Genomic DNA, 57,671 nt, shown 5'->3' with positions numbered 1-57,671 from the left:
GGGTCAAGCATCAGGGGCTCGCCGTCGTGATATTGCCGGACCCCGGTGAGCATGCATGGATGAAATGCACGAACTGATCACGGTGGAGGCCTTTGGACACGGCCTGATGATGGTGTCCGCCGCCTGGGTCGTGATTGGCCTCGTGGTCACGCTCATCGCGCGCGGCTCGCCAAACGCCTTGCGCCGAGGCCTCGCTTGGACTATGCTTGGCGTTCTTCTGCCCGCCCTGTGGACTTTCTATAGCTGGATGGTCCGGGTCGATCCGAAGACTGGCTACGTAGGTCTGCACCGAGTGTCGGTTTTCGTTGTGAGCGCAATGGTGTTCATCGCGGTCGGGATCGCGGTGGGTTTGCTTTTCGCCCGTCTGTACCGGAACAACACACAGGACGACGCTTAGTGCGTCGCCCTGGAGCTGTCACCCCCAAACACGCCAGGGAGGAAACGTCAATGGCTGCAAAGATGTTCTACGACGACGACGCCGATCTTTCGCTTCTCGATGGGAAGAAAGTTGGGATTATCGGCTACGGTATCCAGGGCAGCGCCCAGTCCTTGTGCCTGCGCGACAGCGGCGTCGAGGTTATCATCGCCGAACTGCCCGGCACCCCTAATTTCGATCGCGCGGTGGCCGACGGCTGGGAAGTCCACGACACGGAGACGGTTGCGAAGGAAGCCGACCTGATCCAGATCCTCACCCAGGACCACGTCCAGCCCGTGGTCTACAAGAAGTTCATCGAGCCCAATCTCGTGGAGGGCAATGCCCTGATCTTCTCCCACGGGTTCAACATCCGCTTCGGCACCATCGTGCCACCGCCTTTCGTGGACGTGTTCATGGTCGCCCCCAAGGGTCCCGGCGCCCTGGTCCGAGAGTGCTACCTGGCCGACACCGGCGTTCCGTCACTGGTCGCCATCGAGCAGGATGCCACCGGCAAGGCGCTTGACATCGCGCTGGCTTATGCCAAGGCCCTCAAGGCCACCAAGGCCGGGGTCATCCGCACCACTTTCACTGAAGAGACCGAGACCGACCTGTTCGGCGAGCAGGCCGTTCTCTGCGGTGGCGTGTCCGAGCTGATCACCGCCGGATTCGACACCCTCGTCGAGGCCGGTTACCAGCCGGAGATCGCGTACTTCGAGGTCTGCCACGAGCTCAAACTCATCATGGACCTCATCTACAACTACGGCATCCAGGGCATGCGCGAGCGCGTGTCGGACACCGCTACGTACGGTGACCTTTCCCGCGGCAAGCGGATCATCACCGACGAGACCCGCGCGGAAATGAAGAAGATGCTGGAGGAAATCCAGACCGGTCAGTTCGCCCGGGAATGGACCCTCGAGAACATGTCCGGCCGCATGGTCTACAACAGCCAGCTCAACGCCGGCAAGCAGACGCTGATCGAGAAGGTCGGCTCAGAACTGCGCGCGATGATGCCCTTCCTCAAGAAGGAGTAGTGGCCCGAGACCAGGGGCACGGCAGAATTGGGGTTCGCCCGTGTCAGATGCGGGATTTCATCGCCGTCACGTGCAAAGAGCCCCGCAAGAAGACGCAGGAAGAAAAGAGCCCTCCCGGCTGCGGGAGGGCTCTTTGTGACTGCGCTCGACAAGCCCGGCTGACTACAGCATGGACTTGATGATGTCCGTGCGGCTCACCACACCCCACAGGGTGCCGTCTTCCTTCACAACCAGCGCGCGCTTGATCTTCTTGTCGATCAGCAGGTCAGCGGCCTCTTTGATGGTCGCATCGGCTCCGACTGTGATGGGCTCCGCGGTCATTGTCGACTTTACGGTGGAGGTCTTCCGCGCGGTCATCACATCCGCCTCGGTGATCACGCCGACGACCTTCCCGGCTTCGTCCACGACCGGTAGCCCACTGACCTTGTTGGTCACCATCAACTTCATGGCGTCCGCGACCTTATGCTTCGGGCCGCAGGTGACCAACGGCTTCGCCTTGGTCCCCTTCGTCATGATCTCCTTCACGAACTTCTTCTTCTTCGCCACTGCCATGTCGTCTCACTTCCTCCCTGAGGTTTGTCGCACTCCGCAAACAGCGCGACGGCCGGAGCGGAGTCCAAGCCTGTTACGCAGAACGCAACCACTGCGCCTGTGAAACAACCCACCGCTGCAGTAGCCGGTGTAGCGTCCGGTATTGGCCTGCTCGGGAAGTCCTGCGACCACAATGAGCGGCGAGCAAGTTCCGCCGCGTGAATTCTGGAAGTGAGACCCTAAGCCTCTGCCCCGCAAGGCCCGCGGGCGAAGAGAAACGCTAATCAACCAGCAATGTTATTCGCGGGAATCGCGCAGGTTCCTTCTGGTTCGCCGAAAAAAGTGAATGCAAGCCTTTTCGAGACTGCAAGGAAGCAGCGCCGCCCGCGACGAAATGACACGCGCTCGGAATACCTTTCACGTGATATCGACTGCCTCGGCGGAGTGGCACATGATCCAGCGCAACCAACTCGTATCCGAGTTCTGCGAGCTCGTGCGTATCAACAGCCTGTCGTTGCGGGAGAAGGCGCTGGCAGAACTGCTTGCGGCGAAACTCATCGACATGGGATTGTCGGTGGAGTTCGATGACGCCGACAAGGCGCTGGGCGGCCAGGTCGGTAACCTCATCGCCAAGCTCCCGGCGACTCGTCTTGGCCCGACGCTCATGCTCCAGTCCCATATGGACACGGTGGAGCCCGGCGAGGGTATTGAGCCGGTCATCAACGGCAACCTCGTATGCAGCGCCGGGGAGACGATTCTCGGCGCCGACGCCAAGGCCGGCATCACAGTGATCCTCAACGCGGTGCGGGAAGTCATCGCGAAAGGAATTGATCACGGCGAGCTGCAGATCGTCTTCTGCATCGCTGAAGAGACCGGTCTGCATGGAGCCTACCACCTGGACTACAGCAGGATCAGCCCCGATTTCGCCTTTGTCTTCGACGGCGGCAAGCCCGCCGGGCGCATGACCACCGCCGCGCCTTCGGCGTACAAGATGACTTTCCGCATGAAGGGTCTCGCAGCTCATGCCGGAGTGCATCCGGAGCGAGGTGTCAGCGCGATCCAGGCAGCTGCCAGCGGGATCTCGCGGATGAGGCTGGGCAGGATCGACTTCGAGACCACCGCCAATATCGGCGTCATCGAGGGCGGGCAGGCACGGAATATCGTGCCCGACTCGTGCACCCTCCTTGCCGAGGCCCGCAGCCATGATGATGTCAAACTCGATGCCCAACTGGCGCACATGGTGATGTGCCTGGAGCACGCGGCGAAGGAATCGGGCGCGACCTTCCTGGAACCGGAGGTCGCCACCTCATACCGCAGCTTCAAGCTCGCCGATGATTCGCCCATCGTACAGATCGGCTGGCAGGCGGCGGAGGCCATCGGCCTGGAACCCGGCACCGAACCGGGCGGCGGCGGAAGCGACGCCAACGTGTTCAACGAGAAAGGCATCCCGTCTGTCATCTGCGCCACCGGCGCACAAGGCGCCCACACCACTGCGGAGACCGCGGATATCGACGAGATGCTCAACTGCGCGCACTGGCTCGTGGAGATCATTCGCCGCGCATGAGGGGCAGATCTCAGCCGTCCCCGGCGCGTGACACTGGTTCGGGCAAGCCGAAGCCGCGCTGATCGACGACAGTAAGTGCAACACCACGCGGGGCATGGTCCGGCGCCCCGCCGAGACCGCCATCTGCCGCACCAACGCGGCCGTACCAAGGGGTCATCAGCTATGGGACATCTGCAGGCCGGCGTCGCCACTGTTGACATCACCCCGCCGGTGGGAACATGGCTCGCCGGTTTCGCCGGGCGCTACAAAGGCAGTGAGGGAATCCACGATCCCCTGCGCGCCCGGGCATTGGTTCTGGACGACGGAGAAACCCGCCTGCTCATCATCACCTGCGACATCCTCAGCCTTGCTTATCCCTTCATCGATGATTTGAAGGCGCGGATTGAGTCGGAATGCGGCCTGCCGCCCGAGCGAGTGATGGTGAATTGCAGCCACACTCACTCCGGCCCCGTGACCCGCACTCCTGCCGCCGAACCGACCGCGGACGACTGCTATATCCTGAGCCTTCCGCTCAAGCTGCTGGGAGCCGTGAAGATGGCCCTCGCCGACCTAAAACCCTCGCGCATAGGCTCGGCGCGGACAGACGTGCAGATCGGCATCAATCGCCGCGAGCGCATCCCCGGAGGGACGAAACTTGGCCGCAACCCGGACTTGCCGGTGGCGCCATACGTGGACGTGATCCGCATTGATGACATGTCCGGCAATCCCCGTGCCATTCTCTTCTCCCACGCCTGCCACCCCGTGACCCGCGCTTCCGACAACTATCAGATCAGCGCCGACTTCCCCGGCCGTGCGCAGGAGGTCGTGGAGTCTGTTTTCCCCGGCGTGCAGGCCATGTTCGCACAGGGTTGCTCGGGCAACATCAACAGCGAGCCCTGCGGCGGAAGCTTCGACGATGTCCACCGCCTCGGCACGGTTCTCGGGGGTGCGGTCATCAAGGCTGCGGCAGGCATTGAGAGCCAGTGCGAGACCCGCCTTGCTGCGGCGATGACCCCCACCGTCTTGCCGCTTCAGGAAGCCCCGCCGACGGATGTGGCACTCGAGCGCCTGGAAGCCGCGAACCGCGCCCTGGAGGAAGCACAGGCATGCGGCGACCCTGGACGCATCAAGAGCGCACGCAGTTTTGCAGAATGGAACCAGCGAGTGTATGACCTGGCGAAAAGTGGTGCAACGAATCGTGTGATGCGGTATGATATGCAGGCTTTCGCGCTGGGTGAGGTCGGCATCGTCGGCCTTCCAGGCGAAGTCTTTGTCGAGTACCAACTCAACATTGCAGCGCGCTCGCCATTCGCCCAGACCCTGGTTTTCGGGGTCACGAACGGGTGTCCCAGTTACATTCCAACCGCCGACGAGTATCCCCACGGCGGGTACGAGGTGCTGGACGCCATCCGATTCTACGGCGATACGATGATCGACCCGGGGCTTGAGCCGATCATCCTGGATGCAGCCCACGAGCTGCTGATCACCGTCTCGGCCTGCAATGGGAAATGATGCAAGGACGGCGCTTTCCAGTGAAGAATAACCCGTTCAGCGCGCCCGGCCAGTTTCTCAAGGGCAACGTCCACCTGCATACCACCAACTCCGACGGCCGAATGTCTCCCCAACAGGCGCTGGACCTGTACGCCGGGGCGGGCTATGATTTCGTGGCGATCACCGACCACGGAAAGGTGACGCCCACCGAGGGCCTCCAAGCGAACGGCCTGCTGATCATCCCGGGCGCCGAACTCCACCAGGGACGGGGCGAACTAGGGCAGGTGCACCACGTCGTGGCGCTCGGGATCGGAGACGGCTTCGCGCTTCCGGAGACTGAAGACCTGGGCGAGGTGCTCGCATATCTACGCCCGCGAGCCCGGTTCGTTTTCGTCGCCCACCCGCACTGGACAACGCTGACGCTGGCCGATCTGCTGACGGCCCAGGATTTCGTGGGCGTCGAGGTCTATAACGGCACATGTGACCATGGCATCGGTCGCGGCTACAGCGAGTACATCTGGGACGAACTGCTGGTACGCGGCAGGCGCTTGTTCGGACTTGCGGTGGATGACGCCCATTGCCACTACCCGGACACTCTGTTGGGCTGGGTGATGGTCAAGTCACCGACACGGACGGCTGCCGACGTGCTGGCTTCACTTGAGCAGGGCCTGTTCTATTCCAGCAACGGGCCGACCATAGAGGATGTGGCCTTCAGCGATGGCGCAGTGACCGTGAGATGCTCGCCGTGCCGGGCCATTCATGTCATATCCCCCGGACCGGGGCGGGGAACCACGACCCACCATCTCCAAAGCGAACCCGGAATGTTTTGCGAGGCTCGTCTGCCGGTATCTGCGGATTGGAACCCGGTGCGGATTGAGTGTGTGGATGAGGCCGGGCGTAAGGCCTGGACAAATCCATTCTGGTTCGACTGATCCTTCAGTCCCGCAAATTGTGTTTCGAGGATGTTGAATCTTGCAGGCCGCCAGCCCGGCTAGATGCATTGAGCCGATAAGTCCGCGGGCGCGGTTCATACTGGGAGGAATCTTGCTCCTGGGCATGGGCCTGCGACTGTATGGTCTCAACTGGGGATTCCCGCTCTCATACCACCACGATGAGAGTCGCTGGGTCCTGGCTGCCAGCGAGCTGGCTGGATCGATGGGATCGGGCGGGAGCATGCTGCCTGAGCAGTCCTCCTTCCGCACCCTGCCGATGTACCTTGCCCTTTTCCTCGCGTGGATCCTGCGCGGTGTGGCCACGGTGGCGGGACATTCGTACGAACTGGCGCCCAGCGTGCTCCTGGCCGGTCGGGCGCTTTCTGCGGGCGCCGAACTCGCTTCGATCTTGCTCGTCTTCGCGCTGGGCCGTCTGTGGTCCGTGCGCTCGGGTCTGTGGGGGGCAGGCCTGTATGCAGTGGCGCTCATCGCCGTGCGCGAGAGCCACTTTTTCACGCTGGAGCCGCTGGCGACCTGCCTCGCGCTGCTGTACGTCTATTGTGTGGCACTCGCCGCACTCTCACCAACCCGGTACAGATACGCCGTTGCCGGTTGCGCACTGGGGCTGGCTCTCTCCGTGCGCATCTTCCCGTTGCCGCTGGGCGCGCTGATTCTGGTGGTGCTCTGTCGCGATGTGCTGGATGGCATGGTCAGCGGCGGAGATCACAAGCCCTTTGTGATGAAGCGCAGCGCCCGGGTGCTGCGGGGCTGGCTCGGGGGGATGGCGCTCCTGTGGATTCTCCCGGTTCTCGTCTGGGGAATGAGCGGCTCGGCGATCAAGGCTTACACCCGCAATGCCCTCACAAGCACCGTCGCCGAGGCGAAGTTGGAGGCCCACACCGTGGATTTCTGGCGGGCCCAGGTGGATTCGGTCTATCGTGGGGGGCTGCTGGCACTTGGGCTCATGGCTGTTGCCGGTAGTGGTGGGAGCCTGCTGGCGCTTCACCTGCTCACGGTGCACCGCGGCCCGCGCGCGTCCTTCGAGACATACGCCCGGCTCCCTCGCATTGGCGCCTTCGTTGGCGGGGCGCTTGCCAGCTTCCTGGTCTTGAACCCCGGGGCAGTGGTCAGCCCCTTCGGATTCTGGGCGCCCTCGGGGCCCGACTCGCTCACGTGGGATCTCTTCATGTCATCGGGAGTGCTTCGGCCGCCACCCTCGTGGGCGATCCACTTCCTGGGCACGCTCCCCTTCGTCTACCACGCGATGCACATCCTGCCCTTCGCCTGGGGGCCGCTGTTGGGCGTGCTTCTGCTGTCGGCGCTCATCTGGTCGGTGGCCCTGCTTGTACGAGGCCGGACGGGTCGCATGTGGCCCGTGGCGGCTACCGCCTGCGTGCTCTTCCTGCTCCTCGGGACACAGGGCGTCAAGCTGACGCGGTACGTGCTTCCCCTGACACCCTTCCTCTGCATTCTCGCAGGTGGGTTCTCCGCTGCGCTGACCTCTCGAGGGCGCGGGGTGGATGGAGTCGCCTGGCGGTTTGTGCTCGGGGCCGTATGGGCGATCTCCGCCCTCTGGTGCGTCGCTTGCATCGGCATCTACGGCCGGGAGGATACCCGCCTGCGCGCCACAAACTGGGTCAGGGGCCACGTGGCGTCGCTGCCCGGTCTGTATGAGCTGGATCGCGCGTGGAGTCATGACTCCGAACGCAAGTTGCTGGAGATCACTCGTCCCCACCTGCAGCGTTACAACCCGGCGCTCAAGGCCCACGACTTCCTGGAGGGACCGCCGCCCACGGACATCATCGAGGAAAAGCGCAAGTACCTGGTGGACATGCTGGACGATGCCGAGTATATCCTGGTCACCGACAACAACCGCAACCGGCTCAGGCCCCTGCGGGAGAGATTCCCGGTCATCAACGACTACTACCAGGACCTGTGGGCCGGGCGTCTCGGATTCGAGCTTGCCGCACGCTTCGAGGACGGGCCGACGCTGTTCGGCATCCGGATCGACGATTCCTGGGCCGAGCCGAGCTTTCGGTACGAAGATCACCCGTCCGTCTTCGTCTTCCGCCGCACCCGGGAGCCTGCCCTGCCGGCTCATGACGCGGGCGAATCAGCCCTCCAATGAAAACCGGGCCGGCGCTTTCGCCGGCCCGGTCATGGTGTGCCGATCAGCACTGATCCCCGGTTGTGGTTATTACTCCCCGATTTCGAACTTGTAGCCCACGCCCCACACAGTCGCAAGGCTCCATGGCACGTCGCGGCCCTCTTCCAGCTTCTTGCGCAGCCGCTTCACGTGGGTGTCGACCGTGCGCAAGTCGCCGCCCGGCGGGCTGTATCCCCAGACATCCTCAACGATCTCCTCGCGGGTGAATACCCTGCGCGGCCGGGATGCCAGGTGGAACAGGAGGTCGAACTCCTTGGGAGTGAGATGCACTGTCTCGCCCTCGACGAAAACCGAACGGGTCGGCATGTCAATTTCGATGCCGGGAAAGCTAATGCGCTTCTTCTGGGCGGTGGCGCGTTCGGTGATTACGGAGCGCCGCAATAGGGCGCGCACCCGGGCAACAAGCTCACGCGGGCCAAAGGGCTTAGCCACGTAGTCGTCAGCGCCCAGTTCGAGGCCGACGACCTTGTCCACCTCATCCTCACGTGCGGTGAGCATGAGCACCGGGATCTCATGGCGCTGGCGAAGCCTGCGGCAGACTTCCAGGCCGTCGATGCCCGGGAGCATAATGTCCAGGAGGATGATGTTGGGTTGATCGAGCTCAACCAGTTCAAGCCCGCGTTCGCCGCTCTCGGCCTCGGTGACCTCATACCCTTCACGGCGCAGCAGTGTGCTCGCCAGGTCGCGATCAGATGGCGAATCATCGATGACGAGAACCTTGTCCTTGTCTGGCATGTGACGTTTCCTTTCACTACACCGGCATAGTGGCCCGCCGGATCTGCCCCGCCGACCCAGAAATATAGCACAGTGTACCCATCTATGCAACGAAAAGGTCACGTAACCCTAGGTTAGCTAAGAAGTCTTCGCTTTCCGAGGACTAACCACCTACCAGTCTAAGGATCGGGACAATTCTACCGCATTGTTCCCTCTCCTCCCGCGACTGATCGTGCCAATCATCAGGCGCTTCAGAAATTGCAGGTAGCATATTTGCAGGCCCACCAAGTCTTTGGCACACCGGCGGACATCACCTTTGGTGATCGGGCCGCAACCGCACCGTCACGCCGGGACCACCAGTCCTGTGGCATGTGTGCCGGCTGAGGGCCGAATTCGCGGTCAGCGTACCCTTTCCCCGGAGCCGCCGCCCCGGGATGCACCTTGAGCCCCCAACGGCGGCGACAGGCCGTTCTCCGGGCACCGGGTCCGGCCGCCCCTCCGGGGGGCAGGGGCAGGGCACGACGAGGGCGACGACATCCGCCAACCGTCCACCCAGGGGGCGCCGCCAACCTCCCTGCCCGCTGTAACCCGTGTATGTTACTTGCTCACACCACGCGCCGCTTCGCCTTGACTTTCCCCGGCGCTTACAGCAAAATGGACCGGTTCCCTGGAGGGCGCCCAAAAGATCATGAGTTCAGGTTTTGACACACCCGTCGCGCGGGCTGTGAGCGAGGCTTACCGCCGCGGTGAAGAGGACGAGACCATGCCCGGCCTGCACCTCGTGGATGCGGCCGGAATCCCCGTGGGCTGCATGGACGATGGTGACTATGTCATCTTCTATAACATCCGCGGGGAGCGCGAGGTCCAGCTTGCCCAGTCTCTGACCCAGCCCGGATTCAGCCGGTTCCCCACCAAAGACGGCATGACCGTCCACATGGCCACCATGATCCGGTATGCGCCGGAGATAACCGAGCATGTGGCCTTCCCCCCCATCGGAGCCATCACTGGGACACTGTCTGAAGCCGTGAGCGCCGCCGGACTGCGCCAGGTGAAGATCGCAGAGTCAGAGAAGGCCATCCACCTCACCTACTTCCTGAATGGCAAGCACGCAAACCCGTGGCCCGGCGAGGAACAGGTCATCATCGAGTCCAATCGCGAGGTCGATGACTTCGACGAATTACCCGAGATGAATGTCGCGGACGTCGCAGACGCAGTCATCGAGAAGCTCGCTGACCCGAGCTATGACCTAATCGTCGCCAACTTCGCGAACATGGACGTAGTGGGCCACATTGAGGACCGCGAGGCGGTTCTCAGCGCAATCCGCGCCGTGGACCCACAGGTGAAGCGGGTTGTGGATGCTGCGCTGCAGGCCGGTGTGACGGCGCTGGTCACCGCCGACCATGGAAGCGTGGAGAAGTGGTACTACCCCGAGGGCGCCATCGACACCGGGCACACCGACAGTCCGGTGCCCTTCGTGGTGTGCGGCCGGGGACAGGTCCAGCTTCGTGAAGGTGGCGACCTGACCGACGTGGCCCCAACGGTTCTCACCCTGCTCGGCGCGCCGGTGCCGACGGAGATGACCGGCAAGCCTCTGTTCCGGGCTCCATCAGGCAGCACTGGCCGAGTGCTGCTGCTCATTGTTGACGGGTGGGGGTTGAACGACGACGCAGCCGCCAACCTGATAACCCAGGCCGAGACCCCGGGGCTGGATGGGCTTCTGGAACAGTTCCCCTGGACATCCCTGAAGGCCAGCGGGTCCGCCGCTGGGATGCCCGAAGGTACGGTGGGCAATTCCGAAGCCGGGCACCTTCACATCGGCGCCGGGCGTTGTATACCCTCGGACCGCCTGCGCATCGCCAGGGCCATGGACAGCGGCGAGTACCATGATAATCCGGCATTCAACTGGGCAATTGACGGGGCCTTGCGCGAAGGCAAGAAGCTCCACCTGCTTGGCATCATCTCCTTCTTTTCCTCCCACGGTTCGGTGAAGTACCTGGAGGAGTTGCTGCGCCTGTGTGCCCGGCGCAAGGTGCCCGAAGTCTACGTCCACGGTCTGCTGGGAAGGCGCGGCGAGCGCCCGGAAAGCGGAGCGGCCTACGTCAACGACGTGGAGCGTCTGTGCCGCGAGCTCGGCACCGGCAAGTTTGTTTCAGTCATCGGCCGCCACTGGGCCCTGGACCGAGAGCAGCACTGGGATCGTGTCGAGATGGCCTATCGGCTCCTCGCCTTCGGTGAAGGCCACCCGGTGCCTGACGTGGCATGAGTTCTTGACACTAAGTCGTCCATCCGCGGGTTCCATCGATCCGCATCATCCGGCTTGTTCGAAACCGACGAGACCCAACCAAGGAGAGCTGCGATGTCAAAGCTGACCGTGTACGTGTCTGATTACACTCTCGCGGAGGACATGGATCTCGAACAGAAGATCCTTGACCAGATCGACGCGAAGATCGACCGCGCGCAGTGCAAGACCGTCGACGAAGTGCTTGCTACCATCGGGGATCCCGACGCAATCATCACCCAGTGGGCCCCATTGCCACGAGAGGTGCTCAGCAAGCTGACGAAGTGCAAGGCCATCTGCCGCAATGGGGTGGGCGTGGACAATATTGACCTCGATGCGTGCAAGGACCTGGGCATCGCGGTCCTCAATGTCCCCGCTTACTGCGTCCAGGATGTGGCCGACCACGCCCTGACCCTGTCGTTGGCCTTGTGCCGCAGGTTGCAGCAGACCATCGATTTCGTCCGTGGTGGAGGCTGGGGCGAGGACCCGATCTTGCCGGCTCACCGCCTGGATCAGCTGGTCTACGGCGTGGTGGGTCTTGGGCGCATCGGCCGGGCATCTGCTGTGCGTGCAAAGCCCTTCTATCGGAAGGTCATTGGCTACGACGCCTTCATGCCCAACGCCAATGTGCCGGAAGTGGACGAGGTCAAATCAAGCCTTGAGGAACTTCTGGGCGAAGCCGACATCATTACGCTCCACGTGCCCGGCACCGCGGAAACCAGGCAGATGATGAATGCCGAGCGCTTCGCGCAGATGAAAAAGGGTGCGTTCCTGGTGAACACCTGTCGTGGCAGCGTAGTCCACACCGACGACCTTGTGGCGGCGCTGCAGTCCGGGCATCTCGGCGGCGCCGGACTCGACGTACACGATCCGGAACCCCTCCCGCAGGACCACCCCCTGCGCTCCATGCCCAATGTCATCATCACCCCCCACGTGGCCTATTACTCAATAGAGGCCGTCATCCAGGCCCGCGAGGAGACCGCCCAGAACCTGGTGCTCTTCTTCCAGGGCAAACAGCCCATTTCGCGCCTGGTCTAGACAACCGCGCACCCGTTCGCGATCCGCAGGGCCCCTCCCAAAACGAGGGGCCCTTGTTTTCCCCCCGGCCCCAAGGCGAACACGCACGGTCCTCCCGCAGTCAAATCCACCGACCACCACTTCAGGAGGCGTGGACAATGGGGACTCATGCACACGTCGGTAGGGGTTGCCTCGTCGCAGTTCTACTCCTTTGCGCAGCCGCAGGCCTCGCAGAGCCGGTTGGAGGGAGAAGCATTCCCGCGGACCCGCTGGATTCGCTCCTGCGAGCCGTGAGTGTGGACACCGGAGTGAGCTACCGCGGATTGACGTTGTTCCCGGTGCGTCTCCGGACGGACTACAGCGACCTGTCCGTGGACACCTTCGACGAGGCCGTCCGACGAGGCGACCTCGAGGTGCGGGAGGTGGAGAACGGCGAAGTGGGGAGCGTGCGGGTACGCAATTCCGGCAGCCGGCTCGTATTCATCATGGCCGGAGAGATCATGACCGGCAGCAGACAGGACCGCACCGCACGACAGGATGCCCTGATTGCGCCGGACACCGGCTGGATCCGCATCCCGGTGTACTGCGTAGAAGCGGGCCGGTGGACCCCGATAAGCCCGCAGTTCGGCAGCGGCAAGAGCCTCGCCGGGGCAGACCTGCGCCTGAACGCCTACGCCGGGGAAACCCAACAGCGCATCTGGGAGGAAGTGGACCGCACAGCTGCGGCCAATTCGGTCACCCAGTCCATGGCCAAGCCACTGCAGGAAGTCTTCACCGATGAAACGGTTCGACGACGCCTGGAGGACTACTCCCGCGGGCTGGCCTTCGATCCCGGGCGGGATTGCGTGGGCCTCGTGGCGTTCTCGGGTGCGCGTGTCATCGCGGCGGATCTGCTTGCGACCCCGGCGCTGTTCCGCGAACTCAAGGACAAGCTTGTGCGCTCATATGTGATTTCCGCGGGGGAGATTGTCCCGGGCCGGAAGGAGGAGCCCTCGGGACATGATGCCGCCCGTTTCCTGGCCCTTGCGTGGTCCGAAGGCTGCCGGCGAATTCCCGTGGACAATCCCGGTGTCGGCTCTTTCTTCCGCCTGCACAGCACTGCCGGGAGGGCATCCGGGGGCCTGCTCACGTACCGGTTCGACACGGTGCACTGCGCCCTGTTCCCGGACAGCAAGCCCACCCCAATCCCCGAGCCAGTACCCTTCCCTATCCCAGTGCCTCGCCCGCTCCTGGAGGATAGCGTGCGTTGAGCAGCCCCGGGAAACGATACGGCGCGGTCACCTTTGCGGGCAACCGCGCCGTTCACATTGCGACGTGTTGCGGTCAGGCTACGGCGTCCAAGTCGGGTTCCACTGGCTGGGTATCCAGTTCTCCCGCTTCTGCCACTTGGCGTGGCCGTCGCAGAAACCGAAGTTGGCGCCCTCGTTGTGAACATCCTTGATGCGGCAGTTGGCGTGCCCGTAGATCACCATGGTGTTGCCGTCAATACCCCACCATCCGTTGCCGGTGCTGTCGGCGATGGTCACGGTCTCAGCGGGCTTCTGGATATCCGCATCCTTGCGACCATTCAGGTACACATTGTAGATATAGCTACACGTCGTGTCGTTCTTGCTTGGACACAGGAAGATCTGGGTGTTCTTGATGTAGGGAGCAATCTCCCCACCCCACCAGACACCATACGGCTCCCAGCGGCTCGTGGCGCCGGACCAGTACATGAGCGGAAACTTTTCATCGTAGTCCTGCGTGTAGGCCAAGAAGGCGATACCGATCTGCTTCACATTGCTAAGACAGGATGATTGCCGGGCCTTTTCCCGGGCGCGGGCGAATACGGGAAAGAGGATCGCCGCCAGAATGGCGATGATCGCGATCACGACGAGCAGTTCAATCAAGGTGAAACCGGTTCTGCGGTGCGTCACAGCGCTGACCTCCATTGCAGGTTGGTACGGCCTTGGAATTGATGCTAAGCCCTGCTGGCGGCGGCTGTCAAGGACAACCCAGCCATGCCCATGCTCCCATGCTTGCACCCGGGGCCCTGTCAGGCTATATTGTCCTGTAACGGCGTCTCCACCCTGCGCGCCTCCCGAAAGGAAGACCATCCGCCTTGGCTGAGCAACTCTGGCACGCCATCCAGGGGTTGCCCGACTGGCTGGCTGTCGCCATTCTCTCTGCCGCGCCGATCAGCGAAGTCCGGGGTGGGATCCCGGTCGGCCTGTGTTACTACGACATGCCCATCTGGCTTTGCCTGCCGGTGGCGATCCTGTCCAATGTGGTCTCGGTGCTGTGGATCGTGCCCACCTATAACTGGATGGCGCGGACCTTCGACTCCACCCCCGGACTGGGCAGTCTGTTCCGGTGGCTCACGGCGAGGGCCGAAAAGCGCAAGAGCCTGGTGGAGAAGTACGGAGTCCTCGCGGTGACTATTTTCGTGGCGGTACCGCTGCCCGTGACCGGGGCATGGACGGGGAGCGTGATCGCCTCCGTCTTCCGTATGCCCTTCGCAAAGGCCGCCCTGTGTATGTTGCTGGGCGTCCTCATCGCCAGCATCATCGTGACGGGGCTTACCCTTGGTGGCGTCGAAGTGTTCAATGCCATCCACGTGAGTCCTGATGTCGCCGCAAGCCAGTGAAACTGGACCCGCGTTATTGGGGAGGTTGCCAGACACATGGATCGGACGGTTCGCATCGAGTTTGAGCGATCACCGAACTACCGCCTGGTTCCCGCCGATGGCGCCTGGGGTGGCCCAACGCCCCGCGGGAAGATTATGGTCAACTTTTTCGTTGATGTTCCCACGTCGCCCTACTCCGTAACCCACGGGGTGACGGAAGAGGGGCAGTTGGGGCCGGAGCTCGAGCGTACGCCGGACGCAGCGGAGAGCACGCCCAGGGTGACCCGCGAATTTGAGATGGGCGTGCTGCTTTCCATTGATGATGCGGAGAGTGTCGCACATTGGCTCCTGGATCAGGTGGAGATGGTGCGCCGCGACATGGAGGATGAGTAACCCGCGACGGGCGGCAATCCCCTGCACCACACGCCATCACGCCCCCGTGAGACCCGCGGCTGGAATCTATTGGTCGGAGTGTGGCACCCGGGCTGTGTTCCCTGGGGGCCTGGTGGCCCGCAGGGACCGGGTCCCAGCGCTGCCGTCGGGCATTTCGCCGAAGCCCGCCGCGACAGGTTAGACACACATTGCGCTAGAATATCTGTTCGTATACGCTGTTCCCCAATGCCCATATTCCGCTCCCTGCCCCAGGCTTCGAGCGCGCAGATACCGGTGCCATGTCCGATCGTATCCTGATTCGCGGCGCCCGCGAACACAATCTCAACGGGGTTGACCTCGACCTGCCCGGCAATGCCCTCATCGTCTTCACGGGCGTGAGCGGCTCGGGGAAGTCCTCCCTGGCTTTCGACACCCTCTTCGCCGAGGGCCAGCGGCTCTACCTGGAGTCTCTGTCCACGTACGCGCGCCAGTTTCTCCAGCAGTTGCCTCGCCCGCGCGTGGAGCGCCTGGAAGGCCTCGCGCCGGCCATTGCAATCCATCAAGGATCGCGCAGCCACAATCCACGCTCCACCGTGGCCACGGTCACCGAAGTCTACGACCACCTGCGCGTCCTGTACGCGGCCATCGGCAAGCCACACTGCCCCCGATGCGGTAAGCCCATCGGCGCCCAGACCCGTGAGGCCATCGTCGGCGCAATTCTGGCGCTGGAGGACACTCCGCAGGTAAGCATCCTCGCGCCGGTCGTCCGCGCCCGTCGCGGGGAGTTCAGGGACCTGCTGGAAGACATGCACAAGCGCGGGTACGTCCGCGTGCGCATCGACGGCCAGCTGCACGACATTGCAAACCCGCCGGAACTGGACCGGCGGCGCAAACATGACGTGGAGATCGTCGTCGACCGCATTCAGTTGCAGGGCGATGTGCGCGCGCGGGTGTCCGAAGCGGTAGAGGCGGCCGCGGAACTTTCCGAAGGCGACGTTGTGGTGGCTGCGGAGGGCAAGCCGGACATGCTTCTGAGTACCCGCTTCGCATGCCTGCCCTGCGGCTTGAGTTTTCGCGAACCCACCCACGCCTCATTTTCCTTCAACAGCCCTCAAGGAATGTGCCCCGAATGCCAGGGCCTGGGTTCCACCCGCACCATGGACCCGGCGCTTCTCGTAGAGCACCCGGAGAAGCCTCTGACGCGCGGCGCGATTCCCCTTCTGCCCTCTCTGGACAATCCCCAGCGCCGGCACTGGTACGAGGGCGTTGCGAGGCGTTACGGGTTCTCACTGGACACCCCCTGGCGCGACCTCACTGACCACCAGCGTGAGGTTCTGCTGTATGGCTCCGGCGGCGAACTGGTGGAATACTACTTCAAACATCCCCGGCACGGATGGGAGTGGCGCCACGCCGAGCCCTGGGACGGAATCATTGCCAGGCTGATGTGGCGTCAGAACCGGGTGCGCGCCCGGGTGCTACGGGACAAGTATGAGGCGGTCATGCACACTGGCCGCTGCCCCGCCTGCCGTGGCAAGCGGCTGAAGCCCGAAAGCCTGGCGGTCACCCTCGGTGGTCTGTCCATCTCCGACCTGTGCGAGCGCACGGTGGAGGATGCACTGCGGTTCATCACCACACTCCAACTGAGCCGCACCGAGGCGCAGATCGCGGAGGATGCGCTCAAGGAAGTGCGCGACCGGCTGGGGTTCCTGTCCCACGTGGGCCTGCACTATCTGAACCTCGACCGTTCCGCACCCACGCTTTCCGGCGGCGAATCCCAGCGCATACGCCTCGCGAGTCAAGTCGGCAGCGGACTGGTGGACTGCCTGTACGTACTGGACGAGCCCAGCATCGGCCTGCACCACCGAGACCAGGGCAAGCTGCTGGATACACTCCTGCACCTGCGCGACCTGGACAACACGATCATTGTGGTCGAGCATGATGAGCAGACCATGCTCACCGCCGACTATCTCGTGGATTTCGGTCCGGGAGCCGGGGAGAAAGGTGGCGAGGTGGTAGCCTGCGGCACGCCCGGGCAGGTGAAGCGCAACCCGGCTTCCCTCACCGGGCAATACCTGTCAGGCAAGCGCAAGATCGCCACTCCCGAGAAGCGTCGCAAGGGCAATGGGAAAGTCCTGAAGATACTGGGCGCTCGTCACAACAACCTGCGCAATGTCGACGTGGCATTCCCGCTGGGGACATTCATCTGTGTCACGGGAGTCTCGGGTTCGGGCAAGAGCTCGCTGGTCACCGACACGCTGTACGCAGCGCTGGCATCCCGTCTCCACCGGGCCGAACTCGAACCCGGTGAGCACACCGCGATCCAGGGCATCGAGTACCTGCAGAAGGTCATCCTGATCGACCAGGACCCCATCGGCCGCACGCCGCGCAGTAATCCGGCCACGTACACCAAAGTCTTTGACCATATCCGCGACCTCTTCGCGCAACTGCCGGAATCGCGCGCCCGAGGATATGCTCCCGGCCGGTTCAGCTTCAACGTGCCGGAGGGCCGCTGCGGGAACTGCGAGGGCCACGGTGCAGTGAGGCTGGAGTCCGACTTCCTGGCGGACGTCTGGGTGACGTGCGAGGTCTGCGGGGGAGAACGGTTCGACCGCGAGACACTATCCATCGAGTTCAAAGGCCACAACATCGGCGATGTGCTGGACCTCGAGGTCAACGATGCCCTGGAGCTGTTCGGCAACATGCCGCGCATCCGGCACATTCTCGAGACCCTGAGGGACGTGGGGCTCGGCTATATCAAGCTGGGGCAGCCCGCAACCACCGTCTCCGGCGGCGAGGCCCAGCGCATCAAACTCGCGAAGGAATTGGCCCGTCCCGGCGGGGAGGGTTGCCTGTATATCCTGGACGAGCCCACCACCGGCCTGCATTTCGAGGATGTCCGCAAGCTCCTGGAAGTCCTGCACCGGTTCGTGGAGGGCGGCAGTACTGTTATCGTGGTGGAGCACCATCCGGATGTCATCAAGAACGCCGACTACCTCATCGACATGGGGCCTGAAGGCGGCGCGGATGGCGGGCGCGTGGTGGCCAGGGGCACGCCCGAGCAGGTGGCTCAACGCCTGACGTCACACACCGGCGCCATGCTCCGGGAGATGCAGGAACTGGGCAGGGTCCGCGCCGCGCCCGAACATCACCGGCGCCGATCGCCCCGCCCGCGCAGCGAGCACATCGAGGTTTTCGGCGCCCGGGAGCACAACCTCAAGGGCATTGACGTTCGCATCCCGCGCCGCAAGTTCACCGTTTTCGCGGGAGTCAGCGGTTCCGGCAAGACTTCTCTCGCCTTCGACACGGTCTATGCGGAGGGTCAGCGCAGGTACTGCGAGTCTCTGTCCTCCTACGCCAGGCAGTTCGTCAGCCAGATGCCCAAGCCCAAGGTGGAGCGGGTTGCGGGCCTGTCGCCGGGCATCGCCATCGAGCAGCGCAATGCGGTGCGCACGCCGCGCTCCACCGTGGGCACCGAGACCCAGATCTACGACTACCTGCGGGTGCTGTACGCGCGCCTGGGTGTGCCGCACTGCCCCGAGTGCGGTGATCCCCTGGGTGCGCGCAGCGTTGCGGATGTGGTCGAGGCCATCCTGGAGCACTTCGGCGAACGCCGCGCCCTGATTCTCGCGCCCGTGAAACCGTCTGGAAATGAAGAGTACCTGGACGTTTTCACACGCCTGGCGAAAGATGGCTGGAACCGGGTGAGGGTGGATGGCGAGATCCTCTCCTTGCCTTACTCTGGCCCGCACATTGACCGCCGGCGCAGGCACCATGTGGAACTGGTGGTGGACCGCCTCACCCCGCACCAGTCTGACCGGGCGCGGCTTGCCGAAGCCGTGGAGCGCGCTTTCTCGGCCTCGGGCGGCGAGGTCATTGCGGCGGGCTGGGAACCCTCGGACGGCGAAGCCCTCCGTATGTCTCGCGATTACGGCTGTGCGCGCTGCGGCACCAGCTATCCGCGCATCACCCCCCGCGCCTTGTCTTTCAACCACTGGGAGGGCTGGTGCCCGACCTGCGAGGGCCTGGGCGTCCTGCGCGGCCTGGACCCGGAGATCATGGTTCCCGATCCACGCCTGTCCATCCGCCAGGGCGCAGTCACAATCTGGGATCAGATCGCGTCCGGGGGACTGCTGGAACGCACTTTGGAGGCCCTCGCCGAATACGGCGGCTTTTCGCTGGACCAGCCTTTCGAGACCCTGAGCCCCGACCAGAAGCGCCTGATCTTCGAGGGCAGCGACGCCGAGTTCCAGGTGGAGCCGGGGCTCAGCGTTCGGTTCGCGGGTCTCTCGCCGGGAATTGAGGAGGGCTCCGCAGTCAGCCACCATTTCCGCCGCCAGTTCACCCGCGCGGTGGGCGACCTGCCCTGCCCCGAGTGCCACGGAGGACGGATCCGCGCGGAATCCGCCGCCGTGCGTTTCCGCGGCATGACCCTCGTGGACCTGTGCCGCCTGCCGCTGGATGATGCCCTTGCATTCCTGAGCGAGGTCCAGTTGACGCCCGACCAGAGCGCCGTGGCCGGGGAGATCCTGCAGGAGATCACCTCGCGCCTGCGCTTCCTGGTGGAGGTGGGCCTGGAGTACCTGCATTTGCACCGTCCTGCGCCCACGTTGTCCGGCGGCGAAGCGCAGCGGGTCAAACTTGCGGGGCAACTGGGTTCAGGGCTCACCGGGGTCATGTATGTGCTGGACGAACCAACAGTGGGTATCCACCCCAGGGATAATGACCGGATGCTGGCGGCTCTCGAAGGCCTGCGCGACCTGGGCAACACGGTGATGGTGGTGGAACACGACCCACAGACCTTCAGTCACGCGGATCACATCATCGACTTCGGTCCGGATGCCGGACCTTCCGGGGGGCAGGTCACAGCGGCCGGCACTCCGGATGTGGTCAAGAGAGTGCGCAAGTCCCGCACCGGAGCCCTCCTGCGCGGCGAACTTGCAGTTCCGGTGCCCACCAATCCGCGCGAAATCGGCGACCCTTCCGCGGGAGGCTGGCTGCGCATCGAAGGCGCCCGCCACAACAACCTGAAGAACATCGACGTGGATATCCCACTGGGCCGGCTGGTGTGCGTCACCGGGCCCTCGGGTTCAGGCAAGAGCTCACTCATTGGAGACATCCTGTACGAGGAGTTGTCTTACCGCCTGCATGGCCGCAACACCATGCCCGGCCATCATCGGGCGATCACCGGGTTCGAATCTCTGCAACGCGTGTCGGGCATCGACCAGTCGGCCATCGGCTACTCGCCGCGCTCCAATGCGGCAACATACATCGGTGCCTTCGACCCGATTCGCGACCTTTTCGCCCGGTTGCCTGAGGCAAAGATGCGGGGCTACACGCCGCGCCGATTTTCCTTCAACGCCCGGGGCGGTCGGTGCGAGGCCTGCCAGGGCATGGGCTTCCGGGTGGTAGAGATGCACTTCCTGCCCGATGTCTGGGTGGAGTGCGAGGAGTGCCGAGGCCGGCGCTACAACCGCGAGACGCTGGACATCAAGTACCGTGGCCGCAGCATTGCCGACGTGCTGGAGATGTCCGTGGACCAGGCGCTGGAGCATTTCTCGGAGTTCCCGCGCATCCAGGCGATGCTCCAAATCCTCTCGGACGTGGGACTGGGATACCTGCCGCTGGGACAGGGAGCGCCCACGCTCTCCGGCGGCGAGGCCCAACGGGTGAAGATTGCGCGGGAACTGGCTCACCCGTCCGCTGCGCGCACTCTCTACCTGCTGGACGAGCCTACCACCGGCCTGCACGTGGCGGACATTCGCAAGCTGCTGGATGTCCTGAACCGCCTGGTCGATGCCGGGCATTCGGTGGTCATCGTCGAGCACAATATGGACGTGGTGAAGACCGCTGACTACGTGATTGATCTCGGTCCCGGTGGCGGCGAGGACGGTGGGCGTTTGGTGGCCGCGGGCACGCCGGCACAGATCGTCGAACAGGCTGCCGGCGTCACCGCACCTTATTTGAAGGCCGCGATGGATGCCAGCCCGCGCGAGGAACGCGCCGTGGTTGAGGTCCGTCGCCGCACTGGGCGTCGGACTGTTGACCTGCCCGGCGGCGAGGACATCAAGCGCCCGTGGGAGGTGGATGGGGAGCGCTGGCATACCCGGGAACGCGTGAATGAGCAGGGCGAGACGCCTGCATGGCACGACGAGGCGCTGATCCAGTTGGCGGCGATGCTGCGCGCACTGCCGGGCGCGGCCGAGCCGGACTGGTCGGACCGGGGCCGCGTGTTGTTCTCGGCCACAGGCGCCCCGGTGGAGTTCGCCCGCATTCGCACCGACCGACGCTGGGTGCTGGACCTGTCCTTCCGGGTGCCCAAGGGCTCCTTCGACGAGGAGGATCTGGCTGCAGAACTCGCTTTGCCGAGCTGGGACGACGTGGACCAGGTTCCCATCTTCGGCCGGGGCTCTCGGGTCCGCATCCGCACCCGTACCCGGGACTACGACCGCATCGCCATCCAGGTGCATTTCGAGTCCGACGTCACCAGCGAGGCATTTCGACGCTTCCTCGCCCGCGCCTGGGATGAGTACCGCCGCGTCTGGGCGAAGGAGGGCGACTGAGCCATGCCCGGCTTTCCCTCCCGCGTGCTGTTCAAAGCCGTGGCCCGGATCCCGCGTGTCGGTACGCTCCAGATCGATGGGGACCTCGGCGACTGGACCGACATTCCGGCCCTGCCTGCGCTTGCGGAACTCGATGGGGCGGACAGCTTCGCCCGGATCCACGTGGCCTGGAGCGATGCGGGGCTGTTCATCGCCGAATACTGCGACAAACCCGTGGGCACCGTGTCCGTCAACCGCCGTTCACCCCACGCCGGCGACGGATTGCAGCTTTGGATCGACACGCGCGGCACCCAGACCACCCACCGCGCCACCCGTTTCTGCCATCACTTCGTCCTCCTGCCCAAGGGCGGCGGGCCGAGCAGGCAGGAGCCGCTGGCGTGGCAGGGGAACATTCGCAGGGCAAGAGAGCGTGCACCGCTGTGCGATCCGTCGGAGATCCGCCTGGCCTCGCGAGTTGGCCCGGATCATTACACGCTGGAGGCCTTCCTGCCGGCACATGTTCTGACCGGGTTCGAGCCGCGCGTGGGCCTGCGGATGGGGTTCAACTACATGGCGCACGATGTTCCGGGCGGCCGACAATTGTGGTCGACTCCGCCCGGTTTCCCCGCCGATTGGGACCCGAGCCTGTGGGGGCTCCTCGAACTGGCCGACAGCTGACGGGAGCGCGTTTCATGCTGCTGTTGATTCTCGATTACCTGGGAACCTTCGCTTTCGCCGTGTCCGGTGCGCTCAAAGGCGTGCGAAAGGGCATGGACCTGTTCGGCGTGAGCGTCCTGGCGCTGGTTACCGCCATCGGAGGCGGCACGCTGCGGGATGCGCTATTGGACGTGCGCCCCTTCTGGCTTGGAGATCAGGTCTATGTGCTCATCTCCCTGGTGGCCGCGGGTGCCGTGTTTGTATTGTACAGGCTGTTCGCCCGCACCGAGCGGTCGCTGCTCGTGTTCGATGCGGTCGGCCTGGGGGTGTTCACAGCAATCGGCGCCATGAAAGCCCAGGCGGCGGATGCCGGCGGTCTCGGCATGGTCACCATGGCGGTGATGACCGGAGTAGGCGGCGGCATGATGCGCGACGTGCTGGCCGGAGACATCCCCGTGGTGCTCCGCGAGGAGATCTATGCTTCGGCCAGCATCGCCGGAGCGCTTGTACTGTGGGGCGCGCTGGCGCTTGGCCTGCCGGAAACAGTCGCCATCTGCGCGGGGGCCGGGCTCACGGTGCTTACCCGCATACTCAGTATTCTGCTCAAGTGGAAGCTCCCGCGACGGGACCCGGACAGTTGTCGCGAGCAGTAGCCCGGCGTCCCGGCGCGGGCCTGGAGGCCCGCATGCTCCCCGAAACGTTGCTCGCCATCGCCGCCGCCTGCCTGCTCACAGCCGCCTGCGCCGATGTCCCCGGCCAGGCGCGCCTCCCTCGGATTGGCGGCTTCCGGCTGCAAGAGACCCGAATTACATCCTCCGTGGATGGGGTTGAGCAGCCCATCATCTTCGGCGTTCCCGATCCCCTGCCCGAGGGCCCGCTGCCCCTTCTGGTCGGTCTGCACACATGGTCCGGCGACTACCGCCAGATGGTGGAGGAGTACCCGCGCCAGGCCGTCCGGCGCAAGTGGCTGCTTGTGCTGCCCCACTTCCGCGGGCCGAATCTCACCACGAACCCCAATGCCCGGCAGGCCGGCGGATCGATCCTCGCCCAGCATGACATCGTGGACGCGGTCAACTGGATGCGCGAGCAGTTCGCCGTGGACCCGGACCGCATCATGATCATCGGCGATTCGGGCGGCGGGCACATGACAAGCCTCATGTGCACCAAGTACCCCGACCTGTTCGCGGCGGGCGTGGCATACTGCCCTATCACCGATATGCGCGCCTGGCAGAAGCAGCACAACGGCTACCAGCAGCACATTGAGGCGGTGTGTGGTGGCGCGCCCGGGGCTTCTCCCGAAGTGGATTTCGAGTATGCGCGGCGATCTCCCCGCACCTTCATCACCAACGCCGCCCATTGCAATCTGCTCCTGGCCCATGGGGATAAGGACCCCACGATCTGGCCCGAACAGACCTGGGAGACCTTTCGCGGGCTCAAAGACCTGCCCGACCACAAGGTGCTCTTCGAGTCCTGGAGCGCCGGGCACGTCGGAAAAACATCCGAAGGCCTGGACTGGGCCGCGACAATGGTGCGATCGACCACGCCGCCCTCGCGGCTGGATATCGTGACCGACGAGGAGAAGCCCTACTTCTGGCTCACTCTTGGGCCAACAGCGGACCTCACCTTCGCCCGATGCACTGCCCTCCTGACGCGGAAGGGGCAGGCCGTTGCGAAGGACACCCCGGCACCCGAGACCGTCCTGCGGCTGCAGGTCACGGACGCAACCGTGGTCCGGGTGTCCCTGGGTGCCCTCGGCCTGAGCACGCCCGCGAACCTGCCGGAAGGCATGGCGCTTGAGGGAAGTGACCTCTTGGCCCGTCCGGGGCCGGGCCGGCACCTGTTCACCATACGCTTCGGAGACGCGCAGCCCGAGTAGCCTCGGCAGCCAGGGGCCATGCGCCAAGCAATGATCGACGGGAGAATCGCGACATGACGCCGCATCTGATTGGCAGGGGCCTGCAGGACATCGACACCCCGGCGCTGCTGGTGCGCCGGCCGATTCTCGAAGAGAACCTGATGCGCCTGCAGGCCGTCGCGGACGAGGCCGGCCTGGAACTGCGCCCCCACATCAAAGCTCACAAGACCCCGGAGATCGCGCAGATGCAGATACGCGCGGGGGCTGCCGGCGTGACGGCGGCGAAGCTGGGTGAGGCCGAGGTCATGGCCTCCGCGGGCATCGAGGACATCTTCATCGCCAACCAGATCGTGGGGCCGTTGAAGCTTGCGCGGCTGGTTGCGTTGGCGAGAAGAGTCCCGAAGCTCTCGACGGCAGTGGACAGCATCGAGGTCGCGCGCGGGCTGAGCGAAGCATTCTCTGGCGCGGGGATGACCCTCGACGTACTCATCGAACTCGACGGCGGCGCGGGACGCTGCGGAGTCACGGAGGAGGGGCTGATCCCGCTGGCAGAACAGGTGGCGAACCTGCCCGGACTCGCGCTGGTGGGGATCATGGCCTACGGGGCGCGGAGCTACCAGACTCGCACCCCAAAGGAGCGCACCCAGGCGGTGGCGGCGGAGGGCGATTTCCTGGCGACCCAGGCGGACCGGTTGCGGCAGGTGGGGTTCCCCATCGTCCGAATCAGCGGCGGGAGTACACCCACCGCGCTGCATTACTTCAAAGGCTGCGGGCTTACCGAAATCCGCTCCGGGACCTACTGCCTGTACGACCACAACCAGGTGGATCTGGGCACCGTCGGCGCGGAGTGCGTTGCGGCGACCATACTCACGCAGGTCATCAGCGTACCCGCGCGCGACCGGGCCATCTGCGACGCCGGGACGAAGTCCCTGGATCAGCAGGTCAGCCAACTCACTGAGGGATATGGCTGGACGCGGGGGGAACCGCGGGTGAAGGTGTCGAAGATCAATGATGAGCACGGGTACCTGGACATCAGCAGCCTGCCCGAAAAGCCGCGGGTTGGCGACCGGTTCGAGATCATCCCACCGCGCATCTGCACCGCTCTGAACCTGTATGACGAGATGGTGATTCTCGGCGAGGATGACCGGGTGGAGGACGTCTGGCGCATCGCCGCGCGCGGGAAGAACGCATGAAGGGGCCTTCCGGGTGTCGGCGGAAGGCATTGGGGGACTAGCATCCGGGTCCGGACCTCACCCGGAGACGGGCCTGTTCCCGATGCCTTTGGCGCGGCTCTGCGGAAGGCCTCACAGGCGCCCGATGCGCGAAGGGCTCTGTCCCGAGATGCCAGTCCCCCGCTTTCGTGGTGCGCTCGCCGCATGATCGACGAAAAGGAAACAGGGAGCCTGAACCCATGAAAGTCGTCATCACCGTCCTTGGTAAGGACCGGGTGGGCATCATCGCCCGGGTCAGCACCGCTCTGGCTGAGAGCAACGTGAACATCCTGGATATCAGCCAGACCATCCTGCAGGACTACTTCACCATGCTCATGCTGGCCGAGATTCTCGACGAGAACCTGAGCGTCGAAGCCCTCGGGCAGCGGTTGGATGAAGTGGGCAAAGACCTGGGCGTGCAGGTGCGTGTGCAGGCCGAAGCGATCTTCAGCGCCATGCACCGTGTGTGATTCCCCAGATTACCCCGAGGCGATCCCATGCGCTTTCTTGCCACTGAGGAGATACTCGAGACCCTGCGAATGATCCAGCTTGAGAACCTGGACATCCGCACCATTACTATGGGCATCTCGCTGCGTGACTGCGGCGATTCCGATGGCGCGAAAGCACGGCGGCGCATGCGCGAGAAGATTACCTCCTGTGCCGCGCGGCTGGTGCCCGTGGCTGAAGCGATCGAGAAGGACCTGGGCATACCGATCATCAACAAACGCATCTCGGTGACTCCCCTCGCGCTGGTGGCCGAAGCCTGCGACGAGGAGGACTACGTGGAGTTCGCCCGGACGCTGGATGCCGCGGCGGCGGAGGTGGGCGTAAACTTCATCGGGGGCTTCTCGGCGCTGGTCCACAAGGGCTACACGACGGGTGACGCGCGCCTCATCGCCAGCATCCCGCAGGCTCTCGCAGCCACGGAGCGAGTCTGCGCTTCCGTCAATATCGCGACCACCCAGGCCGGCACCAATATGGATGCGGTGCGCCAGATGGGTGAGGTGATTACCCGGACCGCACGGCTCACGGCGGACGAGGGCGGCATCGGCTGTGCGAAGCTGGTGGTGTTCGCGAACGCCGCCGAGGACAACCCCTTCATGGCCGGCGCATTCCACGGCATCGGCGAGCCGGAATGCGTCATCAACGTGGGCGTCAGTGGTCCGGGGGTCGTAAAACGCGCGCTGGAGCAGGCTCCGGACGCCGATCTCGGTGTGGTGTCCGAGACCATCAAGCGGACGGCTTTCAAGATCACGCGCATGGGGCAACTTGTGGCCCAGGAGGCCTCGCGCAGGCTCGGCGTGCCCTTCGGCATCGTGGACCTGTCCCTCGCGCCGACCCCGGTGGTGGGCGACAGCGTGGCCCACATTCTCGAAGAGATGGGTCTGGAGCGCTGCGGCGCGGCGGGGACAACCGCCGCTCTTGCCCTGCTCAATGACGCCGTGAAAAAAGGCGGCGCGATGGCCACCAGTTACGCCGGTGGCCTCAGCGGCGCGTTCATCCCGGTGAGCGAGGATGCGGGGATGATCCGGGCGGCCAGCGAAGGCGTGCTGAGCATTGAGAAGCTGGAGGCCATGACCGCGGTCTGCTCGGTGGGACTGGATATGATCGCGGTGCCGGGCGACACCCCGGCGGCGACGATCGCGGCGATCATCGCGGACGAGGCGGCCATCGGCGTGGTGAACAACAAGACCACCGCGGTGCGCATTATCCCGGTGCCGGGCGGCGAAGTCGGACAGCTTGTGGAGTTCGGCGGCCTGCTGGGCACCGCGCCGATCATGCCCGTTCGAGCGCTGGACAGCTCTCGCTTCGTGTCGCGAGGCGGCCGGATTCCCGCTCCGACAGGCGGGTTGAGGAACTAGAACGGCCGACCATCGCCTGGCGCTGAAGCACGCGGCTGAGGGTCCCGCGTTCCCTGTCCGGAGCGCTTCGCACCGGGCGTCCGGACGGTTCCGCGGGATCGGGCCCCTGCGGACGGCCTGCGCGGCCAGTATGAGGTAGACAGACTCCTGGAGTTGGAGAACGACCGGCTGTCACCGCCGGGGGATTTCGGCTACTCGGGCTGGGTACAGCTGCCGGATGGACGGATCTTCTGCGCGGCGCACTACCGGGGCAGCCACGCGTACTCGTACATCTCGGGAACGTGGATCAAGGAAGGGGACTTCGGCGGCCGACAGTAAAGCGCCGACTCAAAACGGCGGGCGGCTGACCCTCTTCGGGTCTCGCCGCCCGCCTCTGTTCTGCAGCAAGGTTGCAGTCAGGCCTACTCGTAGATCGTGGTGGCCCGCATATCGAAATTGCCCTTCTTGAAGTCCTTTCCCCACTTGGCATGGCCGTCAGCGAAGACCGCGTTCATGCCGTCATTATGCGGGACGTAAGCCGGATTGCCTGACCGGAAGGCATTGTAGTGGTCAATGCCACGGAAGCGCCAGCAAGGAGTGTCGCAGACCGCGATCTTCTCGGCCGGAAGCTGGATATTCGACTCCGACCAGCCGGCGCCGTAACCCAGAGTGCTGGTGCCGGCGATACCGTCGAACTCGCCGTAGGTCTCCTGGATCGTGGTCATACCGTAGCTGCAGTACCCTCCGCGGGCGCGCGCGCCGGATTCCGGCGGATGGACGATGCTGCAACCGGTGGTGTTAGGCACGGACCAGCCCGAGCCACTGGACGGGCATTTGAAGATCTGCTGGTTTTTTACGTACGGCATGATCTTCTCGAAGTACATGTAGTCACTGCCATAGTAGCGCACCAGCTGTTCGTCATAGTCGCTGGAATACATGGCCAGGCCCAGACCGATCTGCTTGAGGTTGGACAGACAGGACGACTGCCTGGCCTTCTCACGGGCACGGGCGAAGACGGGAAAGAGAATTGCCGCCAGGATTGCGATGATCGCGATCACTACGAGCAACTCAATCAGCGTGAAACCTTTGCGACCGTGTGTCATGCTTGCGACCTCCATCGGTGATTGGTGCGGCCGGACTTTAGAGCAACTAAATTTAACCTATGAACAATGTCAGGGTCAAGGGAATCGTCAAGGAGCGTCAGGGGCCGGGAAGAACAGCGCGGATCCCCGCCGCGGCGCTGGGGCTCCTGGACTGACCCTACCCTTTCAGGCCCTCCTCCACCATCGCGAGGTAGTTTTCCAGCGGCACATAATTGGTCACCGAGTTCGACGAACCCACGCAGTAGCCCCCATTGTGCCCCAGGTCCTCCATGTTGCGCCGGGTCATGCGCCGGATCTCATCGGGCGTGCCGCGGCTCAGGCGATCCAGCTCGATATTGCCCAGCAGACACAGGCGGTCACCCACCTTCGCCTTGAGTTCCCGGCTGTCCATGGCCTTGGGCTCGATGGGGTGCAGGGCGTTGAAGTGACAGCTGATGATGTCCTCCATGACCGGCCACAGGTTGCCGTCGGAGTGGTAGATGAACGGCATGTCCGCCTCGCGCAGGATTTCGCCCAGACGTCGGTACCACGGGAACATGTGCTCCCGCAGGATGCGCGGGTTGACCATCATTCCCTGCCCGTAGGCGATGTCGTCGCTCATCCACAGCCCCACGACGCCGGGGATCTTCATGGCCCGAAGGCAGCAGTCGAACTGCAGTTGGCCGACGCGCTGGAACATGGCGGCCACAAGATCGGGGTTAAAGGCGCAGGCTTCGCCGAAACCCTCGAAGCCCATGAGCATCCAGACGGGGGTGAAGATCTTGCCCACGACCACGATCACGCCCATGCTGTCGGGCAGGACGCGGACCATGCGCTCCACGTGCTCCAGCGAGAGATCAGCCTGCGCGGGCCAGGGGAAGCGCTCCATGTCCTCGAAGGACCCGATGACCCCCTGACCCTCGGCCGCCCAGGTGATCTCGCTGTCTGCCTCGCTGTAGAGGCTGTAGCGGTCGGTCTTGACGGTGGCGGCTTCCCCCGAGAGCACCCCGCCGACCTGGAGAATGCCCGCCGCCAGCGGCACATAGTCGTAGCCGGCTTCGATCCAGAAGGCCGCCTCATCGTGCTCGGATGTAATCGGCCTGCCGAGAAAGGCTTCCTTGACGGCGGTGTCCACGTGCAGTTCCCACAGGGGAACCCGGTCGGGCTTTCCCTGGAGCATGAGGGACTGGCGCACTCGGGCGAAGTCATTCCGCGGTCCCATGCGATCAGCCTCCTGAAAAGGAAACGGAGCGACAGCATGATTCGCCGTCGCCCCGGAAGGGACCTCGCAACGCGAAGGCCGTCTATTTGTAGACGTTCCGCGCCTGGCCGGGCTGGAACTTCACATGCCCGTCCATGTAGACCACGTTGATGGAACCGAAACTGGCCTCGTGGATGCGGATCTTGATTGGCTCGCAGAAGACGTCGGACCACAGCCAATAGTCGCTGTCCCACTGCTCGCTCATGATGCGCGGGTAGTTCTGCCCCATGGAGTTCACAAGAAATCCCCAGGAGACCCAGGTGGTGTAGTTCGTGCCGCCCTTCGGAGTGACGGTGCCGGGCACCTGGTCGAAGCTGTAGTAGTAATAGCCGATATTGCCCGCGGCGATGTTCGCGTCCGTGGGCACGATGTCCGGGAGCCCCATCTTCGCCGCTGACGGGCAGTACATGACCTGCCGGTTCTTGATGTACGGCAGGATCTGACCCACCAGCCGGGCGTGGGTTGTGCTGCTGTTGCAGGCGTAGTAGTCACAGGGCATGAGCTCGTCCCAGTCCTGGGCGTACATGTGGCATGCCAGGCCAAGTTGCTTCAGGTTCGACAGGCACGAGGTCTTCCGCGCGGACTCCCTGGCGCGCGCGAACACGGGGAAAAGGATCGCGGCAAGAATGGCGATGATTGCGATGACGACCAGCAACTCGATGAGGGTGAAGCCACGCTTTGTGTTTCGCATTTTCTTCCATCCCCTTGGGCCCTTTGTTATCACCGCGCCGGGCCGGTCACACCACCCGGCGCGGGTTGCAGACTTATTCACTTGCGGATCTCGACCCACTGATTGTGGATGTCGGGTACGGATACGAGCCGGCCGTTGGCGCCCGAGGCGGCGATCCACTTGTCGAAGATCCCCTTCTCGGCGCACTGCTTGAAGCCATCGGTCGGGGCGTCAGGTGCCTCCCGCAGCTCCTTCGCAAGCTTGCGGAACCTCATCTCGCTGTCCTTCTCCGTCTGCATCGGGCAGCCATTGCCGATGAGAGCAATGCCGCGCGGTCGCAGGACGCGGGAGATCTCGCGGAACACCTTGTCCGGGTTGCGCCAGATAGCGGGTCCCGCATGTCCGAAGACATAGTCGAAGGTGTTGTCATCGAAGGGCAAGTGTTCGGGGTCGCAGGCGATAGCCTGGATGCGGTCCGCACAGCCGCTCTCATGCGCCCGGGCATTGGCGACTTTCGCGGCGTCGGAGTCATAGCCCCCCACGATGAAAGTCAGTTTCGTCCGCCGGGCCAGAGGCAATGAGATGCTCCCCGCACCCCAGCCCAGTTCCAGGCAGCGGCCGGAGCGCACCGCGTAGCGCTCCACAATCTGCTCGGCCATGGCGTCATGCCAGGGGGCAAGCTCTGCGGACCAGCGGCGGTACCAAGCGGAGTGGTCTGTCGGCTTACGAATCTCAAGCCACCACCCGGCGATTGGCTCCGGGATGAAACGGAACTGCCCCGGGGGGATCCCGGCGCGCAGGGCAACCTGGTCCAGGTCATTCGGGACCTTGAACCCCTCCTGCTCGCCGGCATTGGCGCGCTCCTTCGCCAGGGGATCGCGGATCTCCGGCGGCAGAATCCGAGTGAACCCCCCACCGATATACGCCACGCCTCCGGGCTTGAGAATGCGGTAGCACTCGCGCACCCCCGCTTCCCGGTCGGGCCAGAACGGGATCGAGCCGCGGCTGAAGACGAGATCGGCGAACTCGGTCCGGAAGGGCATGTCCTGGGCATCGCCCTCAACAGGAATGACGCGGCCAGTCAGGCCGGCCTCGTCAACCAGAATGGACGCAAGCCGCACGGAGTTGGGATCGATGTCCAGGGCGTACACCTTCATCTCGGTGATCTTCGCAAGTTCCATGGCGAAACTGGCCGGGCCGGAACCGACGTCCACGCAGATGCCCCTCGTGATCCCGTAGTCCTCCACTATCTGCTTTGCGAACGCCGGGTACAGTGGAGCAAACTTGCCCTGGGAGACCTCGTACATGACGACCTTGCTCATGAGGTCGGACTTGTAGTCAGCCACCGCAGCGGTCATGCAGGCGGTGAAGGCGACGGCAAGCATCCCGACGGAGAGGCGCCTCACAGACATACGCGAAACCTTCCTTTTGCCTGACTGCAGACGCAGTCAATATAGTTTACCATTCGAATTGGTAAGAAACCGGAGACTCGGAGGAAGAAAGCCGTAAGGAACGTGCCCCTTGTCCGACTTGCGCTACCTGCGATCTTCCCGAATTACTTCGCGAAACCGGCCCGTGCATTGTATAACAGGGAGAGAAAGTTGAGGGAGATGCCATGTTCGAACTGATTGTGGAGCGTCATTTTTCGGCGGCGCACTGTCTGCGCGAGTATGACGGAGCCTGCGCGCGGGTCCACGGGCACAACTACCGGGTGGAGGTTGCGGTGACAGCGCCTGAGCTGTCCCCCCTGGGTTTCGTCATGGACTTCGGCGACCTGAAGTCCCTCTGCGATGCCGTCCTCGGCGAGATGGACCACCGGATGCTCAATGAGCTTGAGGCTTTCACCCACAGGAACGCCACGTCGGAGAACATCGCCCGGCACATTTACATGCAGATGAAGTCCCGACTTGAGGGTGGACCGGCAACGATCAAACACGTGCGCGTGTGGGAGACCCCCGAGCAGTCGGCGATCTACAGGGAAGAGTGACATGAGAGCCATCGCGCTGCTATCTGGAGGGCTGGATTCCGTGGTGGCTGCCTGGGCCGCGCGGAGCGAGTGGGAAGTGGTCCTGGCGCTCACCTTCGATTACGGCCAGCGGGCGCGGAAACGGGAGATCCAGGCCGCGAGCGCCGTTGCCGGACGGCTGGGGTGTGCGCACGAAGTGCCAGCACTGCCCTGGCTGGGGGCACTGGGCAGGAGCGCGCTGACAGACGAAGCCGCGGACGTCCCCGTCCTCGCACCGCATCGGCTCGATGACTTGGCGCAGGCAACCGAGACAGCCGCCGCAGTGTGGGTACCCAACCGCAACGGCGTGTTCCTCAATGTGGCCGCAGCATACGCGGACGCCATGGACTGCCAGGCGATCGTGGTGGGGTTCAACGTCGAGGAGGCCGCGACATTCCCTGACAACTCGGCGGAGTTCATGGACGCCGCCGGGCGGTTCTTCGCGCTCTCCACCCGGGCGCACCCTCAGGTGGTCAGTCCGACAGTGGGCCTGAACAAGGCGCAGATCGTGACATTGGCGCGGGAAATCGGCGCGCCCATCGGTCTCGTCTGGAGCTGCTACCACGGTGGCGCAGAGCACTGCTGGCAGTGCGAGTCGTGCAACCGCTTGCGGCGCGCTTTGCAGAGAGCCGGCGCCTGGGAAGCATGGCAAGCGGGGGATTTGGGCTGAGGCCAGGCGCGCGCCAGGCCCCCAATGCAAGCGGCCGGCAGAGCACAGAGCTCCGCCGGCCGCCAATCATCACAACCCCGTCCTGCTACATTCCCTGCAGGCGAGCGGCGTCCACCACGTTCTTCAGCAGCATCGCGGTCGTGACCGTGCCCACACCGCCGGGCACCGGGGTGATCTGGGACGCGATTTCCACCGCTTCTTCGAAGACCACGTCACCGACGGTTTTCATCTTTCCGTCCTCCCCCTTGATGCGGTTGATACCGACATCGATGACCACCGCGCCCGGTTTGATGTGTTCGCCGGTGATAAGCCCCGCCTTGCCCACCGCCACCACCAGCAGGTCCGCTTTCGTGGTGTGGGCCTTCAGGTCCTGGGTGCCGATGTGGCAGACGGTCACGGTGCAGAAGCGGTCCAGCAGCAGAAGTGCGGTGGGCTTGCCCACGATCTCGCTATGACCGACCACGCAGACCTCGACGCCTTTACCTGCCGCCTCAGACGGGTTGGAGAACAGCGGAACGCCAGACGCCTGCGCCAGTGCGAAGGCCGCCTGAGCGGTGCAGGGCGCCAGGGTAGTTCCGCCCTGAACGACCCGGCCCAAATTGGCCGGGTGCACGCCGTCCACATCTTTCTTCGGGTCAATGGCAGCCTGGCAAGCCCGGGCGTCCACGCCTTCGGCAACAGGCATGAGCAAGATAATCCCGGTCACCGCGCTGTCAGCATTGAGCTCAGCGATCTTCGTCTCGATGGCCGACTGGTCGGCCTCGGCGCCAAGTTCCACGAGTTCGTAACCGATCCCCACTTCCTCGCACGCCTTCTGTTGGGCAGCGGCGTAGAACGCGGCGCCCTTGTTGTCCGTGGCAAGCACCGCGCAGAGCTTCGGCGGCGCGCTCATCGAGGCGATTGCAGCCTTCACGTCTTCCTTGATCTTGTCGGCAATGGGTGCGCCTTCGAGCAGTGTCGCGCTCATATCGATTCGCTCCCGTATTCGCAATGTTGGGCCTCGCGCAGGCGAGGATTGTTGCGGCGGTGGGCTCAGAACAGGCCCACTGTGTTGCCGTTCTCATCGATGTCCACGTCAACGGCCGCCGGGCGCGAGGGCAGTCCCGGCATGGTGCGCATTTCGCCGCACAGCGGATACAGGAACCCGGCGCCGACGGACGGGCGGATGTCGCGGACCGGGACGGTGAAGCCGGTGGGCCGTCCTTTGAGATTCGGATCGTGGCTCAGCGACAGATGGGTCTTGGCCATGCAGATCGGCAGCTTGTCGTAGCCCTGCTCGGTGAATGTCGCGATCTTTCGCTCGGCTTCGGCGGAATACTCGACGCCGTCTGCGCCATAGATCCGCGTCGCGATCTTCTCGATTTTTGACTTGATGGGTTCATCGAGCTCATACAGGAACTTGAACTCGCCGGGTTGTTCGCAAGCGGCCACCACTGCTTCAGCCAGCTCCGCGCCGCCTTCGCCGCCCCGTGCATGGACGTAACTGCGCACAGCGGCCATCGCGCCGGCCTCGACAGCGATGCGTTCGATCTCGCCCAGTTCCGCGTCGGTGTCGTAGCTGAAGGTGTTTATAGCCACGACCACCGGTAGCCCGAACTGGTGCATGTTCTCGATGTGCTTGATGAGGTTTTCGGCGCCTTTGACGAGAGCCGGGATGTTCTCCTTCTCAAGCTCCTCCTGCGGAGGCTTGCGGCCAGGCTTCATCTCGAAAGCCCCTCCGTGCATCTTCAGGGCCTTACAGGTGGCGACGATCACTACGCAGGACGGCTGCATCTTGCCCGTGCGACACTTGATGTTCAAGAACTTTTCAGCGCCGCAGTCAGCGCCGAAACCGGCTTCAGTCACCACGTAATCGGCGCACTTCAGCGCGATCTTGTCCGCGAGTATGGAATTGCAGCCGATGGCGATATTGGCGAACGGTCCGGCATGCACGAAAGCCGGGCCGCCGTCGAGGGCCTGGATCAGATTGGGCTTGATAGCCTCACGCATGAGGACCGTCATCGCGCCGGCCGCACCCAGATCCTCAGCCGTGACCGCCTTGCCTTCGGTATTCAGCGCTACCTGGATCCGGCCGAAGCGTTCCCGCAGGTCGCGCAGACCGGTGGATAGCGAAAGGATCGCCATGACCTCGGAGGCTACCGTAATATCGAATCCGGTTTCGCGGGGCCTGCCGTCGCCCTTGGAGCCCAGACCGCCTACGATGTTCCGCAGGAAGTTGTCATTCATGTCCACCCCGCGTCTCCACGAGATGGTGTAAGGGTCGATGTTCAGGGGATTGCCGTGCCAGATGCTGGCGTCGATCATGGCTGCGAGGAGATTGTTCGCTGCGCCAACCGCGTGGATGTCACCGGTGAAGTGGAGGTTCAGGTCTTCCATGGGGACGACCTGGGCGTAGCCTCCCCCGGCCGCCCCTCCCTTGATGCCAAAAACCGGGCCCATGCTGGGTTCCCGGGTGGTGGTCACGGCTCGTTTTCCGATGTAGCGCAGGGCCTGTCCGAGGCCCAGGGTGGTCACCGTCTTGCCTTCGCCGAGGGGAGTGGGGGTAATCGCGGTAACCAGCACCAGCTTCCCGTCGGGTTCCGCTGCCAACCTGTCCAGAACAGACAGGTCGACTTTGGCCTTGTAGCGGCCGTACAGGTCAAGCTCGTCTTCTGTGATTCCAATGTCCGCCGCCACGTCCAGGATCGGACGCAGCTCCGCCGCCTGCGCGATCTCCAAGTCGCTCAGCATGAGAATGTGCTCCCTGTTTTCGCCCGCAAACGTGCACAACGATGCACCGGCAGATGCGAAGCACCCAGCATCGAAACGCCCGAGGCCATGATCTCCTCGGTCGCCGAATGCCGGGCCTGTACATGCTGCCGAAGGCATCAGTTGCGCCCGTGTGGGCGTTGCCCGGATCGAACGGGCTCAAACGACTTGGCGATTATAGCCAGGGGGCCCCCGGGGTTCAAGGCGTAGATCAGTGGTCTTGGCGCGAAAACGTCAAGACAGCGGGAATCCGGAGGGCAGGGACTGAACCAGCGTCTCGCCTTCGCCGGCTCAGGCCCCCGTGGTACTCGTCTGAATGCGGTTCCTCAGTCCGGGGCGCGCCAGGTGCGCCGGCGCGATGGACTTCTGCGTGTGCGCCGGGGCGCTTCCTCGGTCGCGTTGGATCGAACGGTCGTGCGCCGAGACGATCCGGCGCTGGATCTTGTGCTCCGAGTGGTCCGACGCGGGGCGCGCTGCGGCTCGCCCTCAGCCCGTGTGATGCGTCGCGGCGGCGTGGTTCGCTCGAACTCGCGCTCATCGGTCGGCCGGCGGATCGTGGTTCTGCGAGGGGGCCGTGGCGGGGTCACCACTGGAGGATCGCCCCAACTCGTCTCGGGCATTGTGGCGCGGAGAATACGGTACGTGCGGACCACGAGGATCGTCAGCAAGATGACGATCATGCCCAGGAATGCCTCGGTCAGGGTCATGTCGCCGTAAACGCCGATGAGTTCTGCCGCCACGAACCGGAGCAGTTCAACCAGCGGGAAAATCAGCACAAGCCCGACGATGAGCCCGATCCCGATGTCTGCCATGATGCCGTCCTCGGTGAGTGGCGTAGCGTTTGCTGCAGCAGGAGCGCGGTCACCTGCATGAATCTTTCGACGCGTGCCCTACCCGGTCCTTCCGGGCATGCCTAACAGAGTCTCAGTTCCAGACTGATGTCCACCGCCGGCGCCGAATGGGTGAGCTTGCCCACGGAGATCAGGTCCACGCCGGTCTGTGCGATGCGCGCCACCGTCTCCAGGCTGACGCCGCCTGACGCCTCGGTCTGCGCCCTTCCGCTGATGAGTTCCACCGCCTGGCGCATGGTGTCGTAGTCCATGTTGTCCAGCATGATAATATCCGCCCCAGCGTCCAGCGCTTCCTGCACCTGCTCGAGGCTCGTGGTCTCGACCTCGATCTTCACCGTGTGAGGGATCCGGGCGCGGGTCTGCTCCACCGCGGGTATGATGCCTCCGGCGGCCTCGATATGATTGTCCTTGAGGATGACCCCGTCATACAGCGCGAAGCGGTGATTGGAGCCGCCGCCGGCGCGCACTGCCGCCTTCTCCAGAATGCGCAGCCCTGGTGTGGTCTTCCGGGTGTCCACGATGGTTGCGCCAGTTCCGGCCACCGCATCCACGAACTTCCGCGTCAGCGTCGCCGTCCCACACAGGCGCTGCAGGAAATTGAGCGATACGCGCTCCGCCGTAAGAATCTGGGCGGCGGGCCCGGTCACCGCAGCGAGGATATCCCCGGATGAGAAGCCGTCACCGTCGCGCTTCAGCCCCTCCAGCCTGCAGTCCGGCGCGGCCTGCCGGAAGCACTCGCGCACCACATCCATGCCTGCGAGCACCCCGTCTTGCTTGGCCAGGAACTCGCCCCGTGCCATTCGATGGGGCGGAATGCAGGCATTGGTGGTGAGATCGCCCGGGCCGATGTCTTCCAGCAGGGCGACGCGCACGATCTGCTCCATCTGCAGGCAAGGGGCGCTCATTTCTGCTCCATGATGCGGTTGCCCGGGCCGAGAATCGCAATCTTCGGCTGCACCGAACGGGCTTCCCCGTCTTCATACATGCCGTATCCGAGCACGTGGATCACGTCGCCCACCGCGGCGGTTCTGGCCGCCGGCCCGTTCAGGCAGATGACCCCGCTCCCCGGGTCGCCCTGGATCACATAGGTCTCAATGCGCGCACCATTGTTCAGGTTGACGATCTGCACGAACTCCCCTTCCAGCAGGTCAGCGGCCAGCATGAGTTCAGCGTCGATGGTGATGCTGCCCTCGTAGTAAAGCTCGGTCTGGGTCACGGTCGCGCCGTGGAGTTTGGACTTGAGCATAGTACGGAACATGGGATCAGGCCTCGACCTTCACATTGTCGATGAGCCGCGCCTTGCCCAGAAAAGCTGCCGCTGCAATGACCATGGGCGGTCCGGACCAGGTTGCGGGCTCGAGGGTCTCCGGATGGATCGCGGAAACATACTGCAATCTGAACAACGGCTCCTCAGCCAGTTTCGCACGCACAAGGTCTTCCGCCGCAGGCCCTGATGCGCCGGACATTACCGCTTGAGCCGCGAGCTTCAGCGCAGCCTGAAGAGCGGGTGCGGCGGCGCGCTCTTGCGGCGTAAGGTACGCGTTGCGAGAACTCATGGCAAGACCGTCGGCTTCTCGTACCGTTGGGACTGGGACGATGGTCAGCGGGAAATTGAGATCATGCACCATGCGGCGGATGACCTGCAATTGCTGGTAGTCTTTCTCGCCGAAATACGCGCGGTCGGGCTGGAAGATGTTGAACAACTTGGCGCAAACGGTGGTGACGCCGTCGAAGTGGCCTGTGCGGAACTGGCCGCACAGCCCTTCCGTAATCTGCGACACGTGCACCTTTGTCAGTGTCGGCCCGGGCGGTGGGTACATTTCCTCGACCGATGGCGCAAAGAGCAGGTCGACACCTGCAGCCTGGGCGATGCGCGCGTCGCCCTCGAGATCGCGCTTGTATGCGGCGAAGTCCTCGCCGGGCCCGAACTGTGTCGGGTTGACGAACAGGCTGACCGCCACTACATCCTCGTCAGTGCGGGCACGGCGCATGAGCGCCACATGGCCGTCGTGGAAGGCGCCCATTGTCGGCACCAGGCCCACGGACTTCCCGTCTCTCCAGACACTCTTGAGATATGCCCGGGTTTCAACGATTGTCGTCGTGATACGCATCTGTTCACTCGCGGCCCGTGCCGGGCCAATCCTTCCGCTGTGACGCGCGCGCTGACCGGCGCCGCTTAGCGCTGGAGTTCCACTCGCTTGCCGGTGCGGACCGCTTCCTTCAGCGCGAAGCTGCAGGCCACCGATTTCGCGCCTTCTTCGCCGGAGATCAGGGGCGTTGCCCCAGTGAGCGCACAATCCATGAAATGGCGGATCTCGGCCACGAAGTCGCGGTGCCCATCCGAGTAGTCCACATCATACGTGTTGATCTCCGGCTCGCCGCGGTAAGTGTAGACAATCTGGTCGGGCCGGTCAAAGCCACCCCGACTGCGGGCTACAGCTTTCTCGCAGGCCACGAAGAACTCTTCGTCGGCCATGTTCCACTCCGAAGCCGTGCCAAGCTCCACGGCACCGATGCAGCCGTTCTCGAACTCAAGCAGCCCCAGGGCAATGTCGATCTGCGGGGCATATTCGGGGGTGATGAGATTGCCGCCGATGCCCTGGATCGCCACGATGTCGCCAATGAGATAGCGCAGAGTGTCGAAGGTGTGCACCGAATTCTCGACCAGCGGGCCACCGCCATCATCCTCCTGCCAGAACCAGTCCTTCGGCACCTGTCCGGGGTGGTAGCGGTAGTTGAGGCTCACCGGCTTGCCGAAATCCCCGCCGATGTGCTGCTTCAGGAAGTCGATTGCGGGCGCGAACCGCTTCTTCTGGGCGATCATCAGGGTGACGCCCGCCTTCTTGCAGACGTCGATGAGCCCCTGACATTCGGCGGGGCTGGGGGCCATGGGCTTTTCGCAAAGAACATGGATGCCGGCCTCGGCCAGAGCAGCGCCGATGGGCAGGTGAGTCTTGGGCGGTGTACAGATGCAGACCGCCTCTGGCTTCGCAATCTGGAGGAGGTCTTCGACGCTGCTAAAGCCTTGCGTTCCCGTATCCGCGGCTACCCTCGATGCCCTGAGGGGGTCCAGATCGCACACACCCACGAGTTCGGTGTCCTGCATCTTTGACAGGACATGGGCATGGACTTCCCCGATACCGAGTCCGATGACGGCAAACCGCATGGATCGCACCTCCGGATGATTGCCGGCGATCATGCGCCGGCGCTGCTCAGTTCATTTACAGGTGGCCGCGTGCCGGCGGGTCGCGGCGAATTGTGAAGTGTCGGCAGTGAAACTTGCGCTTTGTTGTCGCGGAAAACCACGATGCCGCCAAGCTGCTCGCAGGCGTCCCGCAGGCCAACGTAGCATAGATCGCCCAGGCGGTGGGAGTTCAGGTGCGCCTGCCTGTCTCCCCGAGACAACAGAACCGCCCCATCGGGCGACACTTCCACGTCCCCACCAATGAAACCGGCCAGGGCATGGGCCTCTACCAGGAAGGATCCGTCGTACATGAAGGGCACGTCAAGCGCCAGTTTCTTGCTGTCAATAACCGCCGTTGCCACCGAATGCACCGGGGTGCTCAGCAGCGAGCCGTCGGCGAACTGCACGCTCGCGAAGACGTACGTGATCTGGGTAGGAAGCGGGATATCCGCCGACCACCAGGTCGCATAGCGGTCTGGCGAGCCATTCACGGTTCGCCATTCGCGGTTGGTCCAGCCTACGTCACCCACCGGGCCGTAGCAGACTTCAGCGCCCCGGACAGCAACTTGACCACCCGCCTGAACCGACACCCGTGCGCCTTTCGTTGTGGCCTCGATCTTCATTGCGGCCAGCCGGGGCGGAGCCTTGGCATGGTCGCCTTTCAGCTTCACTCCCAGCCAGCGGAAACATGACGAACGGGCCTTGTCATCGATCTTGTGATCCAGGTTGGGCCGCAGCACCAGGTCCGGTGCGGGCTTGATTGCTCTGAGAGTACGCAGAAAACGGTTCAGATAATAGCAGTTGTCATTGGTGCCGGTGACACCAAGGACTGGTACCCGGATGTCCGGCACGTAGCGGGATGGATCAAAGTTGGCCTCCCAGAGCCGGAACTCGCCCTCTGGCAGCTTGCGCAGGTACTCGTGCCACGTCGAGCCATCCCACAGCAGGCCTGCGCCATAGATGTTCACGAAGCAGGTGATGCGCCTGTCCAGGCTGGTGGTGATGAGCCCGGTTGCGCCACCCCACGACACGCCGATGAGGCCAATGCGTTTCGGCTCCACTTCAGGGCGCGTGCGCAGGAAGGATACGGCACGCAACTGTGCCAGCACCGCATTGTAAATGTAATTATCGCGCAAATCAGGCTTTACTGTGAATAATTGGTGCACCGTCATAGCCGGGCCCGTCGACCGGGACTTGCCCTCACGGAGCGTCCCGCGGCCGGGCAAGTCAATGGACAGCGCCGCGTAACCTTGCGCGGCGGCCTCGGTTGCCCGGTCCAGCGTCGCATAGCCTCCGCCGCCGTGAACCATGAGCAGGCCCGGGACACGACCGTTGCGGCTCTTCGGGTACGCATAGTACCCGAAAATGCGCACAGGCTTGCCGCCCCAGTCGTGACTCTTGAAACGCACTTCACGACATGCGATGCCGCGTGGACCTGACAGTTCGCGGTACGTGGCCTCAAGCGGCGCTCCCAGCGCCCAGCCTTTCTCCAGCAGCGCCTTGAGGACCGGAGTGCCGTCCCACTGCGGCATGGGCTCATAGGGCACTGCTGCCGAAAGGAGCTGGCGACGCACGCTCTCGGGGGAGAGCGGCTCTCCCGCTCCGACGATGTCTGGCTCAACGCGGGCATCCGCTGCGCTTACAGCGCCCCAGGCGGCGAAAGCCGCGAGTGCCCAAAGGAAGCTGGAAGCAGGCACTGCAGATCGGAAACCCATGCGCTTCCCCCGGGGTCTCGGTGGCAGCGCCCGGTGGATGCAGCCTTTCAGGCGCTGGACTGTATTCTTGCATTGTACCTGTGGCAGGTGCATGCTGGCAAGCCGCGCGAGGGCGCGGATGCCAGTCCTCCAGTTTCGTCCCTTCCCGCTGCGTGCTATAATCGCCCCATGCGGATTCTCGGCGTGGACCCCGGCCTCAATTGCACTGGCTATGGCGTGGTTGACCATTGGCGCGGCAGGACCGTCATGGTCGAGGGCGGCGTAATCCGCACCGACGCCTCATCGTCCCTTGAGGTGCGCGTGGCTACCATTGCCGAGGGCATTGAAGCTGTTCTCGCCGACTGCCGGCCTGACGTGATGGTGGTGGAGCAGCTCTACTCGAAATACGCCCACCCGCAGACCGCGATCCTCATGGGCCACGCGCGGGGCGTGATCCTCCTGGCTGGTGCGCGCCGGGGGCTTGCGGTAGTGGACTATGCGGCATCAATGGTCAAGCGCTCTCTCACCGGCCACGGGCGCGCGAGCAAGGAGCAGATGGGTCGCATGGTGGCGCGGCTGCTGGGACTGGACGAGCCGCCGCAGCCCCATGATGTTACCGATGCTCTCGCGCTTTGTCTTTGCCATTGTTCTCCCATGAGAAGCGTTTCCGGCCAGGACGGGCTACCCGACGGCATCGCCCGGGCTCTGGCGCAACAGGGAGGCCGACGCCCTTGATCCGACGCATTCGTGGCCGCCTGGTGGGGCTCGAGGAAGAGAGCCTGCTCATCGAAGTGGGCGGGATGACATACGAGGTCCTGGTGCCCCCATTCCTCCGAGACGCCTGCGAGGGCCGGCCGCTGGAGAGCGAAATCGAACTCGCCACCTTCTACTACTTCCAGACCGACCCCGCCAAGTCTGTGCCTGTACTCATGGGATTCGAAACAGACATCCAGCGGGAGTTCTTCGAGCTCCTGACGGACGTGCCGCGCATCGGCCCGCGAGCAGCGCTCCGGGCAATGAACATGCCGGTGGCCACCATTGCCCGAGCCATTGAACTGCAGGATCACAAGATGCTCAAGAGCTTGCCGGGGGTGGGGCCGCAGAAGGCAAAGGACATCATCGCCACACTCGGGGGGCGGCTGGGGAAGTTCGTGGACGCCGAAGAGTTGCAGCGTGCCGGCGAGGCGCCTGAGCGACCCCTGGAGGACTTCGAAGCGGCGGCTCTGGAGATTCTCACCCAGCTTGGCACCAGCCGGGCAGACGCTATTCTGGCCATCCGCCGTGTGCGAGAGGACAACCCGGACGTGAACTCCCCCGATGAGATCCTGCGCCGGGTGTTCCGCAATCGCTGACCGATCAACATCAGGCTCAGCCTGAGCAAGGAACAGGGTAATCACTATGTCCGACGACACCGGACGGCAGCGCATCGTGACCGGGCAGGAGCGCGGCCGCGACAGGGAAGAGCAAGCCAACGTCCGTCCCCAGACTCTCGACGAGTATGACGTGGGACAGCGAGAGCTCATCGACCAGTTGCGCATTGCCGTGAGTGCCGCCCGGGGACGGGGCGATGTACTGGAGCACATCCTGTTTGACGGGCCGCCTGGCCTCGGGAAGACCACCCTTGCCCACATCATCGCCAACGAAATGGGTGTCGAGATGCACCGCACCAGCGGCCCGGCGCTGGAAAGGCCCGGCGACCTGGTGGGGATGCTGACGAACCTGCGGCGTGGCGATGTGTTCTTCATTGACGAAATCCACCGCCTGCCCCGGGTGGTGGAGGAGTTCCTGTACCCCGCGATGGAAGACTTCCGCATCGACTTCGTGGTCGACAGCGGGCCGTATGCGAAGACCATCCCGCTCACCCTGGAGCCCTTCACGCTTATCGGCGCCACAACCCGGGCGGGCCTGCTCACCGACCCCTTGCGGGAGCGTTTCGGTATCCTGCAGCATCTTGACTTCTACACGGTGGAGCAACTTGAGAAGATTGTCACCCGGGCCGCGCGCATCTGGCAGATTCCCGTGGAGCCCGAGGGCGCGAGAGTACTCGCGGAACGATCCCGAGGAACCGCACGCGTCGTGAACCGTCTCCTGCGCCGGGTCCGGGACTACGCCCAGATCATGGCCGACGGGGTTATCACTGGCGAGCTTGCGGCCGAAGCGCTGAGCAAGATGCAGGTAGACGAACTCGGCCTCGACGAGCTCGACCGCAAGTACCTGCGCGCGATCATCGAGATCTACGACGGCGGCCCGGTGGGGTTGGGTGCGATTGCTGCCACGATTTCCCAGGACGAAGGCACGCTGGAGGACGTCGTGGAACCGTATTTGCTGAAGATCGGCTTCCTCCTGCGGACATCACGGGGCAGACAGGCCGGATACCGGGCCTACGAGCACCTGGGGATCGACCGCCAGCCACCGCCACCTCCCAACGGAGGTCAGCAGTCGCTGGGACTGGACAGTTAGGCAGCAGCAGCCGCCAGGCAGTCAGGTGCAACGGCCCTGGCCGGGCATCTCGCCCGCCCCATGCGGCTGAGACCTGCGGCCGGGCCGGACAGATCACGGGGCACAGCGACGCGCTCCCCCCATGCGGCCCATCCGAACGACATCGGCCTTCCCCCTCCTCTCACTTCCCACCGCCGCCACGGAGGGACCACGCACCCGCGCGCAGAATTGGTCCTTGTACCTCGCACATTCTCGCTGGAGGTCCCTGACCAATGCGAACTGCACTGGCGGCGACTCTGCTGGTCATGCCGTGTCTGCATGCCTGCGCCCAGTCCGTCGGCAATGATCTGGTCACCGTATCGGCGGTGGGCGAAGCGCCATACACCGGCTTTGAAGTCCGAGCCGGAGACAATGTCGTGGCCGCGGTTCAGTTCGGCAGCAGCAGCAACTTCACTGCGCGCCAGGCGAGAGCCTCCGGAAATGTCCTGCGCTTTACCGGGCTGGCTTGTCCACCGACGCCCACTCTCGGCCCCGCATCCTTCATTGAAGTGCGCGTCCTGCCGGGCACGCCCTATCCCGAAGTCCGCTTCAGCCTGGACCTGCGCAGCTTCGACCAGACAGCCTGGGAGCAGGCCTTCGAACCAGCGCCCTTCCATTTTCTCGTCTGCTCGCTCCCCGGTGCCGAGGTTTTCCACCAGCGCGGCTGGATGATCGGGACCCCGGTCATCGACGACTACATACAGATGCAGGCCGAGGGTTTCGGGCGGCAGGTGGTGAGCAGCTGGTCCCGCGAATGGACCTACGCCCCTCCAATTGGCGCATACCCGACGCCCATTGCTGGTCTGTGGAATGCGCAGAAACGGCGCTATGTCGGATACGACTTTAGCCACGCGCGCCTCACGGACAACAGCGAAAAGCGCTTCGGAACCGCCTACTGCCGAAGCTTCATGGACAGCGAGCAGTTCGTCTGCCTCACCTGGCCATTCGGCAAAGGCTACATCAACCTGCGCTATCCCGAGAAACTGCCGGAGACGATCGGCACCCACTTCCGCATTCTCTGGTCGCAAGACATGGGCCCTGACGACGACCCCAACGAGTTCGTCCACAGGCTCATGTGGCGGGACTACGCGGACCTGCTGCCCGGCGTGGAGGCCATGAGCGACCTGTCCTGGCTGCCTGATCCGTACCGGCTGTCGGGCATTGACGCGCCCGGAGACCTGGGGCCTTTCGTCCACAACACCGGCGACGACGGCGAACGCTGGTGGGCGCCGAATGTGAACATCGCGGGTGGCGTCGGCTACTTCAGTCCGGTGGACTACTACTACGACACCGGCAGCGAGGAGAACATCCGCAGGCTGGGCGAGCAGTGCCGGGAGCTTGTAAAGCTGGGGATGTGGGTCCAGGTCTGGGAGGACCTCTGCTTCGGCTGGCAGACGCCCCTCGACGGCGGCGGCGCGGATTTCTTCGGACCCGGCGTGGAAACCATGCGCCACGTGAACAATTGGGCCTCCGGCAATGCTCTGCTGGACTACGTCCGCAATGACCCCGACGGCGCCGCGGACATGGTGCCCTATGTGGATGGGGTGCTGCGGTGGACCAAGCAGATACTGTATACCCGCAACTGTTACCCGGACGTGCCCGCGGCGCAATTCGCCTGGAGCGCGACGCCGGCAGTCACCTTCTGCCTCAAGTACTACTTCCACTTCCGCGACGTGCCCGGACACGAAGAACTGGCGGCCCTGGCCCTGAAGCTTGCAAAGAGCATGACTTACCGCTATCTCGCCATCTGGCCCAGCGACAACGACCAGATGGACGCCCTGGATTCCTCTTTCTTCATGGAGCCCAACGCGGGCCTCAACTGGCTCGGCTGCGCGTGCGCCAATGAAATCTGGTGCTACAACGTCGCCATGCTGTACGAGTATGTGACCTTCGGCGATCCCATCATGGGACACTATCTGCGGGGGATGCTGGAACGTTACCACGAGATGTTCCAGGACCAGTGGTTCGAATCGGTCCAGGCATACGGAGGCGAGTTCACGGAAAGGTTCGGCCTTTTCGATGAATGCGCCCAGGGCAAAGGAGTGCGCGGCAGCTTCGGCGGGCTGTGGGGGGGCTTCGAGCGGCTGATCTGGCCCCTTGGCGCCGCGAAAGCCCGGGTGGTCTGCGGCGAAAAGGCGGCCATGTGCTTCAACCGCGACGGCCGCCACACAGACATCAGAGACTACCGCTACTTCGGCGACGCCAACTTCTCCTTCGAGCTCGTTCCGGGGGGCCTTGATGCCGACCCGGAGCGCGTCTTCGATGTTACCGTAACCTTCCCGTTCCTGCGCATTGACGACAAGCAGGTACAGGTGACCCGGAACGAGACAGTGACCCTCGGTGAGGACCGCATCATCCGTTATCCCGCCGACCCTTCGACGCTCACCCTGCGGGGGCTGAAACTGGGCGACGTGGTCACGGTGGGAGAGGCAAAGTCGGGCGTGGAATCGCTGGCATGCGAGATCATGAAAAAGCGAGAGATGCCCGGACCGGATGACGAGGGCATTATCGAGCGCGACGGGTTCGGGGTGCTCAACCTGGCGCGCGGGGCTTTCGAGGGCATTGAGCGCGACTGGTATGACGTGAAGTCCATGGCGGGCTACGAACCCGGCTGGAAGACTATCTACGGCGTGCCCTTCCTTCTGCTGGACCCGGAACTCACCGGCAACAAAGTGTGCGTTCCGCGCCAGGGCATCGCCTTCGGCATGAGCCCCCGCAAGCTTTTCCTTCTCGTGGGCGATATCGAGGAGCGCTCGCGCATCACCCTCTACCGCGACGAGCGCGAGAGGGAAAAGGTGGATCTGTCCGGCGCAATCCCGGTGGTCAAGGGCTGGCCGCCTGTGATGCAGTGGCACCTCGATCTGGTCATGGTTCCCAACGACGGCAAGCCCATCATCTCCATCGCCCCTACGGGCTGCAAGATCTTCGCGGTTACCTGGAGCGACAAGTCGGACGCGGCGCTGGCCGAGACACTGGCGGCGATCGGTGCGGAGCAGGAGAAGATGGCGGAGCACAAGCGCCTGGTGAAGGCGATGGCGGAACTGGCGCCCTTGTTCAAGCCCTTCGAGGGGCACATTGGCATCCTGCCCATCCCCAAACAGCCTAATCTTCGCGCACACCCGATCGTCAGAATGCTCACCGAAGCGGGGCTGGGGCCGAGTCTGGTCTTCCTGAAACCACAGGACCTGGTGAATCCCAAGGCGTTCAACACCCGACGCATCTGGATCGTCCTGTATCTTGCGGGGGAAGTCTTCTACCAGACGGTCAATAAGGAGGGGGACGCGGAGGAGGCGCTCATTCGGTGGATGCAGGCCGGGGGGACGCTGGTCTCGCTGGCCGGCGGACCTTTCCCCTTCTACTACAACGAACTGGAAAAGCCGGTGGTGGCAGCCCCGAAGTTCGGCCTGCCCATCTCCGGAAGCGGCGCCCATGACCGGCTGGACACCCTGGATGTCGCACCCTACACAGGCTGGGAGACAGTGCCCGAGGGCCTGAAACTCACCTTCCACACCAACCCCGACCAGAAGGTGTTCACGAGCCTTCCCGCGACCATCCCCTGGCCCGAGCAGGGCGACCCGCGCTGGCGGCCAATCTTCGATGTGGTTGGAGAGACTGACCTATACACCCCACTGGTGACCCTCAAGGACCAGGAGGGCAAGAGCTACGGTGAGGCGGCCGCGATGATCGACTACAGGGAGGGCGACCTTGCCGGCGCGCGGGTTGTCTACCTGTGGCACACCTTCCGGCAGGCCACCGGGCTGGAGCATGTGATGATTGCCGACCTGTTCCGCTACCTGCTCACCAACACGCTGCCACCGGTGGGAGAGTACACCTGCATGCGGGCCGGGACTGCGCCGGTGATCGACGGCAAGCTGGATGACGAGATCTGGCGGCAAGCCCCGGCCACCGAGGCCTTCACCCGGTTCGATCCCAACCGCGCCGACGGGAAGGACCTGCGCACCGAAGCAAAGCTGGCGTGGGATGATGAGAACCTGTACGTGGCCTGGCGCTGCCAGGACCCCGATGTGTGGTCCGCAATCCGCGAGCGCGACGGGAACCTGTGGGAGGGTGAGGTTGTCGAGGTCTACGTGGATGCCGACGGTGACGGCGAGCAGTACCGGGAGATCGAAATCAGCCCGCTGAACACCGTGGTGGACTTGAATATCCCAAAATCCCTCGAGGGTGCGCCCCAAGACGTTGAGGGCGCACGCAAGTGGAATGCGCAGGGCATGGTGTCGGCGGTGAACGTGGATGGGACGCTGGACAATCGCGACGACACCGATACCGCCTGGACTGCAGAAGCCGCGATCCCGCTCAACAACTTCGTGGACGCCGGCGCGATGCCGCGCATCGGAGACCGGTGGCGCGTGCAACTGCTGCGCATCGACCGGAGCAGGAGCCTGCCCGCGCCCCAGTTCAGTGCATGGTCGGTGACGGACACCTTCCACAACCCGGGACGCTTCGGGTGGCTAACCTTCGGCGGCAACCCCTTCCGGGAGAGCTTCGACGGCTACGCGGAAGGCGCCGCACCAGTGCCGACCTGGGCGCCCCTCGCGGGGGAGTGGCAGGTTGCGGGCGGAGAGCTTATCGGGAGGAATTCCGGAACCGGCGGCTTCCTGCCCACGGGAATCGTCACGGGCGACGATACCTGGAAGGACTACCGCGTCACCGTGCGCTTCCAGGTGCGGGAGTATGGCGGCGATCACCGGGACGGAGTCTGGATCGGCTTCCGGTATTCCGACGTGGGCAACTGTTACTCACTCAATCTGAGCCGCAAGGCAGCGATCCTGAACAAGGCCGCCGATGGAAAGACCAGCAATGATTTCAGTTGGCTTGCCCGGGCCGATTGGGCGGGAGATAGTGCCTGGCACACGGCGACCATCACCGTGCAAGGCAACCGCATCGCGGTGGACATGGACGGCAATCGACTGCTGGAGGCGGAGGACCAGGACTATCTGGGCGTGTCCCCGGTTGCAGCCGGAGGCATCTGCCTGTCGGCCCGCCGCTGGGAAAATGCTGCAGGGAACACAGTGGTTGCTTTCGATAGCGTGTCGTTGGATCTGCTGGACTGATGCCCGGCCGCTCCGGAGCCACAGGCAGGAGGGATGACCGCACGACCGATCCCGACCAGAACCAATCCACCACCTGGCGCGGGCGGAATGTCATTGCGCTGGGCATCGTCAGCTTCCTGACGGACATTCACAGCGAAGCTATCCTCGCGCTGCTGCCCCAATTCATGGCCTCGGTGCTTGGGCTGAGCATGTCGGCCATCGGGGCCATCGAGGGAATCGCGGAGGCCGGCGCGAGTCTCTTGAAGATCGCCTCCGGCTGGCTGTCTGACAAGACAGGCAAGCGCAAGCCGGTGGTGATCGCGGGCTATGCGCTGTCAACCGCAGTCAAGCCTCTGCTGACAGTGGCTTCCCGGGGCATGCACGTGCTTGCGGTGCGAATTGCCGACCGCATCGGCAAAGGCATCCGCACCTCGGCGCGCGATGCCCTGCTGGCGGATTCGGTGGCTCCCGAACACCGTGGGCGCGCGTACGGCTTCCACCGGGCCATGGACACCGCCGGTGCCATCGTGGGCACTACCCTCGCGCTCCTGCTGCTCAAGATCTTCGGGCTGGATTACCGCACCATCTTCCTGCTGGCGACTATCGCGGGTGTCCTCGCGGTGGCAGCGCTTGTGGTGGGTGTGCGGGAGGTGCCCCCAAAACCGAAGAGCGATGCCTCTGCGAAGAAGCCTGTTGAGCGTCTCGCGGGCTCTTGGACCGGCTTTCTGGTGGCTCACGGGATCTTCTCTGCGGGTAACTTCTCGTATGCGTTCTTCATGCTGCGCGCCAAGGACGTGGGTTTCGACGAGGGTTGGCTGCCCGGTCTGTACCTGTTCCACAATGTGGTTTACGCGCTGGCCGCATTTCCCGCGGGGCGACTGCTGGACCGCATCGGCGCGCGCCGCGCCCAGCCCCTGAGCTATCTCGCCCAGGTGTTGCCGTGCCTGGGTATGGCGCTGCTGGCAACACCGGCGACCATGTTTGTGTGGTTCACGCTGTACGGCATCCAACTGGGGGCGACGGGTGCCTGCACCCGGGCAACCGCTGCAGGACTGATCCCCGAAGGCAGACGGGGCACCGGGATGGGCATCTTCCACGCGGTCGAAGGCGGCGGGCTGCTCATCGCCGGGGTGGTCGGCGGCCAGATATGGGACCGCCTTGAATCGGGCGAGGCGGCTTTCCTCCTGGGCGCCACGCTGGCCCTGATCGCCGCGATTTCCGCCTGGTTCGCCTTGCGCCCGGGACAGGCCGCAGATGGGGGAAGCGGGAAGGAGTAGCGCACCATGCGCAAGTTCCTTGCAGTGCTGCTGGTCATCTTGATCATCCTGGCGGTGGCGAGCTTCGCGGTGTACCGCTACGGCGTGCACCCGTCCATCGTCGCCTGGATTCTCGACCAGACGTGGCAGCGCACCTCGGACCTGGACGCGAAGGTCGAGGGTGAGCTGGAACTCCTGGGCATCCCGATGAAAGTCTCGGGGAATCTGCGCTACAAGGCCCCGGACCTGCTGGACGTGGATGTGGTCTCGCTCCGGGTCATCGCCACGCGCGGAGAACTCTGGGTCATCGTCCCCGTGATCAGCACCGCCTTTCGGGTGCACTCGGACCGCATGACGCCGCGGGAGATTCTCACGGAGATGCTCGGCGGCAAGGACCCCGGCCGCGCAATCACATCGTCGGTGGAGAAGCCCGAGCGGCTCACGCTGAAGGCCCCTGTGGAGCAGGCGGGCGAGACCTGCTGGCTGCTGGAGTGGCCCGGACGCACCGGCGAGCATGACGGCGGGCGCCTGTACGTGAGCCAAAGGACCCGGGCGCCCGTTCTGTTCGAGCAGCTCGACAGCGCCGGGACCGTGTTGCGCACGTACAAGGTATCTGACTTCCACCGCAATTCCGGCCTGACCGTGGAGGACTTCAGCTACAGTCCCGCGCCCGGCTTCAGCGTGGTCAATTACGACTACGACACGGCGGATCCCGAGAAGCTACGGGAACTGCTTGGCGGCGGCACGGAGGAACTGCGGAAGCTGGGACGGAAGGTCAAGGAGTATCTGCCCCCGGAGGCAAACAACTGGCTGCAGCGCCACGGAATCCAGTGAAGACGGAGACAGCACATGGCTGATCAGCGCCCCAACATCATCCTCATCGTTTCAGACGATCACGGCCGCGATACCGTGTCCTATGGCAACCCGTCCATCCACACCCCGAACCTTGACGCCCTCGCGGGAGAAGGCGTGCGGTTCACCAACGGTTTCTGCACCACCGCTTCCTGCGCCGCGAGCCGAAGCGTGATCCTCACCGGCCTTTACAACCACGCCAATGGCACCTACGGTCACACCCACGGTTGCCACCATTTCGCGTGTTTCGACGACACCGTCACTCTGCCGGCGCTGCTGAACAAGGCGGGCTACCGGACGGCGCGGGCAGGGAAGCGCCACTACGCACCCGACGCACTCTTCCCCTTCCAGGATGGGCTCCCCGAGGGCATGTTCGGGCGGGACGACGTTTGCATGGCCGAGGCCTGCCGGCCTTTCATGCAGAGCGACGAACCGTTCTTCCTTTACTGGGCATCCCACAATCCCCATCGTGGCGGCGGAGTGGTCGCGGAGCACCCGTGCAGACCGGACCGATTTGGCAATCCGCCCCAGTCTTTTCCCGGTGACGAAGAGCGCCCCTTCGACGACGACGAAGTGCTGGTGCCGCCGTACCTGCCGGACATTCCCGAGACCCGGGCCGAACTGGCCCAGTACTGCCAGTCCGTGGCGCGGCTGGATCGGGGCATCGGCAGACTACTGCAGGTACTGCGCGATGAGGGCAAGTGGGACAACACGGTGATCATCTACATCGCCGACAATGGTGCGGCCTTCCCGGGCGCCAAGACCACCCTGTATGAGCCCGGCATGAACCTGCCGCTCATCGTGCGCAGCCCCGAACACTCCGGCCGCGGCACGACCTGCGACGCTCTCGTCACCTGGGCGGATCTCACGCCGACGATTCTGGACTTCGCCGGGGCCCTGGACAATCCCGAGGCCTTCCACGGGCGGTCCTTCCGGGGGATCATCGACCAGGCAAGCCCAACCGACTGGCGCGAGGAGGCCTTCGCGGCCCACACCTTCCACGAGATCACCAACTACTACCCGATGCGAGTGGTACGCACGAAGCAGCATAAGTTCATCTGGAACATCGCTCACCCGCTGACTTACTCCTTCGCTTCCGACCTTTGGGAGGCGGCCACGTGGCAAGGCTCGCTGCGCCGTGGAATTTCCGACTACGGACAGCGACCGGTGGAAGCGTACCTGCATCGCCCGCGGTTCGAGCTCTATGACCTCCAGCAGGACCCGGGCGAGACCAATAACCTTGCCGAGCGTCCGGACTATGCGGGCCTCGTGGGGCACTTCTGCGCGAAGATCAAGGACTTCCAGAAGCGCACCAACGACCCCTGGATTCACAAGTGGGAGTACGAGTAGAGTAGGGACGATATGCCCCATCCGGCCCGGCCGTCGTCGTCTCTTGCAAGACGTCGAAAAGGGCTCTTGCCGAGAAACCGCGCCAGGTCTCAGCCGACTTGTAGGAGCGAGCTTGCTCGCGAAGTCGTTGGTCGTTCTCTGCTCTCTGCCGCCCCTTCGGGGGCTTGTGAGGGATCAGGTTGGGGTCTGATCCCGGGGGCTTCCGCCCCAGGCTATATGCGAAACGGCCCCTCCGGGGCCTTGAAGGTGAACGTCAACGGCCGCCGACTACGAAGGTATTCCTGCGCGACACTGAATTACCCTGAAGGAGACAATCCTTGGCCTACAAGGCCCCGCTGCGCGAACAGGCCTACGCCTTCCGCGAACTCGCCACACTGGTGAGCGCCGGCATCACTCTGAATCAGGCGCTGGACCACCAGGTCTCCCGGCCCATGTCGCCGCCGTTCCGGGCATTCTTCCGGCGGGCCTCCGCCCGCGTCGGCAAGGGCGAGAAGCTGTCCGTGATCATGCGCGACCACCCCGGCATGTTCTCGGACATCACCGTCGCGCTCATCGAAGCGGGTGAGCAAAGCGGCCGCCTGGACAAGATGCTCACTAACATCGCCGAGTACCTGGAGCGCGAGCTCGAACTGCGCAATATGATCTCGCGGGAGACCTTCTACGCGAAGATCCTCGTCTCCGCCGTCCTGCTCATCCCCGCGGCGGCTCGGGCGATCATCGCCTGGCTCCTGGAAAGCGCCTGGCGCGCCGTCGTCATCCTGTTCCAGACGCTCATGGTCTACCTGCTCATTGGCGGCCTGCCGTTCCTCGCGTTCTATCTGATCTACCGCCGGTTCGCGGCTTCCCAGACAGGCCGCAATCTCATCGACCAGGTCAAACTGGCCCTTCCCGTACTGGGCGTCATCATCCAGCAGGTTGCGCTGGCCAAGTTCTGTCGGGCCTTCGCAGCGCTGTATGAGGCGGGTATCAGCGTCCCCGAATGCGTGCGCCTGTCCGCGGATGCCTGCGGGAACCGTTTTCTCGCCTCGCAGTTCCACGCCGCCGCGCCCGTAGTTGAGCAGGGCGTTCCCCTCAGCGACGCCCTGGGCTACACGCGTCTGTCCAACTCGCTGGTCATGCGCCTGCTGGAAACCGGCGAGCAGACGGGCAACGTGGACACCATGATGGACAAGGCCGCCCAGCATCTGGAGGACGAATCCCGGACGCGCATTCATCGCGCGGCGGTGATGATCGTGCCTGTCGTCATCATCATCATGGGCATCATCGTCGGTATCATGATCGCCCGGTTCTACCTCGGGTTCTACATGGGAATGATGGACTGAAAGTCCGAGAGGAGACGCGCGCACATGGAGTTCGGTTTCGCCGCAATCGACATTACCCCCCCGCCGGGGGAAGAGCTCACAGGTTACGGCTACTACCTGAATCGCCGGGCGACGGGAACCGCCGACCCTATCATGGCCCGGGCGCTGACGCTCAGCGACGGCGAGACCCGCGCGGTGGTGATCCAGCTTGACCTGCTGGCTCTCGACGCCCACTGGGTCTCGGCAATGCGCGCGAGAGTGGAGCGCAAGCTGGGGTTGCCGGGCGACTGCCTCATGCTCCACTGCACCCACACCCATTCGGGCCCGGCGGCGCGGGTCACCTTCGGCTGCGGGCGACCCTCCGAGCATTTCATGCACGCCCTGGGCAAGCATATCCTGCAGATTACCCAGGCGGCATTGGCCGATCTGAAGCCCGCGGATTCCGTGGACAGCTTCGATGTGGACTTTCCCGAGGGCTTCGCGCACAACCGCGTGGGCGGCGCGGACCTAGACACCCGGGTCCGGGGGCTGAACATCGTGATCCCCGGCGCGAGACCGATCCTCGTGGTCAACTACGCCTGCCACCCGGTGACCATGGGCGTGAACCGCGAATACTCCGCGGATTACCCCGGCGCATTGATCCGCGAACTGAACGCTTACGGTTGCCGGGCCATTTTCCTGAGCGGCCCCTGCGGCGACATCAACCCTCTGGCCAACACGGTCCGCGTTGGTCCGGCCGCTCGCGAGACCCTCGCTATCTACGGGCGTGATCTTGCCGCTTGCGCCCGAAGAGCAGTGGCCGAGTCCCTGCCGTGGAAGCCCGGCCCCCTCAAGGTATTCTCGCGTGCGGTGTCCGTGCAGAGTGACATTCCCGAACCGGTCCAGCTCGAGGCATCTCTCGAGGAACTCCAGGCGAAGCTGGAGGAGGACCCGGACAATGGTCTGCTGCGCGTGGATATGGAGTGGCACCTGAAGATGCTGGAGAATCTGGGTGGAGAGATTGCCGAAGAGGAGGCGCGGGCGGAGATCCAGGGCTTCGTTTTTGGGGACGCGGCGATCATCGCGCTTTCCGCGGAGACCTTCACCGCGCTGGGCCGGATCATCCGGGATGCCGCGCCAGACCACAACGTGCTTCTCGCGGCCACGAGCAACGGCGTCATCGGGTACATCGCGGACCGGCGCGACGTGGAACTGCAGGGGTACGCGTCTCTCGCAGCCTGCAAGCTGTACGGGATGGCCCTCCCACTTCCCGGAGCCGGGGAGGCCTGGGCAGCCCAAGGCGCGGCGCTCCTTGCGGAGACGATTGGGGGGAAGTAACCTTCGGGTCGGACGTCGCGTTGTGCGCGAGAACCTGATCGCGCGGATGTTACGCGCAAGCAATATTCGCCGACCGGGACGGTCGGCCTAGGCGATCAGCCCACCAAAGAAACGGCCGCCCGGAGCGATCCAGGCGGCCGTGTGGCGTCTTGTCTCGGGGGAATCAGCCTTCGAAGCGGTAGTCGAACTCGTAGTAGTGAGGGGTCGCGGAGAAGGTGGAAGGACCGAACTTCAGGCTGTCCCAGCCCCGCCACTTGGCGTGGCCGTCGGCATAGCAGATGTTGGTCCCGCCATTGTGCTTATTGGCGTAACCTTTGCTGCCGTCCACGCTCCCGGTGGTCGCGGTGTAGTAACACTGGAAGTCCATCACCATGAACACGGAGGCAGGGGACATAACCGCGGACATCGCTGGTTGGATAGCCCCACGAAACCCGAGGGATAGCTGATGTGATAGTGGTTGTACCCGTACCCAAGGTCCGGGTAGCGCACGTGGGCATTGTGGTTGCTGCAGGTACCGGTTGCGCAGAGATCACCCTTGTGGGACGGACAGACAAACAGCTGGGTGTTCTTCATGTAGGGGGCGACGCGGTCACACCAGAAATAGCTTCCCCACCAGGCTGCCGACACATACCGCTCGTCATAGTCCTGACCATACATGAGAACGGCGAGCCCGATCTGCTTGACGTTTGACAGACAACTGGCGGAGCGTGCCTTCTCGCGGGCCCTTGCGAAGACCGGGAAGAGGATCGCCGCAAGGATAGCGATGATGGCGATGACAACGAGCAGTTCAATCAGAGTGAAACCCTTTCGCATATGACTGCCTCCTGCTATGTCTAGATGGGTACGCCCCATGCCCCTTGAGACTCATTATTCCCCGGGTCGCCCGAAATAACCTCCTCGACTTGCGCGCCCAGCCACAATATGCCTGATGCACAATCCCCGCATGCACCCTCGCCTGAACGTCAGGGGCGATTTCGGGGAGAACTGCGTAGGAACCCGGAATGCAATTCGCAGCTTCACTGAGGCACGCTCAGACTTCGCCTGTCTGAATAGCAGGAGCAAAGGCGAGGCAGACTGCACCACGGTTCGTCTACCTCCAAGAGGGACAATTCATCCCAGTTCTTTAGCGCACCAAAAGAAGCCCTTGACGTTCTGCCGATACTAGAGTACATCTTGCCAAGAATAGACACGAAATATGCCCTACTAGTGGGCATGGCGCACCGCGGACCATGGGCTTGGGCAAGTCATGTGGGGGCACTGGAGGTTTGCGGAGCACCCCTCTTTCCAGGCCGTTCATCGTGGACCGAGATGCAGCAAATGTCATGGGAGGGCATATCGCAATGAACGCAGCCCGCAATTGGCCAGTCGTGACACTGTTTGCTGTGGTGGCCATGTTGTCGTGTGGCGCAGGAAGCGCCTGGGCGCAGGGCATCGAGAGTTACGCGCTGGTGCACCCATTCGGGCTTTCTTCCGCCGCGACCACCCGCTTGATGGGCATGGGAGGCCCGGTCTCCTGCGTCTGGGACCGCGGCTTCGCGAACCCCGCTTTCGCGGCCATGCAGACCGACCCGAACGCGTCCGTCCGGTATCAGACCACCGACTTCTCACAAGGCCCCGATCTGGACACCTACCAGCTGCATTACATTCTTCCGCTGACGGACAATGAGTCGGGCCTGCAGTTCAGTTTCTTCGACATGAGCGGCGACCCGGCAGCCACACGGATGCAGGGCGGACCGATGGCGAGCATGTCCGAACAGGACCTGTCTGTACACTATGGGCGGCGGATTGATGAGAAGCTGACGGCGGGCATCGGCGTGTCGGCAATCAGCGACATCGATTTGAGCCTGATGGCACCGGGGATGCCGCTGCTGAACATTTCCTCCGAGGCCGACTGGGGCGCCCGGTTGGGCGTTGCATACGAGCACGCCCCGGGCGTGTTCCTGGGTGCCGTCTACGATTACTACCAGGAGACCGCGACTGCCACCGGTGCACTGGTCGGCGGCGGCCCGGTCCAGCGTGTGTTTTGGACCGACCTGCTGGCGCTGGGCGTGTCATGGAACTGCGGGCCGAAAACACTCGTAGCCGTGGAATATCGGCGCTCGGCCACCCATGAGGGGCCCACCGTACAGACCCTCAACACCTGGCACGCGGGCGCAGAGTATGACATCTCCAACCGGTTCGCCTTGCGCGCCGGCATGAATGATTCCCGCTTGACCTTCGGTCTGGGTTACCAGGACAGATGCTGGGACCTGAGCTACGCGTACATCAACCGTTGGAACGATGATATCGCCACCGGACTGTTCGGGCCATCCGACAGCCACGGGTTGCAGGCCACGTACCGCTGGTAAGGGCTTCCTGCCGGGGGTCTGTTCCGGCGAGGGGGCAACCCTTCAACAAGTTCGTGTCGGGCTTTCCCGCCGCAGGCCAACCTGCGGCAAGAGCCTTGAGGGGAACGAGAGCATGTCAGCCATCGAAGCGCCTTCGCGCCGGGTCGTCATCACCGGTGCGGGTGTGGTGTCCTGCGCGGGAATGGGGAAGCAGGCCTTCTGGGAGGCCGTGCGAGATGGCAAGTCAGGCGTGCGCCGCATCACGCGGTTCGATGTGAGCGACCTGCGCGCCCAGATCGCCGGAGAAATCACCGACTTCGACCCGCTGGACTGGGTCGAGGCGAAGAAGGCTGCCAAGCAGGGCCGGTTCGTGCA

At 64.1% G+C, this 57,671-nt stretch carries 49 protein-coding genes (1 of these 49 only partly in view); 32 read left to right on the top strand and 17 right to left on the bottom strand.

From position 1 onward, the window contains the following. Positions 1–55: 55 nt before the first annotated feature. Both HPY44_00455 and ilvC read left to right on the top strand, forming a co-directional pair. Complete coding sequence (locus HPY44_00455) at positions 56–397, top strand: hypothetical protein (GenBank protein NSW54454.1); 342 nt, start codon at positions 56–58, stop codon at positions 395–397. A 50-nt stretch (positions 398–447) separates the two neighbouring features. Beyond that, positions 448–1,446, top strand: coding sequence for a ketol-acid reductoisomerase (gene ilvC / locus HPY44_00450; GenBank protein ID NSW54453.1), 999 nt, complete (start codon positions 448–450; stop codon positions 1,444–1,446). Between the two features lie 162 nt (positions 1,447–1,608). Here the strand turns inward: ilvC and HPY44_00445 are convergent, their stop codons facing one another. Next, positions 1,609–1,998, bottom strand: a complete 390-nt coding sequence (locus HPY44_00445) for a CBS domain-containing protein (protein ID NSW54452.1) — start codon at positions 1,996–1,998, stop codon at positions 1,609–1,611. Positions 1,999–2,428: 430 nt separating this feature from the next. Between HPY44_00445 and HPY44_00440 the strand changes: the two genes are divergently transcribed. The 4 genes from HPY44_00440 (at position 2,429) to HPY44_00425 (ending at position 8,071) form a co-directional block, all read left to right on the top strand. Beyond that, entirely contained in the window at positions 2,429–3,541 is a 1,113-nt protein-coding gene (locus HPY44_00440; protein ID NSW54451.1) for a M20/M25/M40 family metallo-hydrolase, read from the top strand. Positions 3,542–3,703: 162 nt separating this feature from the next. Continuing rightward, on the top strand, positions 3,704–5,032 hold the full coding sequence (locus HPY44_00435) for a neutral/alkaline non-lysosomal ceramidase N-terminal domain-containing protein (GenBank protein NSW54450.1): 1,329 nt from the start codon (positions 3,704–3,706) through the stop codon (positions 5,030–5,032). Positions 5,033–5,052: 20 nt separating this feature from the next. Then, positions 5,053–5,943, top strand: coding sequence for a PHP domain-containing protein (locus HPY44_00430; GenBank protein ID NSW54449.1), 891 nt, complete (start codon positions 5,053–5,055; stop codon positions 5,941–5,943). A 112-nt stretch (positions 5,944–6,055) separates the two neighbouring features. Continuing rightward, positions 6,056–8,071: a hypothetical protein gene (locus HPY44_00425; GenBank protein ID NSW54448.1), complete on the top strand. Its 2,016-nt coding sequence runs from the start codon at positions 6,056–6,058 to the stop codon at positions 8,069–8,071. A 69-nt stretch (positions 8,072–8,140) separates the two neighbouring features. Here the strand turns inward: HPY44_00425 and HPY44_00420 are convergent, their stop codons facing one another. Next, the gene (locus HPY44_00420) at positions 8,141–8,845 is read right to left on the bottom strand and encodes a response regulator transcription factor (GenBank protein ID NSW54447.1); all 705 of its coding nucleotides are present in this window, start codon (positions 8,843–8,845) and stop codon (positions 8,141–8,143) included. A gap of 667 nt (positions 8,846–9,512) precedes the next feature. Between HPY44_00420 and HPY44_00415 the strand changes: the two genes are divergently transcribed. The 3 genes from HPY44_00415 to HPY44_00405 all read left to right on the top strand — a co-directional run bounded on the left by HPY44_00415 (position 9,513) and on the right by HPY44_00405 (position 13,369). After that, entirely contained in the window at positions 9,513–11,087 is a 1,575-nt protein-coding gene (locus HPY44_00415; protein NSW54446.1) for a phosphoglycerate mutase (2,3-diphosphoglycerate-independent), read from the top strand. 93 nt (positions 11,088–11,180) lie between these two features. Further along, positions 11,181–12,140 (top strand): C-terminal binding protein, encoded by a 960-nt coding sequence (locus HPY44_00410; protein ID NSW54445.1) that lies wholly within the window; start codon positions 11,181–11,183, stop codon positions 12,138–12,140. Between the two features lie 137 nt (positions 12,141–12,277). Next, positions 12,278–13,369: a hypothetical protein gene (locus HPY44_00405; GenBank protein ID NSW54444.1), complete on the top strand. Its 1,092-nt coding sequence runs from the start codon at positions 12,278–12,280 to the stop codon at positions 13,367–13,369. A 78-nt stretch (positions 13,370–13,447) separates the two neighbouring features. Here the strand turns inward: HPY44_00405 and HPY44_00400 are convergent, their stop codons facing one another. After that, positions 13,448–14,050, bottom strand: a complete 603-nt coding sequence (locus tag HPY44_00400) for a DUF1559 domain-containing protein (GenBank protein ID NSW54443.1) — start codon at positions 14,048–14,050, stop codon at positions 13,448–13,450. Positions 14,051–14,220: 170 nt separating this feature from the next. Here HPY44_00400 and HPY44_00395 point away from each other — a divergent pair, with 170 nt between their 5' ends. From HPY44_00395 to HPY44_00350, 10 genes are all read left to right on the top strand, one after another. Further along, positions 14,221–14,745 carry a small multi-drug export protein gene (locus HPY44_00395; protein ID NSW54442.1) on the top strand — a complete coding sequence of 175 codons (525 nt, stop codon included), beginning with the start codon at positions 14,221–14,223 and terminating at the stop codon, positions 14,743–14,745. A gap of 36 nt (positions 14,746–14,781) precedes the next feature. Beyond that, positions 14,782–15,117 (top strand): hypothetical protein, encoded by a 336-nt coding sequence (locus HPY44_00390; GenBank protein NSW54441.1) that lies wholly within the window; start codon positions 14,782–14,784, stop codon positions 15,115–15,117. A 278-nt stretch (positions 15,118–15,395) separates the two neighbouring features. Continuing rightward, positions 15,396–21,656: an excinuclease ABC subunit UvrA gene (gene uvrA, locus HPY44_00385; protein NSW54440.1), complete on the top strand. Its 6,261-nt coding sequence runs from the start codon at positions 15,396–15,398 to the stop codon at positions 21,654–21,656. A 3-nt stretch (positions 21,657–21,659) separates the two neighbouring features. After that, entirely contained in the window at positions 21,660–22,313 is a 654-nt protein-coding gene (locus tag HPY44_00380) for a hypothetical protein (GenBank protein ID NSW54439.1), read from the top strand. Between the two features lie 14 nt (positions 22,314–22,327). Further along, on the top strand, positions 22,328–22,945 hold the full coding sequence (locus HPY44_00375; GenBank protein NSW54438.1) for a trimeric intracellular cation channel family protein: 618 nt from the start codon (positions 22,328–22,330) through the stop codon (positions 22,943–22,945). Between the two features lie 32 nt (positions 22,946–22,977). Further along, complete coding sequence (locus tag HPY44_00370) at positions 22,978–24,168, top strand: prolyl oligopeptidase family serine peptidase (GenBank protein NSW54437.1); 1,191 nt, start codon at positions 22,978–22,980, stop codon at positions 24,166–24,168. Between the two features lie 53 nt (positions 24,169–24,221). Further along, positions 24,222–25,340: an alanine racemase gene (locus HPY44_00365; protein ID NSW54436.1), complete on the top strand. Its 1,119-nt coding sequence runs from the start codon at positions 24,222–24,224 to the stop codon at positions 25,338–25,340. Between the two features lie 218 nt (positions 25,341–25,558). After that, positions 25,559–25,828, top strand: coding sequence for an ACT domain-containing protein (locus HPY44_00360; GenBank protein NSW54435.1), 270 nt, complete (start codon positions 25,559–25,561; stop codon positions 25,826–25,828). Positions 25,829–25,855: 27 nt separating this feature from the next. Further along, positions 25,856–27,220, top strand: a complete 1,365-nt coding sequence (locus HPY44_00355) for a PFL family protein (GenBank protein ID NSW54434.1) — start codon at positions 25,856–25,858, stop codon at positions 27,218–27,220. A 153-nt stretch (positions 27,221–27,373) separates the two neighbouring features. After that, positions 27,374–27,538 carry a hypothetical protein gene (locus tag HPY44_00350; GenBank protein ID NSW54433.1) on the top strand — a complete coding sequence of 55 codons (165 nt, stop codon included), beginning with the start codon at positions 27,374–27,376 and terminating at the stop codon, positions 27,536–27,538. Between the two features lie 83 nt (positions 27,539–27,621). On the opposite strand, the gene HPY44_00345 is transcribed toward HPY44_00350, so the two are convergent. The 4 genes from HPY44_00345 to HPY44_00330 all read right to left on the bottom strand — a co-directional run bounded on the left by HPY44_00345 (position 27,622) and on the right by HPY44_00330 (position 31,624). Next, positions 27,622–28,302 carry a prepilin-type N-terminal cleavage/methylation domain-containing protein gene (locus HPY44_00345; protein ID NSW54432.1) on the bottom strand — a complete coding sequence of 227 codons (681 nt, stop codon included), beginning with the start codon at positions 28,300–28,302 and terminating at the stop codon, positions 27,622–27,624. A 157-nt stretch (positions 28,303–28,459) separates the two neighbouring features. Continuing rightward, positions 28,460–29,503: a nucleoside 2-deoxyribosyltransferase gene (locus tag HPY44_00340; GenBank protein ID NSW54431.1), complete on the bottom strand. Its 1,044-nt coding sequence runs from the start codon at positions 29,501–29,503 to the stop codon at positions 28,460–28,462. An 82-nt stretch (positions 29,504–29,585) separates the two neighbouring features. Then, complete coding sequence (locus tag HPY44_00335) at positions 29,586–30,233, bottom strand: DUF1559 domain-containing protein (protein ID NSW54430.1); 648 nt, start codon at positions 30,231–30,233, stop codon at positions 29,586–29,588. A gap of 77 nt (positions 30,234–30,310) precedes the next feature. Then, positions 30,311–31,624 (bottom strand): class I SAM-dependent methyltransferase, encoded by a 1,314-nt coding sequence (locus HPY44_00330; GenBank protein NSW54429.1) that lies wholly within the window; start codon positions 31,622–31,624, stop codon positions 30,311–30,313. Positions 31,625–31,827: 203 nt separating this feature from the next. Between HPY44_00330 and queD the strand changes: the two genes are divergently transcribed. Together queD and queC are read left to right on the top strand one after the other, a co-directional pair. Next, positions 31,828–32,199 carry a 6-carboxytetrahydropterin synthase QueD gene (gene queD / locus HPY44_00325; GenBank protein NSW54428.1) on the top strand — a complete coding sequence of 124 codons (372 nt, stop codon included), beginning with the start codon at positions 31,828–31,830 and terminating at the stop codon, positions 32,197–32,199. A 1-nt stretch (position 32,200) separates the two neighbouring features. Continuing rightward, positions 32,201–32,887 (top strand): 7-cyano-7-deazaguanine synthase QueC, encoded by a 687-nt coding sequence (gene queC, locus HPY44_00320; protein ID NSW54427.1) that lies wholly within the window; start codon positions 32,201–32,203, stop codon positions 32,885–32,887. An 85-nt stretch (positions 32,888–32,972) separates the two neighbouring features. Here queC and HPY44_00315 read toward each other — a convergent pair whose 3' ends face one another. From HPY44_00315 to HPY44_00280, 8 genes are all read right to left on the bottom strand, one after another. Then, on the bottom strand, positions 32,973–33,854 hold the full coding sequence (locus tag HPY44_00315) for a bifunctional 5,10-methylenetetrahydrofolate dehydrogenase/5,10-methenyltetrahydrofolate cyclohydrolase (GenBank protein ID NSW54426.1): 882 nt from the start codon (positions 33,852–33,854) through the stop codon (positions 32,973–32,975). A gap of 65 nt (positions 33,855–33,919) precedes the next feature. Further along, entirely contained in the window at positions 33,920–35,617 is a 1,698-nt protein-coding gene (locus HPY44_00310; protein ID NSW54425.1) for a formate--tetrahydrofolate ligase, read from the bottom strand. Between the two features lie 344 nt (positions 35,618–35,961). Continuing rightward, positions 35,962–36,447: a hypothetical protein gene (locus tag HPY44_00305; protein NSW54424.1), complete on the bottom strand. Its 486-nt coding sequence runs from the start codon at positions 36,445–36,447 to the stop codon at positions 35,962–35,964. A 101-nt stretch (positions 36,448–36,548) separates the two neighbouring features. After that, positions 36,549–37,370: a carboxylating nicotinate-nucleotide diphosphorylase gene (nadC, locus tag HPY44_00300; protein ID NSW54423.1), complete on the bottom strand. Its 822-nt coding sequence runs from the start codon at positions 37,368–37,370 to the stop codon at positions 36,549–36,551. Between the two features lie 17 nt (positions 37,371–37,387). Next, positions 37,388–37,744 (bottom strand): aspartate 1-decarboxylase, encoded by a 357-nt coding sequence (locus HPY44_00295; GenBank protein NSW54422.1) that lies wholly within the window; start codon positions 37,742–37,744, stop codon positions 37,388–37,390. A gap of 4 nt (positions 37,745–37,748) precedes the next feature. Beyond that, positions 37,749–38,597, bottom strand: a complete 849-nt coding sequence (locus HPY44_00290) for a pantoate--beta-alanine ligase (GenBank protein ID NSW54421.1) — start codon at positions 38,595–38,597, stop codon at positions 37,749–37,751. A gap of 65 nt (positions 38,598–38,662) precedes the next feature. Next, positions 38,663–39,652, bottom strand: a complete 990-nt coding sequence (locus HPY44_00285) for a Gfo/Idh/MocA family oxidoreductase (protein ID NSW54420.1) — start codon at positions 39,650–39,652, stop codon at positions 38,663–38,665. A 29-nt stretch (positions 39,653–39,681) separates the two neighbouring features. Beyond that, positions 39,682–41,385: an alpha/beta fold hydrolase gene (locus HPY44_00280; GenBank protein ID NSW54419.1), complete on the bottom strand. Its 1,704-nt coding sequence runs from the start codon at positions 41,383–41,385 to the stop codon at positions 39,682–39,684. A gap of 168 nt (positions 41,386–41,553) precedes the next feature. Here HPY44_00280 and ruvC point away from each other — a divergent pair, with 168 nt between their 5' ends. The 9 genes from ruvC (at position 41,554) to HPY44_00235 (ending at position 54,969) form a co-directional block, all read left to right on the top strand. Further along, complete coding sequence (gene ruvC / locus HPY44_00275) at positions 41,554–42,099, top strand: crossover junction endodeoxyribonuclease RuvC (protein ID NSW54418.1); 546 nt, start codon at positions 41,554–41,556, stop codon at positions 42,097–42,099. Further along, a complete protein-coding gene (locus HPY44_00270; protein ID NSW54417.1) occupies positions 42,096–42,716 on the top strand; it encodes a hypothetical protein in 621 nt (206 codons plus the stop codon). Before ruvC ends, HPY44_00270 begins: the two co-directional genes overlap by 4 nt. A gap of 46 nt (positions 42,717–42,762) precedes the next feature. After that, the gene (ruvB, locus tag HPY44_00265) at positions 42,763–43,824 is read left to right on the top strand and encodes a Holliday junction branch migration DNA helicase RuvB (GenBank protein NSW54416.1); all 1,062 of its coding nucleotides are present in this window, start codon (positions 42,763–42,765) and stop codon (positions 43,822–43,824) included. Positions 43,825–44,075: 251 nt separating this feature from the next. After that, positions 44,076–48,914, top strand: a complete 4,839-nt coding sequence (locus HPY44_00260; protein ID NSW54415.1) for a carbohydrate-binding family 9-like protein — start codon at positions 44,076–44,078, stop codon at positions 48,912–48,914. Then, complete coding sequence (locus HPY44_00255; protein NSW54414.1) at positions 48,914–50,170, top strand: MFS transporter; 1,257 nt, start codon at positions 48,914–48,916, stop codon at positions 50,168–50,170. The genes HPY44_00260 and HPY44_00255 overlap by 1 nt, the downstream gene beginning before the upstream one ends. A 6-nt stretch (positions 50,171–50,176) precedes the next feature. Next, positions 50,177–50,983, top strand: a complete 807-nt coding sequence (locus tag HPY44_00250) for a hypothetical protein (protein ID NSW54413.1) — start codon at positions 50,177–50,179, stop codon at positions 50,981–50,983. Positions 50,984–50,998: 15 nt separating this feature from the next. After that, the gene (locus HPY44_00245) at positions 50,999–52,351 is read left to right on the top strand and encodes a sulfatase (GenBank protein ID NSW54412.1); all 1,353 of its coding nucleotides are present in this window, start codon (positions 50,999–51,001) and stop codon (positions 52,349–52,351) included. 317 nt (positions 52,352–52,668) lie between these two features. Next, complete coding sequence (locus tag HPY44_00240) at positions 52,669–53,673, top strand: type II secretion system F family protein (GenBank protein NSW54411.1); 1,005 nt, start codon at positions 52,669–52,671, stop codon at positions 53,671–53,673. A 24-nt stretch (positions 53,674–53,697) separates the two neighbouring features. Then, on the top strand, positions 53,698–54,969 hold the full coding sequence (locus tag HPY44_00235; protein ID NSW54410.1) for a hypothetical protein: 1,272 nt from the start codon (positions 53,698–53,700) through the stop codon (positions 54,967–54,969). 163 nt (positions 54,970–55,132) lie between these two features. On the opposite strand, the gene HPY44_00230 is transcribed toward HPY44_00235, so the two are convergent. Together HPY44_00230 and HPY44_00225 are read right to left on the bottom strand one after the other, a co-directional pair. After that, positions 55,133–55,363, bottom strand: coding sequence for a hypothetical protein (locus tag HPY44_00230; GenBank protein ID NSW54409.1), 231 nt, complete (start codon positions 55,361–55,363; stop codon positions 55,133–55,135). Beyond that, positions 55,336–55,782 (bottom strand): prepilin-type N-terminal cleavage/methylation domain-containing protein, encoded by a 447-nt coding sequence (locus HPY44_00225; GenBank protein ID NSW54408.1) that lies wholly within the window; start codon positions 55,780–55,782, stop codon positions 55,336–55,338. The genes HPY44_00230 and HPY44_00225 overlap by 28 nt, the downstream gene beginning before the upstream one ends. Before the next feature lie 527 nt (positions 55,783–56,309). Between HPY44_00225 and HPY44_00220 the strand changes: the two genes are divergently transcribed. Together HPY44_00220 and HPY44_00215 are read left to right on the top strand one after the other, a co-directional pair. Beyond that, positions 56,310–57,317: a hypothetical protein gene (locus tag HPY44_00220; protein NSW54407.1), complete on the top strand. Its 1,008-nt coding sequence runs from the start codon at positions 56,310–56,312 to the stop codon at positions 57,315–57,317. A gap of 112 nt (positions 57,318–57,429) precedes the next feature. After that, positions 57,430–57,671, top strand: partial view of a beta-ketoacyl-[acyl-carrier-protein] synthase family protein gene (locus HPY44_00215; GenBank protein ID NSW54406.1) — the 5' end (the start) only. 1,033 nt of this gene lie beyond the right edge of the window; the window shows 242 of its 1,275 coding nt (coding positions 1–242); the start codon lies at positions 57,430–57,432; its stop codon lies off the right edge, out of view.

The organism is Armatimonadota bacterium (assembly GCA_013314775.1).
In the GTDB taxonomy this organism is placed as follows: domain Bacteria; phylum Armatimonadota; class Zipacnadia; order Zipacnadales; family JABUFB01; genus JABUFB01.
Note: the sequence above shows the minus strand (reverse complement) of the source record. Positions and strands in the feature narration are given on the sequence as shown.

Bases quoted from the DNA above. Each gene is read 5' to 3' on its own strand.
- HPY44_00455 (NSW54454.1), top strand. From the start codon at position 56: ATGGATGAAATGCACGAACTGATCACGGTGGAGGCCTTTGGACACGGC.
- ilvC (NSW54453.1), top strand. From the start codon at position 448: ATGGCTGCAAAGATGTTCTACGACGACGACGCCGATCTTTCGCTTCTC.
- HPY44_00445 (NSW54452.1), bottom strand. From the start codon at position 1,998: ATGGCAGTGGCGAAGAAGAAGAAGTTCGTGAAGGAGATCATGACGAAG.
- HPY44_00440 (NSW54451.1), top strand. From the start codon at position 2,429: ATGATCCAGCGCAACCAACTCGTATCCGAGTTCTGCGAGCTCGTGCGT.
- HPY44_00435 (NSW54450.1), top strand. From the start codon at position 3,704: ATGGGACATCTGCAGGCCGGCGTCGCCACTGTTGACATCACCCCGCCG.
- HPY44_00420 (NSW54447.1), bottom strand. From the start codon at position 8,845: ATGCCAGACAAGGACAAGGTTCTCGTCATCGATGATTCGCCATCTGAT.
- HPY44_00415 (NSW54446.1), top strand. From the start codon at position 9,513: ATGAGTTCAGGTTTTGACACACCCGTCGCGCGGGCTGTGAGCGAGGCT.
- HPY44_00410 (NSW54445.1), top strand. From the start codon at position 11,181: ATGTCAAAGCTGACCGTGTACGTGTCTGATTACACTCTCGCGGAGGAC.
- HPY44_00405 (NSW54444.1), top strand. From the start codon at position 12,278: ATGGGGACTCATGCACACGTCGGTAGGGGTTGCCTCGTCGCAGTTCTA.
- HPY44_00400 (NSW54443.1), bottom strand. From the start codon at position 14,050: ATGGAGGTCAGCGCTGTGACGCACCGCAGAACCGGTTTCACCTTGATT.
- HPY44_00390 (NSW54441.1), top strand. From the start codon at position 14,782: ATGGATCGGACGGTTCGCATCGAGTTTGAGCGATCACCGAACTACCGC.
- uvrA (NSW54440.1), top strand. From the start codon at position 15,396: ATGTCCGATCGTATCCTGATTCGCGGCGCCCGCGAACACAATCTCAAC.
- HPY44_00380 (NSW54439.1), top strand. From the start codon at position 21,660: ATGCCCGGCTTTCCCTCCCGCGTGCTGTTCAAAGCCGTGGCCCGGATC.
- HPY44_00375 (NSW54438.1), top strand. From the start codon at position 22,328: ATGCTGCTGTTGATTCTCGATTACCTGGGAACCTTCGCTTTCGCCGTG.
- HPY44_00370 (NSW54437.1), top strand. From the start codon at position 22,978: ATGCTCCCCGAAACGTTGCTCGCCATCGCCGCCGCCTGCCTGCTCACA.
- HPY44_00365 (NSW54436.1), top strand. From the start codon at position 24,222: ATGACGCCGCATCTGATTGGCAGGGGCCTGCAGGACATCGACACCCCG.
- HPY44_00360 (NSW54435.1), top strand. From the start codon at position 25,559: ATGAAAGTCGTCATCACCGTCCTTGGTAAGGACCGGGTGGGCATCATC.
- HPY44_00355 (NSW54434.1), top strand. From the start codon at position 25,856: ATGCGCTTTCTTGCCACTGAGGAGATACTCGAGACCCTGCGAATGATC.
- HPY44_00345 (NSW54432.1), bottom strand. From the start codon at position 28,302: ATGACACACGGTCGCAAAGGTTTCACGCTGATTGAGTTGCTCGTAGTG.
- HPY44_00340 (NSW54431.1), bottom strand. From the start codon at position 29,503: ATGGGACCGCGGAATGACTTCGCCCGAGTGCGCCAGTCCCTCATGCTC.
- HPY44_00335 (NSW54430.1), bottom strand. From the start codon at position 30,233: ATGCGAAACACAAAGCGTGGCTTCACCCTCATCGAGTTGCTGGTCGTC.
- HPY44_00330 (NSW54429.1), bottom strand. From the start codon at position 31,624: ATGTCTGTGAGGCGCCTCTCCGTCGGGATGCTTGCCGTCGCCTTCACC.
- queD (NSW54428.1), top strand. From the start codon at position 31,828: ATGTTCGAACTGATTGTGGAGCGTCATTTTTCGGCGGCGCACTGTCTG.
- queC (NSW54427.1), top strand. From the start codon at position 32,201: ATGAGAGCCATCGCGCTGCTATCTGGAGGGCTGGATTCCGTGGTGGCT.
- HPY44_00315 (NSW54426.1), bottom strand. From the start codon at position 33,854: ATGAGCGCGACACTGCTCGAAGGCGCACCCATTGCCGACAAGATCAAG.
- HPY44_00310 (NSW54425.1), bottom strand. From the start codon at position 35,617: ATGCTGAGCGACTTGGAGATCGCGCAGGCGGCGGAGCTGCGTCCGATC.
- HPY44_00305 (NSW54424.1), bottom strand. From the start codon at position 36,447: ATGGCAGACATCGGGATCGGGCTCATCGTCGGGCTTGTGCTGATTTTC.
- nadC (NSW54423.1), bottom strand. From the start codon at position 37,370: ATGGAGCAGATCGTGCGCGTCGCCCTGCTGGAAGACATCGGCCCGGGC.
- HPY44_00295 (NSW54422.1), bottom strand. From the start codon at position 37,744: ATGTTCCGTACTATGCTCAAGTCCAAACTCCACGGCGCGACCGTGACC.
- HPY44_00290 (NSW54421.1), bottom strand. From the start codon at position 38,597: ATGCGTATCACGACGACAATCGTTGAAACCCGGGCATATCTCAAGAGT.
- HPY44_00285 (NSW54420.1), bottom strand. From the start codon at position 39,652: ATGCGGTTTGCCGTCATCGGACTCGGTATCGGGGAAGTCCATGCCCAT.
- HPY44_00280 (NSW54419.1), bottom strand. From the start codon at position 41,385: ATGGGTTTCCGATCTGCAGTGCCTGCTTCCAGCTTCCTTTGGGCACTC.
- ruvC (NSW54418.1), top strand. From the start codon at position 41,554: ATGCGGATTCTCGGCGTGGACCCCGGCCTCAATTGCACTGGCTATGGC.
- ruvB (NSW54416.1), top strand. From the start codon at position 42,763: ATGTCCGACGACACCGGACGGCAGCGCATCGTGACCGGGCAGGAGCGC.
- HPY44_00260 (NSW54415.1), top strand. From the start codon at position 44,076: ATGCGAACTGCACTGGCGGCGACTCTGCTGGTCATGCCGTGTCTGCAT.
- HPY44_00255 (NSW54414.1), top strand. From the start codon at position 48,914: ATGCCCGGCCGCTCCGGAGCCACAGGCAGGAGGGATGACCGCACGACC.
- HPY44_00250 (NSW54413.1), top strand. From the start codon at position 50,177: ATGCGCAAGTTCCTTGCAGTGCTGCTGGTCATCTTGATCATCCTGGCG.
- HPY44_00245 (NSW54412.1), top strand. From the start codon at position 50,999: ATGGCTGATCAGCGCCCCAACATCATCCTCATCGTTTCAGACGATCAC.
- HPY44_00235 (NSW54410.1), top strand. From the start codon at position 53,698: ATGGAGTTCGGTTTCGCCGCAATCGACATTACCCCCCCGCCGGGGGAA.
- HPY44_00230 (NSW54409.1), bottom strand. From the start codon at position 55,363: ATGTCCCCTGCCTCCGTGTTCATGGTGATGGACTTCCAGTGTTACTAC.
- HPY44_00225 (NSW54408.1), bottom strand. From the start codon at position 55,782: ATGCGAAAGGGTTTCACTCTGATTGAACTGCTCGTTGTCATCGCCATC.
- HPY44_00220 (NSW54407.1), top strand. From the start codon at position 56,310: ATGAACGCAGCCCGCAATTGGCCAGTCGTGACACTGTTTGCTGTGGTG.